44 protein-coding genes (2 of these 44 cut by a window edge) are annotated in these 57,671 nt (G+C 41.4%); 15 read left to right on the plus strand and 29 right to left on the minus strand.

The features are described 5' to 3' along the window. Positions 1 to 552, plus strand: the 3' portion of a protein-coding gene (locus H6G86_RS02455; RefSeq protein ID WP_190932946.1) for a Uma2 family endonuclease. 156 nt of this gene lie to the left of the window's left edge; 552 of the gene's 708 nt are visible here — the last part of the coding sequence; the start codon falls outside the window, past its left edge; it ends in the stop codon at positions 550 to 552. A gap of 17 nt (positions 553 to 569) precedes the next feature. Here the strand turns inward: H6G86_RS02455 and H6G86_RS02460 are convergent, their stop codons facing one another. From H6G86_RS02460 to H6G86_RS02495, 8 genes are all read right to left on the minus strand, one after another. After that, positions 570 to 4,199 (minus strand): hybrid sensor histidine kinase/response regulator, encoded by a 3,630-nt coding sequence (locus H6G86_RS02460; RefSeq protein WP_190932947.1) that lies wholly within the window; start codon positions 4,197 to 4,199, stop codon positions 570 to 572. After that, positions 4,196 to 4,468 carry a four helix bundle protein gene (locus H6G86_RS02465; RefSeq protein WP_313930429.1) on the minus strand — a complete coding sequence of 91 codons (273 nt, stop codon included), beginning with the start codon at positions 4,466 to 4,468 and terminating at the stop codon, positions 4,196 to 4,198. The genes H6G86_RS02460 and H6G86_RS02465 overlap by 4 nt, the downstream gene beginning before the upstream one ends. A 148-nt stretch (positions 4,469 to 4,616) precedes the next feature. Then, entirely contained in the window at positions 4,617 to 7,925 is a 3,309-nt protein-coding gene (locus tag H6G86_RS02470; RefSeq protein WP_190932948.1) for a GAF domain-containing protein, read from the minus strand. Positions 7,926 to 8,050: 125 nt separating this feature from the next. Continuing rightward, positions 8,051 to 8,524 (minus strand): chemotaxis protein CheW, encoded by a 474-nt coding sequence (locus H6G86_RS02475; RefSeq protein WP_190932949.1) that lies wholly within the window; start codon positions 8,522 to 8,524, stop codon positions 8,051 to 8,053. 128 nt (positions 8,525 to 8,652) lie between these two features. Next, the gene (locus tag H6G86_RS02480) at positions 8,653 to 9,015 is read right to left on the minus strand and encodes a response regulator transcription factor (protein ID WP_114084071.1); all 363 of its coding nucleotides are present in this window, start codon (positions 9,013 to 9,015) and stop codon (positions 8,653 to 8,655) included. A 543-nt stretch (positions 9,016 to 9,558) separates the two neighbouring features. After that, positions 9,559 to 10,749 carry a response regulator gene (locus tag H6G86_RS02485; RefSeq protein ID WP_190932950.1) on the minus strand — a complete coding sequence of 397 codons (1,191 nt, stop codon included), beginning with the start codon at positions 10,747 to 10,749 and terminating at the stop codon, positions 9,559 to 9,561. A 505-nt stretch (positions 10,750 to 11,254) separates the two neighbouring features. Further along, a complete protein-coding gene (murQ, locus tag H6G86_RS02490; protein ID WP_190932951.1) occupies positions 11,255 to 12,181 on the minus strand; it encodes an N-acetylmuramic acid 6-phosphate etherase in 927 nt (308 codons plus the stop codon). Positions 12,182 to 12,277: 96 nt separating this feature from the next. After that, positions 12,278 to 12,706: a DUF3110 domain-containing protein gene (locus H6G86_RS02495; RefSeq protein ID WP_012412248.1), complete on the minus strand. Its 429-nt coding sequence runs from the start codon at positions 12,704 to 12,706 to the stop codon at positions 12,278 to 12,280. 260 nt (positions 12,707 to 12,966) lie between these two features. Here H6G86_RS02495 and H6G86_RS02500 point away from each other — a divergent pair, with 260 nt between their 5' ends. After that, the gene (locus H6G86_RS02500; RefSeq protein WP_190932952.1) at positions 12,967 to 18,918 is read left to right on the plus strand and encodes a translocation/assembly module TamB domain-containing protein; all 5,952 of its coding nucleotides are present in this window, start codon (positions 12,967 to 12,969) and stop codon (positions 18,916 to 18,918) included. A 578-nt stretch (positions 18,919 to 19,496) separates the two neighbouring features. Here the strand turns inward: H6G86_RS02500 and H6G86_RS02505 are convergent. After that, complete coding sequence (locus tag H6G86_RS02505) at positions 19,497 to 20,426, minus strand: carbohydrate ABC transporter permease (protein WP_163931438.1); 930 nt, start codon at positions 20,424 to 20,426, stop codon at positions 19,497 to 19,499. A 126-nt stretch (positions 20,427 to 20,552) separates the two neighbouring features. Here H6G86_RS02505 and H6G86_RS02510 point away from each other — a divergent pair, with 126 nt between their 5' ends. Further along, on the plus strand, positions 20,553 to 21,215 hold the full coding sequence (locus H6G86_RS02510) for a GIY-YIG nuclease family protein (protein WP_190932953.1): 663 nt from the start codon (positions 20,553 to 20,555) through the stop codon (positions 21,213 to 21,215). Between the two features lie 249 nt (positions 21,216 to 21,464). Beyond that, positions 21,465 to 22,142: a DUF1003 domain-containing protein gene (locus H6G86_RS02515; RefSeq protein WP_190932954.1), complete on the plus strand. Its 678-nt coding sequence runs from the start codon at positions 21,465 to 21,467 to the stop codon at positions 22,140 to 22,142. Between the two features lie 68 nt (positions 22,143 to 22,210). Here the strand turns inward: H6G86_RS02515 and H6G86_RS02520 are convergent, their stop codons facing one another. Continuing rightward, positions 22,211 to 22,993: an ABC transporter ATP-binding protein gene (locus H6G86_RS02520; protein ID WP_190932955.1), complete on the minus strand. Its 783-nt coding sequence runs from the start codon at positions 22,991 to 22,993 to the stop codon at positions 22,211 to 22,213. Between the two features lie 169 nt (positions 22,994 to 23,162). After that, complete coding sequence (locus H6G86_RS02525; protein WP_190932956.1) at positions 23,163 to 24,005, minus strand: methyltransferase domain-containing protein; 843 nt, start codon at positions 24,003 to 24,005, stop codon at positions 23,163 to 23,165. 316 nt (positions 24,006 to 24,321) lie between these two features. On the opposite strand from H6G86_RS02525, the gene H6G86_RS02530 reads away from it, so the two are divergent. Then, positions 24,322 to 25,659: a TrkH family potassium uptake protein gene (locus tag H6G86_RS02530; protein WP_190932957.1), complete on the plus strand. Its 1,338-nt coding sequence runs from the start codon at positions 24,322 to 24,324 to the stop codon at positions 25,657 to 25,659. Positions 25,660 to 25,816: 157 nt separating this feature from the next. Next, the gene (locus H6G86_RS02535) at positions 25,817 to 26,512 is read left to right on the plus strand and encodes a potassium channel family protein (protein WP_012412256.1); all 696 of its coding nucleotides are present in this window, start codon (positions 25,817 to 25,819) and stop codon (positions 26,510 to 26,512) included. A gap of 140 nt (positions 26,513 to 26,652) precedes the next feature. Here the strand turns inward: H6G86_RS02535 and H6G86_RS02540 are convergent, their stop codons facing one another. From H6G86_RS02540 to queA, 3 genes are all read right to left on the minus strand, one after another. Further along, entirely contained in the window at positions 26,653 to 27,798 is a 1,146-nt protein-coding gene (locus tag H6G86_RS02540; RefSeq protein ID WP_190932958.1) for a tetratricopeptide repeat protein, read from the minus strand. Positions 27,799 to 27,975: 177 nt separating this feature from the next. Beyond that, positions 27,976 to 28,596 carry a serine O-acetyltransferase gene (locus H6G86_RS02545; RefSeq protein ID WP_190932959.1) on the minus strand — a complete coding sequence of 207 codons (621 nt, stop codon included), beginning with the start codon at positions 28,594 to 28,596 and terminating at the stop codon, positions 27,976 to 27,978. Between the two features lie 245 nt (positions 28,597 to 28,841). Further along, complete coding sequence (gene queA / locus H6G86_RS02550) at positions 28,842 to 30,047, minus strand: tRNA preQ1(34) S-adenosylmethionine ribosyltransferase-isomerase QueA (protein ID WP_199338136.1); 1,206 nt, start codon at positions 30,045 to 30,047, stop codon at positions 28,842 to 28,844. Between the two features lie 273 nt (positions 30,048 to 30,320). On the opposite strand from queA, the gene H6G86_RS02555 reads away from it, so the two are divergent. Further along, positions 30,321 to 30,710 (plus strand): hypothetical protein, encoded by a 390-nt coding sequence (locus H6G86_RS02555; RefSeq protein ID WP_069068139.1) that lies wholly within the window; start codon positions 30,321 to 30,323, stop codon positions 30,708 to 30,710. Positions 30,711 to 30,773: 63 nt separating this feature from the next. Here H6G86_RS02555 and H6G86_RS02560 read toward each other — a convergent pair whose 3' ends face one another. Continuing rightward, complete coding sequence (locus tag H6G86_RS02560) at positions 30,774 to 31,271, minus strand: YraN family protein (RefSeq protein ID WP_190932960.1); 498 nt, start codon at positions 31,269 to 31,271, stop codon at positions 30,774 to 30,776. A gap of 23 nt (positions 31,272 to 31,294) precedes the next feature. Between H6G86_RS02560 and H6G86_RS02565 the strand changes: the two genes are divergently transcribed. Further along, positions 31,295 to 31,891, plus strand: a complete 597-nt coding sequence (locus H6G86_RS02565) for a pentapeptide repeat-containing protein (RefSeq protein WP_242064659.1) — start codon at positions 31,295 to 31,297, stop codon at positions 31,889 to 31,891. 70 nt (positions 31,892 to 31,961) lie between these two features. Here H6G86_RS02565 and H6G86_RS02570 read toward each other — a convergent pair whose 3' ends face one another. Beyond that, complete coding sequence (locus H6G86_RS02570) at positions 31,962 to 32,363, minus strand: hypothetical protein (RefSeq protein ID WP_190932961.1); 402 nt, start codon at positions 32,361 to 32,363, stop codon at positions 31,962 to 31,964. 254 nt (positions 32,364 to 32,617) lie between these two features. Then, on the minus strand, positions 32,618 to 34,393 hold the full coding sequence (locus H6G86_RS02575; protein WP_190932962.1) for an N-acetylmuramoyl-L-alanine amidase family protein: 1,776 nt from the start codon (positions 34,391 to 34,393) through the stop codon (positions 32,618 to 32,620). A gap of 84 nt (positions 34,394 to 34,477) precedes the next feature. On the opposite strand from H6G86_RS02575, the gene pyrG reads away from it, so the two are divergent. From pyrG to H6G86_RS39400, 3 genes are all read left to right on the plus strand, one after another. After that, positions 34,478 to 36,115 carry a CTP synthase gene (gene pyrG, locus H6G86_RS02580; protein WP_190932963.1) on the plus strand — a complete coding sequence of 546 codons (1,638 nt, stop codon included), beginning with the start codon at positions 34,478 to 34,480 and terminating at the stop codon, positions 36,113 to 36,115. A 124-nt stretch (positions 36,116 to 36,239) separates the two neighbouring features. Beyond that, positions 36,240 to 36,662: a hypothetical protein gene (locus H6G86_RS02585; RefSeq protein WP_114084087.1), complete on the plus strand. Its 423-nt coding sequence runs from the start codon at positions 36,240 to 36,242 to the stop codon at positions 36,660 to 36,662. A 174-nt stretch (positions 36,663 to 36,836) separates the two neighbouring features. Then, positions 36,837 to 36,968: a hypothetical protein gene (locus tag H6G86_RS39400; protein WP_277883524.1), complete on the plus strand. Its 132-nt coding sequence runs from the start codon at positions 36,837 to 36,839 to the stop codon at positions 36,966 to 36,968. Positions 36,969 to 36,979: 11 nt separating this feature from the next. On the opposite strand, the gene speB is transcribed toward H6G86_RS39400, so the two are convergent. Both speB and H6G86_RS02595 read right to left on the minus strand, forming a co-directional pair. Then, positions 36,980 to 38,023 carry an agmatinase SpeB gene (gene speB / locus H6G86_RS02590; protein WP_190932964.1) on the minus strand — a complete coding sequence of 348 codons (1,044 nt, stop codon included), beginning with the start codon at positions 38,021 to 38,023 and terminating at the stop codon, positions 36,980 to 36,982. A 377-nt stretch (positions 38,024 to 38,400) separates the two neighbouring features. Beyond that, positions 38,401 to 39,993, minus strand: a complete 1,593-nt coding sequence (locus H6G86_RS02595; RefSeq protein ID WP_190932965.1) for an FAD-dependent oxidoreductase — start codon at positions 39,991 to 39,993, stop codon at positions 38,401 to 38,403. A 446-nt stretch (positions 39,994 to 40,439) separates the two neighbouring features. Here H6G86_RS02595 and H6G86_RS02600 point away from each other — a divergent pair, with 446 nt between their 5' ends. Further along, complete coding sequence (locus tag H6G86_RS02600; RefSeq protein WP_190932966.1) at positions 40,440 to 43,355, plus strand: leucine-rich repeat domain-containing protein; 2,916 nt, start codon at positions 40,440 to 40,442, stop codon at positions 43,353 to 43,355. 439 nt (positions 43,356 to 43,794) lie between these two features. Beyond that, complete coding sequence (locus H6G86_RS02605; RefSeq protein WP_190932967.1) at positions 43,795 to 46,455, plus strand: sensor histidine kinase; 2,661 nt, start codon at positions 43,795 to 43,797, stop codon at positions 46,453 to 46,455. 58 nt (positions 46,456 to 46,513) lie between these two features. On the opposite strand, the gene H6G86_RS02610 is transcribed toward H6G86_RS02605, so the two are convergent. Then, positions 46,514 to 46,942 (minus strand): methyl-accepting chemotaxis protein, encoded by a 429-nt coding sequence (locus H6G86_RS02610; RefSeq protein WP_190932968.1) that lies wholly within the window; start codon positions 46,940 to 46,942, stop codon positions 46,514 to 46,516. A 94-nt stretch (positions 46,943 to 47,036) separates the two neighbouring features. Between H6G86_RS02610 and H6G86_RS02615 the strand changes: the two genes are divergently transcribed. Further along, complete coding sequence (locus H6G86_RS02615; protein ID WP_190932969.1) at positions 47,037 to 47,279, plus strand: hypothetical protein; 243 nt, start codon at positions 47,037 to 47,039, stop codon at positions 47,277 to 47,279. Positions 47,280 to 47,630: 351 nt separating this feature from the next. Here the strand turns inward: H6G86_RS02615 and H6G86_RS02620 are convergent, their stop codons facing one another. From H6G86_RS02620 to H6G86_RS02635, 4 genes are all read right to left on the minus strand, one after another. Continuing rightward, on the minus strand, positions 47,631 to 47,930 hold the full coding sequence (locus H6G86_RS02620; protein WP_190932970.1) for a chaperone modulator CbpM: 300 nt from the start codon (positions 47,928 to 47,930) through the stop codon (positions 47,631 to 47,633). After that, positions 47,927 to 48,892, minus strand: a complete 966-nt coding sequence (locus tag H6G86_RS02625; protein ID WP_190932971.1) for a DnaJ C-terminal domain-containing protein — start codon at positions 48,890 to 48,892, stop codon at positions 47,927 to 47,929. Before H6G86_RS02625 ends, H6G86_RS02620 begins: the two co-directional genes overlap by 4 nt. A gap of 113 nt (positions 48,893 to 49,005) precedes the next feature. Further along, positions 49,006 to 50,892, minus strand: coding sequence for a molecular chaperone DnaK (gene dnaK, locus H6G86_RS02630; protein ID WP_190932972.1), 1,887 nt, complete (start codon positions 50,890 to 50,892; stop codon positions 49,006 to 49,008). Between the two features lie 238 nt (positions 50,893 to 51,130). After that, positions 51,131 to 51,352, minus strand: coding sequence for a hypothetical protein (locus H6G86_RS02635; RefSeq protein ID WP_190932973.1), 222 nt, complete (start codon positions 51,350 to 51,352; stop codon positions 51,131 to 51,133). On the opposite strand from H6G86_RS02635, the gene H6G86_RS02640 reads away from it, so the two are divergent. Then, on the plus strand, positions 51,351 to 51,542 hold the full coding sequence (locus H6G86_RS02640) for a hypothetical protein (protein ID WP_190932974.1): 192 nt from the start codon (positions 51,351 to 51,353) through the stop codon (positions 51,540 to 51,542). The genes H6G86_RS02635 and H6G86_RS02640 overlap by 2 nt on opposite strands. Before the next feature lie 144 nt (positions 51,543 to 51,686). Here H6G86_RS02640 and H6G86_RS02645 read toward each other — a convergent pair whose 3' ends face one another. From H6G86_RS02645 to H6G86_RS02665, 5 genes are all read right to left on the minus strand, one after another. Further along, the gene (locus tag H6G86_RS02645) at positions 51,687 to 52,043 is read right to left on the minus strand and encodes a hypothetical protein (RefSeq protein ID WP_190932975.1); all 357 of its coding nucleotides are present in this window, start codon (positions 52,041 to 52,043) and stop codon (positions 51,687 to 51,689) included. Between the two features lie 461 nt (positions 52,044 to 52,504). Further along, entirely contained in the window at positions 52,505 to 53,815 is a 1,311-nt protein-coding gene (nifN, locus tag H6G86_RS02650; protein ID WP_190932976.1) for a nitrogenase iron-molybdenum cofactor biosynthesis protein NifN, read from the minus strand. Continuing rightward, complete coding sequence (gene nifE / locus H6G86_RS02655) at positions 53,815 to 55,191, minus strand: nitrogenase iron-molybdenum cofactor biosynthesis protein NifE (RefSeq protein ID WP_190932977.1); 1,377 nt, start codon at positions 55,189 to 55,191, stop codon at positions 53,815 to 53,817. The genes nifN and nifE overlap by 1 nt, the downstream gene beginning before the upstream one ends. 371 nt (positions 55,192 to 55,562) lie before the next feature. Further along, positions 55,563 to 56,528 (minus strand): nitrogenase iron protein, encoded by a 966-nt coding sequence (gene nifH / locus H6G86_RS02660; protein ID WP_012412139.1) that lies wholly within the window; start codon positions 56,526 to 56,528, stop codon positions 55,563 to 55,565. A 516-nt stretch (positions 56,529 to 57,044) separates the two neighbouring features. Next, positions 57,045 to 57,671: the 3' portion of an XRE family transcriptional regulator gene (locus tag H6G86_RS02665; protein WP_190932978.1), read on the minus strand. It continues 507 nt past the right edge of the window; 627 of the gene's 1,134 nt are visible here — the last part of the coding sequence; the start codon falls outside the window, past its right edge; it ends in the stop codon at positions 57,045 to 57,047.

The raw sequence follows: 57,671 nt of genomic DNA on the forward strand, positions 1-57,671 counted from the left end.
GGTGTAGATATGGGAGTGTATCACACCACAGGAGTAAATCCTAGAGTACCTGTAGTGCCGGATGCTTTTTTAAGTGTGGGAGTAGAACGGAAAAAGGGTGGTAAATCGCGCAAAAGTTACGCAGTTTGGGAAGAAAATGGGGTAGTTCCAATATTCACATTAGAAATGGTATCCCATACCCCCGGAGGTGAATATGACGAGAAGCTAGATATATATATAAAACTGGGTGTATTGTACTACGTAATTTATAACCCTGAGTTTTGGCGACGTGACCAACATCAACCCTTTGAAGTGTATAAATTGATAGATGGAAGCTACCAGCTACAAATAGGTGAGCCTTATTTTATGCCAGAAGTGGGGTTAGGTATTGGGCGACACCAGGCTGTAATTGCCGGTATACAACAAGAGTTTTTATGTTGGTATGATGAGCAAGGAAACCGCTATTTGACAGATGCAGAACAGGCACAACAGGAGCGACAAAGGGCTGAACAATTAGCGCAGTATTTACGTTCTCTAGGTGTAGATCCAAATAATCTACCTGGTAATCCGTAATTACGAATTACGAATTTTTAATGATTTACCACCATGAGCGAATCATTTAGATCATCTGCATTACTGTTAATTAACCCCTTAATTGTAGAAAGAAATTCATTTTCTAAATAAGGCTTAGTCAAGTAAGCTTTCGCACCCAATTCTTGAGCAAGTTGGCGATGCTTTTCAGAGCTGCGAGAAGTGAGAATCACCACAGGGATTTTTGCTAATTTGGGGTATTGACGGAAATTGCCCAATAACTCAAAACCATTCATTCGTGGCATCTCTAAATCGGAGACGACAACTTGAATTTCTGGATGTAACTGCAACTTTTCTAGAGCTTCTACACCATTTTGAGCTTGTATCACTTGATAGCCCGATTTTTGTAGAGTGAGAGAGATAGTTTGGCGCAAACTAATTGCGTCATCTACTACTAAAACAACTTTTGGTGATTTATAATCTGGCTTTTGAGAATAACTGGGTTGAGTTTCTATCGTTTTTATAGAAGTAGATGCAGTAAGTAATGGTGTAGATGCAAAAGTGTCTCCCGATATCGCCAAGGCTTTTTTATTTGAGGGAGAAGCTACTGGTAACGCCATGATATCAAGTGTTGTTTGTTGGATCTCGCTAGACTTGACTAGCAATGAAGCATCAATCACTAAGATGAGATTACCATTGGGTAAACTACTACAACCATAAACGTATTTTGGCGGTGCGATCACATTTCCTAAAGGTCTGATGACCAGTTCTTGTTCACCAATTATTTGGTCAACTTCCAAAGCAAACATTCCCTGATTTCGTCGGAGCAAAAGTACTGGATTTTTCGCTATGCTTGGGTCGCCAGTATTTGATGTGTTGTATAGAACACTAGTATTCAAGAATGAATCATTATAATTAATCAATTTTGAAAGGTGACGGAGGCTGACCATAGTCTCATCATTGTCTGTGTTCCAATGCAAGACTTTTTGACCTTCAATTTCTTTAATTTGCTGCTCGGAGGGAATCAATATTTTTTGGATACTGTCCGAAAGAAGGGCATAAATAACACCTTTGGCTTGAACTAGCATTAATTTTTCTGTAGTCATAGAAAAAGGAATTTTGAGTATGAATATTGTTCCTTGGTTAGGTAAGGATTGAACTGAAATTGAGCCATTAAGTGCGTTCATCTGAGTCCGCACAATATCTAACCCCATACCGCGCCCAGAGATTTCAGTCACTTTACCGGCAGTAGAAAATCCAGGTGAAAATATCATGTCTAAAAGTTCAGGTTCGGCCAGATTAGAAGCATAGCTTCTAATTTTTTCTTCAGTTTGTATGGGATATAATTCAGCAGCTTTTGTGCGAATTCTGTCTAAATTCAATCCCTGACCATCATCCCGAACTTCGATAATAGTGTGGCTACCCTGGTGATAAGCGCGGATTTCGATTAATCCTTTTTCTGGTTTCCCAAGCTCTCGGCGAAGTTGTGAAGCTTCAATCCCGTGGTCAAAAGCATTACGTACTAAATGTAATAACGGATCGTAGAGTTTTTCTGCGATCGCTTTATCTACTAGTACTTCAGTACCAGTAAGTTTCAATTCTACAAGTTTGGCATAAACATTCCCCAACTTATTTACCATCTGGGGGAAACGATTTAGGATATTGCCCAAAGGCAACATTCGTGCTTCTACTAAGCTCTCTATAATATTAAGAGTTAAATTCTCTTGTTTGTCACTAATTTGAGCAGCTTGTGTCACGAGCAATTCAAGTGATTCTGTGGTTTCTTGTAGTTGCAGTATTTCTTCTATTGCTTCATGCAATGTTGTATGAAATTCTGTATATACATCCATTTCTAAAGAGTCAAATTTCACCGCAAAATTTTGCGTTTGTTGTGATGCACTATTTGGTATTTGTAATGGGAGATCGCGTAATTCATTTAAAGTTTTTTGGTGTCTAGTAATTTGCCGTATTAATTGATCAATTATTTCTTTAACTTGTTCATCTTGCAAAGTACGTCTTTTTTGGTGAATCAGTAATTCTCCAGCTAAATAATTGAGGTGTTGCAGCCTTTCTGTATCTACTCGAATAAATGAAGGTTGACGAAAGTTTTTAGTTTGAACATACTGTGATTTACCTTCTATTTCTTTGTTGAGCTGTGTAGCTAAATCAGGCATAACTTCAATGGCTGTTTCAGTAACTCCTATAGCTACCTGCTCATTTAGACTTAATGAATCAACTTTTTCTGAATAATCATCATTTGGAGTTGTCACCACTGGCTCTGTCAGGTTTTGGCTAACTTCTCCCCCCCATATTGTTTCTAGTAAATTATCAGTAGTTTGAGAAGATACAGATTTAGATATTTCTTTAAAAACTAACAGTGTTTGCAGTTTGGAAATATCAAGCCAATTTTTTTCTTCGGTAGTAACAGGAGGATAGTTTTTATATTCTTCTGCTAATCTATGAATTCGGTTTTGTAATACTTTAACGACTGAGATATAGCCGTCAGATTTATTAACAAAATTCTGAAACTTTGTGACGGCAAATAGGATGATTAAAATCATCCCATGTCTATAAATACAAAGACTTTGGCTATCTTGTTCATCTTGAACAAAATCAAGAAACTTTCTCAGCCAATTTTCGATATAATCAAGTAGATTTTCTCTTCCTAATCTGGGAACAAGTAAATCTAAATTAAGCTCTGGTTCTGGTATTTCTATCTCGTGATTAAACCAACCAAAAATGTAGCGAATTACTTTTAGATAAAACTTGGCAGTTGTTGGATTTACAGATTCATTTTTATTGTTATCGGATGTAGTGAGAAAGTGGTAAAATTGCTCTTCATTGATAACAAAGATGTCAGCAGATGAATTATTTTGTAATTTTTCAGCTAACTCATTATTTGCCACTAGCGTGAGTTTTCGCAAAGCTAGAGAAGTTTCTCCACCAGATGTGCGATCGCCTTCTAACACCAATTTTTGTGCTTGTTGTAAATCTGCAAGGGCAATTTCAGCGATTTGCTGTACCTGAGTGGGATTTGCTTGCAGTGCTGATAAAATTGTTTGAGAAATTTCTCCCAATCCAGGCAAATTTAGAGATTCTGCTAAACCGAAAAATACCTCAGCTTGGGACTGTAATAATTCAATAAATTCGTTATTATTTGGTGGATTGTTAACAGCTTCAGCAATACTGTTTAGACGTTGCTCTACTCCCACCTCAAAAACTGACTGGACAATATCAAATCCCAATTCCTCAGAAGTGGGAATATGAGCCTCATCACCAAACGTATCACCTAGCTTTTCTTGTAACTGTGAAAACACTGAAGTTGCTCGATTTAGTAGTTCTTCATCATTCACAGTGCTACCTATTAGCTCAGTATTTAATGCTATGCTAAGACACTCATAAGCTTGTAATAAAAGTGTTTGTAGTTCAGCATCAATTACTACATTTGGGTTATATAAAGCCTTAAATACATCTTCCAAAAAATGGGCTATCATCTTAATAACTTCTAGCCCAACATTAGCAGCACCACCTTTAAGTGTATGAGTAGCCCGCATTAAATTATGGACTTTAGCAGTGCTATAACCTTCCGATAAGCTAAATAGTTCTTGTTCAATAATCTGTACTAATTCTGGAGCTTCAGCTAGAAAGTAGATGTATCCTTGTTCGCGAATTTCGTTATCTGTAATCATATTTTAGATTTTAAATTTTGGATTTTGGATTTGCTACGTAAAGTTTTGATTGATGCGACTGTCATTGCCAAAATTTCGGTGTTTTCTGACATCAAGTTGCTTACTTTTTCCAAAGGTAATAAACCAACCTCAACAATAAGTTCCATCCAATAAAGACTTTCATCGGCTTCTTCCTCTACCAAGCTGAGTTTAGCAATGACATCGGCAGTTGACTTACCACGGCAAGCTGACCGATCGTTAGCTCCCATAGATGTTGCTGAACGGATTATCTGCTCTGCCGTTCAGCTCTGTCGAAGGGCTTCTACTAAGCGGATTACTTGCAATCCTAGCTGCTTTATTCCCCGCTTAAAATCTTCCTCATTCATAATCCAAAATCTAAAATCTAAAATCTAAAATCTAAAATCTAAAATCTAAAATCTATTTGACTTTAAACTTGCTAGCAGTTGTTAATAGCTCTTGCGCCATCCCTGATAAATCTTGAAACACAGTCGCAATTTCTTGAGATTCAGCAAAAGTTTTATTAGCAATTTCTGCTACATCTTGCATTGATTTTGTGACTGTTACAGATTGGGTCATTTGTTTTTGAGTCGCTGCGGTAATCCGCTCGATTAGCTGACTAATTTCGGCAGTTGCAGAAACGATCGCATTCAAGTTTTGGCGAGTGTCACTGACAAGATTTGTGCCTTCTACTACCTGCTGAATACCAATTTCCATTGCTACTGCAACTTCTCCGGTTTCTGCTTGAATATCCTGGACTAATTTTTCTATTTCGATGGTTGCTGCTGCTGACTGGCGAGATAAAGAACGGACTTCATCGGCTACAACTGCAAAGCCTTTGCCATATTCACCGGCACGGGTAGCTTCAATAGCCGCATTCAGAGCCAGTACGTTTGTCTGTGTGGCAAAATTACCAATCAAATTCACCACTTTGGAGATTTTTTGCGAAGATTCACTGAGGCGTTTAATCTTTTTGCTGGTTTGAGCAACGGTTTCACGAATTCCTTGGATTGCTTGTACAGTCAGATTCATCGCTGTATCGCCAGACTCTACAGTTTCATTGGCTTGTTGCACCGCAACTTGCACTAATTCGGCATTTGCCACCACAGCTTGAGTAGAATCCACCATCTGTTGAATTTCGCCTAATGCTGCGGTAATTTCCTCAGATTGTTGTTGTGCTAGATTAGTCAGTCCCGCCAGTGAAGCTTCGCTTTTGGTAGAAGTTTGAGCAACTTGTTGAGCAGCCCCTTGTACTTGAAGAACTATTTGCCGCAGCGCTTGCAGGGTATTATTGTAAGCATCAGCGATCGTGCCTAGTTCGTCTTCTGTAATGGGTGCACGTACTGTTAAGTCACCGTTAAGGGCGGGTCTAAGGGCTGTTAAGAGTTGAATAGATCGTTGTTGTAGTAACTCCTTGGCTGCCTTTTCTCGTGCGGCTGCTTCTGCTAATTTTGCTGACTGTGCTTGTACCTGCTGCAAATATTCGGTATGTTGTAATGCCAGTCCTAATTGGTTCCCAATGCGTGCTAACAACGTGACTTCTGATTCTTCCCAATCACGAGTTCCAGAATTTTGATAAGCTGCCAGCAAACCCCACAATTGCTCCCCAGCAAATACAGGAACAATTACATAAGCTTTGACTTCAAATTGCTCTAAAATTTCAATGTGGCAAGGAGAATGACCTACCTGATAGATGTCATTTACAACAAAGTTTTCATCTTGGCTATATCGACCTCCCTGAGTTTCTTGCAAGTGGGTATCTTCCCAGACGGTTTTGATATCGGGGGCTACCAGTTTTACCCAATTATGGCCTACTGATTCCGCTACAAATTCGCCAGTCCAGTTAGGGTTGAAACGATAGACTGCGACGCGATCGCATCGCAGTAATTGCCTTAATTCTTGAGTGGTTGTTTTGAAGATTTCTTCTACATCTAAAGACTGCCGGATGCGGTTACTGATCTTGGTGACAGCTTTCTCTTGTTCTGCTATCTGAGCTAGTTTATCAGATTTCAACCGCACTAATTCAAAATAATCTATCTGTGATTTAGCTAGGCTAAATTGCAAGCTAGTCTGAACCAAAAAGGTCACTTCCCAGGTTTGCCATTCACGGGGGCTAGAATTTTGATAAGCCGCCAGCAAACCCCACAATTTATCCCCAAAGAATATAGGAACAATTATGTAAGCTCTGGCTTCAAACTGCTCTAAAATCTCAATATGGCAGGGAGCAAGCCCTACTTCATAGATATCGTTAACGATAAAGTTTTCACCTTTGACATACCTACCTCCCTTAGTATCTTGCAAGTAAGTATCGTCTAAAACGGTTTTAATATCAGGGCCTACCAGTTTTGCCCAACCAGTACCCACAGACTCAGCCACAAATTCACCGCCCCACTCAGGGTTAAAGCGATAGACGGCGACGCGATCGCATCGTAATGATTGACGCACTTCTTGAGTAGTTGTTTTGAAGATACTATCTACATCTAAAGATTGCCGGATGCGTCCTACTATCTTAGTAAAAGCTTTTTCTTGTTCAACTATTTGAGCTAGTTGTTCAGATTTCTTATGCATTTGTTCGAGATATTCGCCTTGCGAGATAGCCACACCAAATTGCAGTCCAATTTGGGTTACAAAGCTTTCTTCCCAAGGTTGCCAATCACGAGGCCCAGAATTTTGATAAGCTGCCAGCAAGCCCCATAATTTCTCTCCAGAAAATATGGGTGCAATGATGTAAGCCTTCATTTCATACTGCTCTAAAATCTCAATGTGGCATTGAGCATGACCCATTTTATAGATGTCTTTGGCGACAAAGCTTTCACCCTTGGCATAACGTCCTCCCTGGGTGTCTTGCAAGTGGCTATCTTCCCAGACCATATAAAAATCAGGGCTGACCATCTTTATCCAGCCATTACCAACTGACTCAGCGACAAACTCGCCACTCCAGTCAGGTTTAAAGCGATAGACACCGACGCGATCGCATTTTAGTAATTGACGTACTTCTTGAGTGGTTGTTTGAAAAATCTTATCGACATTTGATGCCCGCAGAATTTTGTCGATGACTTTAGCTACAGATTTTTTTGCTAGTATTCGCTGTTGTTCTTCTCTTTTGAATTCAAAACTCTGTAATTTGTAGAGCAGTTCTGTTGTAACTTGAGATAGCAGACTAATTTCTATTTCTTGCCACTGCCGCGTTGAATAGCAATTATTTACTGCCAGCAATCCCCATACTTTACCTTCTACTACTATCGGTAAACTCAAACTAGCTTTTATTTGAAATTTATCTAGTAGTTGCTTTTGATAAGGGGTAAGTTGAATCTGATTGATATCATCAATAACTACAGGTTCGATATAGTCTTGGTTGGTATATAAACCAAAAATAATTCCAGGAATATTTTCGCCTAGAGTCGGTGTCCAACCTAATGTTCGAGATTCTGCTAAAACATTACCTGAATCAAGGGAAGTGAACTGATAGATTAAGGCGCGATCGCAGCCAATTTTTTCTCTAATTTGCGCTACAGTAATTTTGAGTAGTGTATCAAAGTCTGGCGCTTGGCGCAGATGAGTTGCGATGTCTTGCAACTGTCGTCGCCAAGTTTTAAATTCCTGAGCAATGGCATTTAATAAAGATATTTCATTACTAGCAATATTTGCTATATTAGCGTTCCCATTCAAATTTTCTACTTCAGATATTAGATGCTCATTTTCATGGCTGTTGCTATACAAAAATGTCATTTGATTAACCTCAAACTTTGTTATGGATAATAAGTGGATAGTAGGCAGGCAAGAATGGACTATTATTTGCTTATTAAAAATTAGAAATTGTCCAAAACTTATCCCCAATCATCTATTTCAAATTTTTAATTATGAATCTTCCAGATGGGAGATTGGATGAGCGCGATCGCATCCAAATTAAAAATAATATCTTCGGAATCATTAATAAAGTATCCCTGTAAAAAAGGTGATATTCTAGGATAGAATAGTTCGGGACTTTGGGGTTTCATTTGTTGAATATCCAGCCATTCAATATCTATAAGCTGTTTCACCAATAGTCCTAAATACTTACCATTGTTTTCCAGAACAATCGCCATCATTATTGAAATTAAATTGGCTCCTTGTGAAATTGGAGGATAACCTAACATTGCCTCTAAATCTACTAACCAAAGCATCTCACCACGCCAGTTATAAATACCCAAAATGCTACTGGACATCTGTGGAACACCACATATTTCAGGTAATGATACTTGCAAAACTTCTGTGATGTGTTGTAAAGAAATGACAGCTGTATCTTTCACTCCCAAATTAAAACTTAAAAACTTTTCCTTGGTTTCCAAAGTTATTTATCCTTTGTTTTTGATTGTTTATATCTAGCCACTATTTGCCTTTATTATTCGATCTTGCAGAGCTTATATATTAGAAACAGTGACCTTTAATGTTCGTTGATTTATTGCCTTTTTACTAATTAATGAATTAATCGCTTTAAAATTACCACTAGTTCTTCTCTATCAATCGGTTTTGATAGATAACCATCAGCGCCCAACATATTACCCCAAATTTTATCTACATCACTATTTTTGGTAGAGCAAAAAACCACAGGTATTTTGCTAGTGTCGGGGTTATTTTTCAGTTCTCGGCAAATTTCAAAGCCACTTTTTCCTGGTAAAATTACATCGAGAAATATGAGGTCTGGCTTGTTTTTATCTATTTTGTCTTGAGCTTCTTCGCTGCTGGTGGCGCTAATTACAGAATAACCTGCCTGTTGCAAGTAACGGCTGATTATTTCCATATCTGTTAAGCCATCTTCAACAACTAAAACAGTATTCATGATAATTACCCTTTAAAAAATTTTAAGAATGGAGACAAATTAGATATACAAATCCTAAGTGATTCATGAACAAAGACATGCAGGAATTACGCACAAAAGATTCCCTAATTCCCTTAAAAAAGGGAGCTATTGGGAGTGCGCCAACGAGGTTTTAGGTTTTAAATGTGTAATTCCTGACATAGAAAGGACTAGAAACTAGCCCTAACCTCTTTGTCATAATCAATATTTCACAACTCAAATAGGACTGCTATAAATACAAAAATTGTATTTGTCTAATTTTGATTCAATCTTTATCTATTAACCTCAGAAAAAGTACGTAGCGGACAGAATTTAATATATATATTTGTGAATATTAAATAATTTTATCAAGAAAGAATAAAAGCATTCTTCGTCATAATTAAGGCGTAATTTTATAGGAATATAATCAAACCAATATTTAAATATTTACAAAAAAATAATTAAGTAGCTTTCATACTGCTACCTAATTATTCCTTCTGGATTCTGGCTTTTTTTTATGTTTATGAACGCGAGAAAGTCTGATTCCTATACATTGGCTTTACTCTTCTCAATGGGAACACTCAATGTAGGTAAATATTTGCGTATTATACTCATTACCTTGTCAGGCGCTACGGGTTTAGTAATAAAATCTGTAGAACCGACTACTTTGGCACGAACTCTATCTAAAAGACCATCACTGCCTGTTAATATAATCACTGGTGTATTGGCAAAGGCTGATATTCGCCGCAACTGAGTGCAGATTTCATAACCACTGGCAACTGGCATAATCAAATCCAAGAAAATTAGGTCTGGTTTATCTTGAATCAGGGTTGGAAGTGCTTGTACAGCATCTTGAATTTTAATAAACCTTAGTCCATTGGAAGTAATAATATCCTCTAGCATTTTACAGACTTGAGGGCTATCATCTACGCAGGCCACTAATGGAGCATTCGGTTTCTTTGGTTGTGTAGTGTGAGGCTTATTGTTGGTCTCAGTCACTACTAACGGCATATCAGGTACTTCTACCAATTCGATGATTCCTTTAAGGATATAAGGAAGCAATGAACGGGTGAGTGGTAGTACACTCTGCTTCATTTTCACAGCTAAATCTAAGAGAGTGAATTTGCCATTGATTAAATTCAAAAAGTTTTTGTAGACAGATAGACTTACCATCTGCTGGAGTTGTTCTGGTCGCCGCAAAATCGGTGCCAAATTAGGAGAAAAATTTGCTAAACCTGCGGCTGACCAAGTTTTCCATGAATCTTGCATGTGCTTTACAGACATTTCTGCACTCGTAAAGCTCATTGGTGTTTCGAGGATAACTTCTTGGCTGCGATTGCAAGTTATAGAAGCGAAATTTCCTTGCAATGCTAAGTCAAATAGTAATTCTGCTATGGTGCTTTCGGCAATAGACTGAATCTGTTCCCTCTGAATTCTCTGTTTTTTATAAAATATTTCTAAAAGGCGGTAATCCCAGTAATCTATTGATATGTCTTGTGAACGCAACAGCAATTTATCAACATCAATCTGAGGACAGTTTTGAGCCATGTGTCTACGCCAGCGCCGGAAGGGATGAGTGCCCCCTGTTGCCCAAACGATACGTCCCAGGCGATAATAAAAAGTCCATTGGCCACCCTTTGAACTTTTAATATTTAATTTGCCATTATATTGCAGTTGAGTACAAGTTTTAAATTCATTAACTAAATTATTTGAAAGAATAAGTTCCGAGTGGGTCATATTTTATTCCTTGTATTAAAAAGCCAGTTATTGAAAAACCCACACTAGTTGTATAGTGCTCAGAAGACACATCAGAATTGATATATAGCAGTCAAAATCAAGTTTATTAAAATCAAGACAATGATGAGAAAATACCAAAAATCCTGTTAATCTATAAATCCGATTTCATACAGTTTGTTATCGGTAGACTTTACGAATCAAGTAGCTTCCTATAGTCCACATCATTAGGATGCATTCAGTATTAACTGATTATTTTAATAATTTTCATACGGAATTATAACCGTATAAGTTCTGAATTTTTGTTTAAAATGATTAGTAATATTTAGGAATTTTTAACTTTATTTATTGAAATTGGCTATGAATGTTAACAATACTTATTTAAAGTTACATTTATTAATACTAGTTAATTGAAGCGAGCTTTTTTAGGGAATATTATCTTTAAAAAAAGGTGTGCTGCTCAGACAAGTAGCAGCCACCTATAGAGTATTTATTTAGGAAAATGTCTTTAAGATTGGTTGTGGTTTTGATAGCTCATAACAGCTGCCCTAAGATTACTTTGGTGTTCTGAAAGAAGCCGATCGCCATCCTCTTTTTCCAAACCAGTCCAGTGCATTAATAATGCTAGTTTAACCCACTTGCCACTACGTTCTAATAAAAAACCAGCAGCTTCCCGACTTAAGCCTGTGAGGTCTTGCAATATTCGTAAAGCGCGATCGCGTAACTTTTGATTTGTTACTGCCACATCCACCATACGATTACCATAAACCTTACCTAGTTTAACCATTACTCCTGTGGAAAGCATATTTAAAGCTAACTTCGTGACTGTACCAGCTTTCAGGCGAGTTGAACCGGCGATGATTTCTGGCCCTGTCAATAAACGAATGTCTATATCAACATCAATGCTAACTTGTTCAGCCGGAACACAGGCGATAAAAATAGTACTGGCTCCCCGTTGACGAGCCGCATGAATGGCACCGTGGACATAAGGTGTTGTCCCACCAGCAGTAATACCGACAACTACATCTAGCTGGGTAATGTGTCGCCCAGCGATCGCAGCTTCACCATCTTCGATGCTATCTTCTAAATCCTCCGAACTGCGTACCAGCGCACCTGCACCACCAGCAATAATCCCCTGTACCAACTCTGGGGGCGTACAAAAAGTAGGTGGACACTCAGCAGCATCTAGCACGCCTAACCTGCCACTTGTGCCCGCACCAATGTAAAATAAGCGTCCTCCGTGACGCAAACGCTCTGCGGTGCTATCAATCGCTTCAGCCAACTGAACTTTCGCCGCTGCAACCGCCGCAACTGCTTTTTGATCTTCACTATTAAACAGTTCTACCAATTCCAGAGAACTGAGCTGGTCTAAGTTAAGACTGTTAGGATTTACCAGCTCGGTTAAAAGATGCCCACGTTCTTGCAAGTTTGTCATTTATCCTTATGTCCTTTGTCCGTTGTCCGTTGTCATTAGTCAGTTAGCGACCAATGACCAGTGACCAATGACCAATGACTAATGACTAATGACTAATTAAAGCAATCCTTCCAATTTGCGACGCATCTTCTCTAGTTCAGAATCAGATAATTCTGGTTCTTCTAGTGGCTGTTGATTGAGAGGGAAGGTGTCTTCAACAGTATCCTCCTTCTGGGCGTTTGCTTGCCAGTCAGTTTGTTCTACGTTCAGTTCTGGGGGAGTGACAACTAAATTGCTGTTTTCTGGGATGATTTCCCATTCATACCCAGCACTTTCGCAAAATTCCTTGATTTCCTCAGCATCGATTGGCTCTGGTGTCGGTGCGGGGAAATCCTGAGCTTCCAGCATTAGGGCAAAGCGCGTGGCATCGTCTTCTGACTCGAACATCAGAATTTTATTGCGATCGCCCTCCCGAATCGTGTGAATCCCCTCATTCTCCGTTCGAGCATTAAAAATCAACACAAAAACACGCATTGGTGTAATCATCTGTCTTTTTTAAGGTCTATTCATATTAAAGTTCTAGGTTGTACCTCAAGGAAAGTCACAAGAACAATTTTCACTCTATTCAGATTTTCCTGAAAACACCAATATTATTAAGCATAAGTATTGGATCAAGCAAATACCGTAACTTAACTAATGAGGTCTTTGCTTTACTTGGCGTATCCTGGAAATGGCATACTGAATCAATGTGTCAGTTAATGCTTGTGTGTGCCAGCGATATCCGGCAATTAATACAGTGAAAGCAAATGACTAAATCTCCCCATCAAGATATTCACTCTCCTTCCTCTATCCGCAAGCGTCTGTGGTTGCTGGTGTTGAGTCGGGGTAGCATTGCCTTGAGTGGACTTTTACTGTTAGGAGTTATCATCGGTATTTGGCGGTTGTGGACTTTTGTCCAAACAGAGTTAACGCCGTTGGCACAACAAAGTCTGACTACTACACTCAACCGTCCGGTAAAACTGGGAAAAGTCACACAATTTTCGTTAACGGGAGTGCAGTTTGGGGCTTCAGCTATCCCAGCCACACCCACAGATCCAGATCGGGCGACAGTAGAATCTGTAGAGGTGGGTTTTAACCCGTTACAACTAATCTTTAACCGCCACCTCAAGCTAGATGTCACCTTAGTCAACCCAGATATTTACATTCAGCAGGATGAGCAAGGGCGCTGGATTTCCACTAGCATAGCGTCGTCAGGTGGAGGCGGTGCAATTAAAACTGATTTGGACTACTTGCGGTTTCGTAATGCCAAGCTGGCATTGATGCCGCAGGAGAGAGGAAGGGAGGTAGGGGGAGCAGGGGAGGCAGGGGGAGTAGGGGAGGGAATATCTTCTGCGTCTACCAACTCTCCCGTAACATTTTCTCAACTTAACGGTTCTGCCCAACTTTTAGCAAACAACCAGTTAATCCGGTTTGAAGTGGGGGGGCAAGCAGACAGTGGTGGCAATATTTCCATTCAGGGAGAGACACGTTCTAAGGTGCTAGCGGGCAACTTTCAGGTGCAAGCACAAGATTTGCTGGCTGCGGATATTACTCGGTTGATTAAGTTACCAGTGAACTTACAGGCGGGTCGAGCCAATGGCGACTTATTAATTCGGTTGACACCAGGGCAACAGACTTTATTGTATGGCAATGCGGCTGTGCAAGGGGTAACACTTCAAATACCCAAAGTCCCGCAACTGTTGAGCAATAGCCAAGGAAATCTCCGTTTTCAGGGAACGGAGTTGCAGTTAAACAATGTTACTACCAACTACGGCAAAATTCCTGTAGTGGCTACGGGAATCATCGACACTCAAGCAGGTTTTAAGTTGGCAGGGCGTGTAAATGCGGTGAGTTTGGCTAATGCCCAGGATACCCTCAAGGTAAAACTACCTGTGCCAATCGCTGGACAAGTACAAGCAGATTTGCAGATTACCGGATCAACTAAAGAGCCAATTATCTCAGGCACAGTTGCCACAATCCAAACTGCCCGAATTGATAAAGTTGATTTCAATAGCATCAGTAGTAAATTTGAGCTTGTTACTAGTTCTAGTTCCTCTTTAATTACCCTAAAAGATATTCAAGGTAAAGCTAAAGTTGGTGGTGAAATCACGTGTGCTGGCACAATTCAACTTGGTAAAACGCCGCAACTGGATTTAAATTTCGCTGCCAAGAATGTTCCAGGGGATGCGATCGCAAAAGTTTATGAAACAACACCTGCGTTCCAAATCGGCAATGTCTCAGCCACAGCCCAATTAACTGGCGCTCCTACAAATGTCCAAACTTTGGTACAGTTTCAAGCCCCTAACGGAACTTATCCTGGAACTGGCGAAGTTGCGATCGCTCCAAATCGTAACGTCTCTTTCCGTAATGTGGCTCTTAATGTAAGCGGTGGAACAGTCCGGGCAACGGGTAGTTATCTTAATGAGCGTTGGCAAGGTGTGGCTGTTGCCTCTGGTGTAAAATTAGAACCCTTTGTAGACAAAAGTCAACTACAAAATGTCTCTTTGGCGGAGGCACAGTTCAATGGTCGTCTCATCCTCTCAGGAAACACAGCACCATTTAAAATTGCCACGATTCGCACTGATGGCGCAGGAGTTCAAATTGGAGGCGGCACGGTAGCAGTTTCTAATGTCCAACTGCAAGACCAAAGTTTCTCTGCTCAACTTGTAGCTAATGGTGTGCGATTAGGGCAAATCTTGAAACAGTCTCCCCCAGCTTTAAATAATCCTTTGGCGGGGACGTTCCAAATCGCAGGTAACAGAGATAATTTCAGCCTGAAAACTCTCCGTGGCACTGGTGAGGGTAGCCTTGCTATTGGCGGTGGTAAGGTTACAGCTAAAAATATCCAAGTGGCTAATGGTGTGTATCAGGCGCAAGTTCAGGCTAAGAATGTTCCTATACAGAAGTTGGCAAAAGTACCAAAGCAGTTTCAAGGGGCGTTAACTGGTCAGTTCGATGTAGCGGGTTCTGTTGATTCTTTTAAACCGCAGACTATTCAAGCCAGTGGTCAGGCACGGGTAAATGTTGCGGGTGGAACTATTACGGCCTCTAATATCCAACTAGCTAACGGTGTCTATCAGGCGCAAGTTCAGGCAAATAATGTACCTGTGCGCCAGTTGGCAGCAGTACCACCGCAATTTAGAGGGACGTTAACTGGTCAAGTAAACGTAGCGGGTTCTGTTGAATCCTTCCAACCTAAAGCTATCCAAGCTATGGGTCAGGCGCGGGTAAATGTTGCGGGTGGGACTATTACAGCCTCTAATATCCAAGTGGCTAATGGTGTATACCAGGTGCAAGTTCAGGCAAATAATGTACCTTTGCAGCAGTTGGCAGCAGTACCACCGCAGCTACGAGGGACGTTAACTGGTCAAGCAAACGTGGCGGGTTCTGTTGAGTCCTTCCAACCGCAAACTATCCAAGCTAGTGGTCAAGGACGGCTGGATGTTGCAGGTGGAACGATCGCAGCTTCTAATATCCAATTGGCTAATGGTCGCTATCAAGCTGTAGTTAATGCTGACGGCGTGGAGTTAAATCGGTTCAATCAGCAATTGCGGGGGCAATTTGGCGGTCAGTTGCAATTAGCTGGCAATGTCGGATCATCCAAGTTAGCTGATGTGCGTGCTGCTGGACAGGTGCAATTATCCCAAGGTATCCCTGGTTTGGAGCAACCCCTGACGGCTGCGATCGCTTGGAGTGGTGAAAGGCTGACCATTGAGCGAGCAACTGCTCCCGGTTTAAGTGTGAGTGGTAACATATTAGCCAATGCTAAAAAGGCAGGCATACCGGAAATTACTGCCTTAAATCTCAACGTTCAAGCGCAGAATTACAACTTAAAACAGTTACCGATCAATTTTCCTAATCAGGTTACTGTGGCGGGTAGAGTCGATTTTAATGGACAAGTCACTGGTAAGCTGCCCTTGCCAAATGTGGTAGGGCAAATTAATTTACGAGACTTAGTTGTTCAAGATATTGCTTTTGAGCCGTTGTTAACTGGAAACATTGATTCAGCCCAGGGACGCGGTTTAAATTTAAACTTGGCAGGAAAAAGCGATCGCTTGGCCTTTAATTTAGATGCCAATAATCGCCCGAAATCCTTCTTAGTAAAATGGCAGGAAGCATCAGCCACAGGTAATGTTCAAGGGAATGATTGGGCGCTAAAAGTTGCAAATTTCCCCTTACAAATATTGAATTTGACTCCGCCACCAATTACTCGATTGGGTGCTGGTAAGATAGCTGGGTTGTTAACTGGGGATTTGCTGTTTAATCAGCAGACATTGGCAACAACGGGGAATTTAGCGATCGCTAATCCGCAAATTGGCCGGCTTAAAGGCGATCGAATAGCTGCTCAATTCCGCTACAGTGATGGGAAAGGCACACTTACCAACAGCGAATTTGTCAAAGGGAAAAGTAGCTACGCCCTTGTCGGTACATTTGCCCAAAGCTCTAAAGGCCCTCAACTACAAGGTAAACTGAACGTCAGCCAAGGAGAGATCCAAGATGTTTTAGCTTTAACACAGATATTTGATTTACAAAATTTGCCAGGTGGTTCAGCAGAAATCTACGGTACAGCAGAGGATCTAACTACCACCCCCCAAGGAGTACTAAATCAACCCTTATTAACTCAAATCCAACGGTTTTCTGAAATTGAAACTTTGGTAGCAGAACAGCAAGAACAGCGACTTAACTCCACTCCAATACCAGATTTGGCAGACTTAAAAGGGACTTTCAACGGGGAAGTGGCTGTAAATACAGCTACAGCCAATGGATTATCAGTGGATTTTAATTTGAATGGACAAAACTTTGCTTGGGGTAAAAAGGAAGAAAGAAATCGTTATTATACTGCTGATAAAGTGATTGCCGAAGGCAACTTTGAAAACGGTGTTTTGAGTTTGCGACCTTTACGAATCGAATCTCAAAACAGGTTGATTGCCTTTACGGGTAACGTTGGCGGTGATGAACAATCTGGCCAGTTGCGGGTGAATAATTTTCCGGTGCAACTACTGAATAATGTTGTAAAACTGCCAGTTGGAATTACAGGGAATCTTAATGGTACAGCAGCTTTAGCAGGTAGTATTGCTAATCCCCAAGCTAGAGGAGAATTGCAAATTACAGACGGATTATTGAATCAGAAAGCAATAGAATCAGCAAGGGCAAGTTTCAGCTATGCCAACGGACGCTTAAACTTTGGTAGTACTGTAGCAGTTGCAGGGCCAAAACCTGTTGATATTACTGGCAGTATCCCTTATAAATTGCCTTTTGCAACCGTTGCACCAGACAGTGAGCAAATCAGTTTGGATGTGAAATTAGAAAACGAGGGATTGGGACTGTTAAATGCATTGACGAATCAAGTGGTTTTTGAAAAAGGTGAAGGAGAAGTAGACGTTAAGGTACGCGGAACATTGCAAAAACCCCAAGTTGAGGGAATTGCTACTGTTAATAATGCTACTTTTTCAGCTCAGGCATTACCAGGTAAGCTGAGACGTGTCACAGGTAAAGTACTGTTTAATTTTGACAGCATCTTAGTAGAAAACCTTCAGGGTAGATTTAGCCGTGGGAAGGTGGAGGTTGCTGGAGAAATTCCCATTTTCAACAATCAGAATGTGACTATCAACAATCCCCTAACTGTTAATCTCGATCAGCTAGCCTTAAATCTCAAAGGACTTTACCAAGGAGGCGCTAGCGGCAATTTGCAGATTACTGGTTCTGCACTTAACCCAGCGATTGGCGGTAAAGTAAGTTTATTTGACGGTCAGGTATTGCTGGCAGAATCTACCGATGCGACTTCATCTGCAAATAGTAGTCTCGGTGTATCACCCACAAAAGAGAATAAGCAGAGTAAAGCTGAAATTGAAAATGGCAAGGGAAATGCGTTGGCTCAAGGCTTGCCGTCAGGTATCGCTAGATTTAATAATCTAGATTTAGAACTCGGAAAAAATGTCCAAATTACCCGTCCCCCTATTCTCAACTTCCGTGCCACCGGTAATCTCATTGTTAACGGCTCAATTAATCAGCCCGTACCCGATGGTACTATCCAGTTAGAACAAGGAGGGGTAAATTTATTTACTACCCAATTTAATCTTGCTCGTGGCTATAAACACACCGCAACTTTTAGTCCCTCTGAACCCCGCGACCCCAACTTAGATATTCGCCTATTTGCCAAAGTACTGGACGTAACTCAAAGTAATGACTTCGGTAAAGTAAATTCCACAGGTTTATCAGCCTTAGAGAGTGTTCGAGTCGAAGCTACTATCAACGGTTTAGCCAGCAAACTCAATGAAAATCTAGAATTAACAAGCAGTCCGTCACGTAGTCAAACCGAAATTGTTGCTCTTTTAGGAGGTGGATTTGTAGACACCCAAGGACGTGGTGACAGTACTTTGGGACTGATTAACATTGCAGGTTCGGCTGTGTTCAATAATTTTCAGTCTGCTTTTAACCAGATTGGGAGTACCTTTGGTTTAAGTGAACTGCGGATATTCCCTACCGTTATTTCTGAGAATCCCGAAGCCGGAAGGAGCAGTTCAACTTTGGAATTAGCAGCCGAGGCTGGGGTCGATATTTCTACCAAAATATCTGTTTCCAGTATTAAGATTTTGACAACAAATGATCCCTTCCAATGGGGTGTTAATTACCGGATAAACGATGAATTTCGTGTGCGTGCTTCCACTAATTTAACTGATGATAGTCGTGCAGTAGTGGAGTATCAAACGCGGTTTTAAATTATGTATTTTATCGTGCAGAGTTACTTGTCATTACAATTCATTTCGGAAACTAATTAATCCTTATCTGGCTTTTTTATCACTTTTTCAGCAAGCTCTAATTGGATAATACGATCATCATCAATTACTAAAATTTTTGCTTGGGAACTAGATATTTGAGCCATGTTTTATAGAGATTAATGGTCTGCTAACCTAACTTGATTTCCCATAGGGGCAATTCATGTAGATGGAAAGCGTCTTCTACTCTACGAGTTCTCCAACGGAGTACCCGCAGGGTATTATCCCTATATTTCAATACAGTTCAGTTAAGCATTTCTTTCTTCTCTTTGCGTCCTTCTCTGACGAGACGCTGCGCGAATGCGTCCTTGGCGGTTCGTTAAAAAAATTGACTTTGACAAAGAGCTTTAGCCTTAACTGAACCGTATTGGCACATACCTACAAAGGTAATTCAAGTCTACCAACGTTTCGTAATTGAGCGCTGCACAATGCTTGTAGTTAATTCATTGTCATTAAGCACTGATAACAAAGAATGTAAATTTTTATATCAATTTTCAATATTTATGGAATGAAGTAAATATTCAGATTGTGATATTATCTCCACCCTCTTGATTGATAACTAATCGCAAAATTGATAACCCTAAAATTATCAAAAATAGCACTAAACCAATTGTGCAAGCATAGCTGATTTCTAAGTTACTAAAAGCTTGCTCATATAGGTAATAAACAATCGTTTTTGAGCTACTGAGTGGGCCCCCTTGGGTCATAATGTATACTTCTTCAAAAACTTTGGTTGCAGAAATAGCTGAAATCACCGCTACTAATGCTAAATATGGCTTCATCAAAGGTATGGTAATATCCCAATGTTTGCTGATACCATCGGAACCATCGATCGCAGCAGCTTCGTATACATCAGCAGGAATTGATTGCAACCCCGCTAAATAAATCACCATATAGTAGCCTAGTCCCTTCCACACGGTGACAGCCATAACGCTGGCAAGAGAAATTGGTATAATGCCAAAAATTTTCGCCGGGCTAGTTAGCCAAGGAATACCTTCTGGAAAAAGCCCCAAAGTTTTTAAAAACTGATTCAGTAATCCGTTTTCTGCATACAGCCATTTCCAAGCTATTCCTGCAACCACCATTGAAATTACTACTGGGGTGTAGTAGGCTGCTCTAAACCAATTCATCCCCCGCAGTTTCTGATTTACCAAAATTGCCAGCAATAAGGGAGCAATTACTAAAATTGGGACTACGCCCACAAGATACAAAAAAGTATTTTCTAAGGTTTTCCAAAAAACTGCATCCTTCCAAAGTTTAAGAAAGTTGGCTAAACCTATCCATTGTGGCGGCTGGGCGATATCTTCATAGCTAGTAAAGCTGAGGTAAAACGCTTGCAGCGCAGGCAAAAAGACTGTTAACCCCAAAAGAACCAAGGCGGGTAGTAAAAATAAATAGGGGGTAAGTCGCTGTTTGATGAATATCCAATTTTTAGGTGTTAATTGATTCATATAAGGTCTAATAGTTGTTTTCGCTTTGTCAGCAAGAATTTGGGGATGTGAGTAGATTTAAGCTTCAATATTCTAAAGGCATATATTTGCTTGCGTCGCTAATTCATAATTCAGAGATCAACTACGATGGAAACCCAGCACAACGCGCCAATTGAACATCAAAATGTCCCCATAAACCACCGTGGGCTACATGAATTTTTGTATAGTTCCGATGACGAACACACTGCCATTGAGGTGAGTATAACCCCTGAGCTGGCAAACAATGGTACTGAAATCATTAGCCTTGAGACTTGGAGTGCATCTGCTCAGAACGCTAAAATTGCGGGTGTATACTCAGTATTAGATGTAGAACGCCACGTGCAGTACATTGGCTATTCTCGGAATGTGTTGCTTTCCTTAAACAGCCATATCACCCAAAATGGTCAGGAAAAGTGTGCTTTTGTGCGCGTGCAAGCATTCAAGTTCCCCAAGCGTCAAGATATGGAAGACTTGCGAGATGCGTGGATAGCAGAACTCGAAACCACACCACCTGGTAATGCGTCCGAAAGCGAAATGTGGGCTAGTACAGTAGGCGAAGCTACGAAGGCAGTAATGTCGCAGGTGGAACGTCAAGCCTACGAAGAGAAAAAGCTAAAACTGCGGAAAGCAATGGCTGATACAACCCTCTCTAAAGAGTCAGAAACAATAGATGCGAGTATAGCCGAACGTCAGCGTCAGCTTGAAGCTGCTGTGACAAATGATGACTGGAGTGTAATTATCGACGCACAGACTCAAGAAACCAAATCTTAGAATGAGTGTTCAGTTTGCTCGTTATTTCCCTACTAAATAGCTCATTCCTTTACAGAATGGGCTATCCAAGTGTTTAGATGAATATTTTTGCTGACGCAGCTTTAGGGATCTATCTGAAGATAGTTTTTTGCTTATCATCACTTTTTTCTATCATTTTGAAAAAAACAATATTTGCTCCTATCGTTTAACCAGCGTAGATTAAAAGTCATCAGGATAAACACAGATAGAAATAACGCCAAGAGGTGCAACATGAATCCATTCAAAAAAGTATCGTCTAAGAATGTTGATGCCAAAGTAGTTCAAAAACCTCAAGTTGTGGAGATACAAGCAGCAGTCCAAAACACTTCCACTCAAGAACTGACTCGCGGACAACGCCTTGCTGATAAATTTGCAGCGCAAGTGGGTTCTTGGGGATTTCTCATTGGGCAAAGCACCGTTTTAGCCGGATGGGTTGGTATCAACTTAATGCCTGGGGTTCCCCACTGGGATGAATCACCGTTCATGATGCTTAATTTAGTGTTTTCATTTGCCTCAGCCTACACAGCACCCATCGTCTTGATGAGTCAAAATCGCCAGTCTGATACCGATCGGAAAAACTCCGAAATTGACCATCAGGTGAATTTAAGGGCTGGACAAAATATTGAACTTCTCCATGAAAAATTGGATGACTTACACACTCAGCAACTAAACGAACTAACCCAAATTGTCAAAGAACAGCAGCGAGTTCTTCATGAACTTAAAGTAAGTCTAGTGAATGAATATAAAGAGGTTAAAGAGATTAAAGAGTTTAAAGTGAGTGTATTGCCAGGAATATATGTCCAAAATGGCGCTCAATTACCCAAGCAAGTTATTGTTAATAAAGCTTTCAATTTTGACCAACCAATTGGTGACAATAACAAAGTTATTGATAAGTTAATCCGTCGATAAATATTTCAGATAAAGAAGGCATTTCTCAAGGGTACATTTGGCTGACTTGCATCAGAAAAGTAATTGAGTCATGACGACACAGCAGAAATTGCACAAACTTGTAAACCCACAGGTGTGTGAATAATTACAGATTCCACACCAAATACTTGAGCGATCGCACTTGGTGTCAGAACTTCTTCAGGTTTGCCAACTTCCCAAAGATGACCTTGTTTTAACAAAGCAATGCGAGAACTATATCGTGCCGCTAGATTCAGTTCGTGTAGAACAGTAACAATAGTTAATTCTTGCTGTTGATTAAGATTTTTCAGTAGTTCCAATAATTGTAATTGATAGTTGATATCCAAGAAAGTTGTAGGTTCATCTAATAGTAAAACTTTTGGTTCTTGCGCTAGTGCTAAAGCTAAAAAAGCGCGTTGTCTTTCACCACCGGAAAGTTCTTCAACTAAGCGATCGCTCAATTTTTCTAGTTGCGTCTTTTTAATTGCAGCTTCTACTTTCATCCAATCTTGGGTGTTTAATTCCCATTGCCACCAAGATTGATGTGGCGTGCGTCCTAAACTTACTAATTGTCGAACTGTTAAGCCTACGGGAACGGTTTGTTGTTGCGGTAATAATGCGAGTTTCTGTGCAACCAAATTTGGGGGTTGGGAATGAATTGCTTTGCCATCAAGTAGGACTGTTCCCTGCTGTGGGGAGAGAATACGACTCAGCAATTTTAGTAAAGTAGATTTACCTGAACCATTAGCACCAACTAAACTCAACCATTCTCCTGTTTGCAGAGTGAGATTAATGTCTTGAACAATTGGTAATGTGGTGTAACCGCCTGTGAGGTTTTGCAGTTCGAGTGGCATTTCAGCAATTTAACAATAAGAAACTTAATTTTAGAAGGTTTCCCCGATATCTGCATTAGAATTTACAAGCTTTGCGATCGCTCCAAATCTTGTATTAAGTATAAGAATGTATCACTAGGAACATCTACTTTAATGCTCCTAGATTACATCTTTTTGCTGAAGTGGAATTCTACTTATTGCCGCACAATAAGCCAAATCGAATTAACCCACGCTCATAACCGCGACGCATTAATCCCAGTGATAATGCTCCTTGGATGGTAGTCCAACCAGCATTTAGTAAACCCCAAAGCGCTTGGGGAGTAAATGCAGAATCAATTACCACGTTCCAGAAAGGGGCGACAGCAGTTGACCAATCAGCAGTGCGAATATTATGTAATGGTAGCTGATGTGCGATCGCTTCATACTCTGGCAAAGAAATCACATAAGGTAAGCAATACACCCGATAAATATCTTGCAAGTGCTTTTCCTCATCTGCCGTTAATGGAGACTCATTAGTTGGTCGATGACACCAAGTCACCATAATTAACTTACCGCCAGGCTTCAATACTCGATAACACTCCTGGAGAAACTTGGTTTTATCTGGCATGTGTTCGCCACTTTCCAGCGACCAAACCAAGTCAAAAGAATTGTCAGCAAAGGGCATTGCTTGAGCATTTGCGACTTGGAATTGTGTTCTCAGACTCAGATTAGCTTCTGAGGCGCGTTCCGTTGCTCTCGCTGCTTGTACAGGACTCAATGTAATCCCTGTAGCCTTAGCATTAAATTTCTGCGAAAGGTATAAAGAACTACCGCCGATGCCGCAACCCACATCTAAGATATTTTCTGCTGCTTCTACCTTTGCCCAATTGAGCAATTCTTCGATTAAATCAATTTGAGCCTGACGACGGTCTTTTTTCTGGGTACCATCAGCGCCGTAATAGCCGTGGTGCATGTGTTCGCCCCAAATCTGTTCCCACAGACCAGATGAAGCATCGTAAAATTGCTGAATTTGCTGGTAAAGTGTTGCACTCATGAAAAAGTAGTATTAAGACGAAGTAGAATTCAAAAAAACATATTGGTAGACTACCATGTATGTTTTTAATTAAATAAGGGTATTTTTGTTCTAAGAAAGCTAAACCGGAATTAATCCTCTTTAGAAAAATTTCTCAGTTTTACCTAAACAAACTGTTCTTGCTCAAAATTATACCAACTATCCAAAAAACATACGATATCCAAGAGGCGTAAACCCAGGTTAAATCTAACGTTCTTAACTACGAATTACGTTAGCGTAGCGGGGCATTCGCTTTTCGCGTCTCGCAGAGAAGCCCATTACGAATTACGAATTAATTATGACTGTTGCTCGGACAATTTGTTTAGGATTTCTGGCTGTCATTGCTGTAGGGACTATCCTGTTAATGATGCCTTTTTCAACTAGTGCTGGTAGCTGGAATGACCCAATTGTTGCACTATTCACCTCGACATCCGCAGTTTGTGTCACCGGTTTATCAGTAGTTGATCCTGGTACTTATTTTTCCTTTTGGGGTCAATTGTTTATTACGCTATTAGTTCAGATTGGTGGGTTGGGCTACATGACAACTACCACATTTCTGATTTTGCTCATTGGCCGTAGGTTTGATATGCGGCAAAAAATAGCAATTCAACAAGCTTTAGATCGACCAGGTATGAGTGGTAGCGCCCAAGTTATCCGTTCAATTATTGCTACAACTTTAATTTTTGAGATTACAGGCATATTTTTACTTTTACCAGCTTTTGTTCCTGAGTATGGATGGAGTAAAGGACTTTGGTTAGCAATTTTTCATAGTATCAATTCTTGGAATAATGCTGGTTTTAGTTTATTTAAAGATAACTTAATTGGTTATCAGTCATCTTTCTTAGTAGTCTTCACTATTACAATACTAATTATCTTTGGGGGAATTGGGTATCAAGTAATTTTAGAAATGTACTTTTGGTTGCGTGATCGCATTTTAAAAAAATCTATTAAAATGCAAAGATTTTCTCTAGACTTTAAGGTTGCAACCAGCACAACTGTTATATTATTATTAATAGGATTTGTTGCTTTTTTCTGTATAGAAATCAGAAACCCTGAAACATTTGGTTCTTTAAATTTACGCGACCAAATGTTAGTAGCTTGGTTCCAATCCGTTACTCCTAGGACTGCTGGTTTTAATACCATCGATATTGGCAAAATGACCACTGCTGGTCTATTTATTACGATTGCACTAATGTTTCTTGGTGCAAGTCCAGGTGGTACAGGAGGAGGTCTGAAAACAACAACATTGAGAGTTTTAACCAGTTGCACTAAAGCTATTCTCCAGGGGAAAGAAGAAGTTTTATTATATGATCGCAAGATAGCAACATCTTTAATTTTGAAAGCTGTGGGTGTGTTGGTGGGTTCAGTAGCGACCGTGATTTTAGCTACGATTTTAATAAGCCTCACAGATCCAACATTAGATTTTATTCAAATTTTGTTTGAAGTGGTATCAGCCTTCGCCACTGTAGGGCTTTCTACAGGCATTACAGCAAGTATTTCTACAACAGCAAAGCTCATCCTAATTGCCACGATGTACGTTGGACGAGTAGGTATTTTACTACTGATGTCCGCTGTACTAGGAGACCCACTTCCTACTAGAATTCACTATCCTGAAGAAAATCTACTTGTGGGATAGTTAGCGAGTGGGGGGATAATAATTCTTGACAACTCACTAATGACTAATGACTAAACTGATAAAATATACATTGAAAGGCAAAAAATAAGATTTTTAATTCAAGTATCATAACCATTTTTTGCCCTAAATACAGGGAGCCATTATAAGGATAAAAAGGGTGAATCTTTCATCATTAAGTTTTTTTCGCAGTTTACGTAAAGATAACCAACAATTTGCTGTAGTTGGATTAGGTCGTTTTGGTAGATCAGTCTGTTCTACACTGCATAACTTCGGTTATCAAGTACTGGCAACAGATATTGATGAAAAACGAGTTTCAGAAGCATTAACTGAGGGAATAGTTGGTCATGCTTTGCAATTAGATTCTACAGAACCAGCCGCACTAAAAGAAGCTGGAATTTTTGAATTTGATACTGTAATTGTAGCGATTGGCAACTACGTTCAAGAAAGCATTATAACCACCCTAAATGTGAAAGAGGCTGGCGTACCCCATGTAGTCGCCAAAGCTTCTAGTGAAGTTCATCGTAAACTATTGCGGCGAGTAGGAGCAGATCATGTTGTTTTTCCTGAGTATGAAGCAGGTTGCGCCCTAGCGCGTACACTTACTAAACCAGCAATCTTAGATCGATTTGATCTAGACCCAGATAACAGTATTGTAGAGTTGATTGTGCCTGATGAATTTCACGGCAGAACAATCACCGAGCTTCAACTTCGTAACCGCTACGGTTTAAATTTGCTAGCGGTGAGCCAGGATGGTAAATTTCAAATTAATCCTGACCCTACCAAACGTTTAGAACGTGGTTCAGCAATGGTAGTTATTGGCTGCAATAAAGATATCAATCGTTTGCCGATTTAAAAAATTTAGAAGTCATTCAATTTTAGTTTTTAGATTTTTCCTTCAATCCAAGTTGCACTGTAAGCACACCAAAATTGCTACTCAAAATCTAAAATTGGCAGAGTTAGAAGTTATTAATTTATTTCTAACTCTGAATTTTTTTATTGTCCGGAACTCGTTGAAGTAGATTGTTGTTCAACTGAGACAGGGTTTTCTAGTTGATTTAGCGTTTGTGGCTCAGGTGTTTGTATTACATTACTTGTGTTGTCTGAAGCCTCAGAAGGAGTAGCTGTTTGACTGGCTTGAGGCTGTTGTGGCTGAATTTTCTGGGCAATTTGTTGCATTAGTTGTTCTATTTTCTGAGCTTGCTCAATGTTCCCTTGCTCACGATACTCAGTATGGGCACGTTTCAAGACTCCATTAGCTTTCTTGATGTCGCCTTGATTATATAAAGTGACTCCCAAATTATAGTAAGCTGAGGCATTTTTAGGATTTAGGCGAATAGCTTGCCGATAAACAGAAATAGCCTCAGAAGCTTGGCCTTGGATTGCTAGCAAATTTGCCATGTTGTTATAAGCTGTGGCATTTTGAGGATCTACCTGCAAGGCTTGACGATAGGTTGCGATCGCTTGCTCTGTTTGACCTTGTTGTTGCAAGGCGATCGCTAAGTTAAAATAGGCGTTGGGATTGCTGCTATCTAAATTAATTGCTTGCTGGTATGTTGCGATCGCTTCCGGTAGCTGTCCTTGTTCATACAGCACCAAACCCAGATTATACAGCGCTGCTACCTTTGTGGGATCTATCACAAGGCTTTGACGATAAGCCGTAATCGCGGCATCTTTTTGTCCCTGACGATGCAGCACTAACCCTAAGTTGTAATAGGCTTCACTAAAATTAGGATTAATCCTAATCGCCTCTGTATATTCTTGTAAAGCTACATCTAGGCGATTTTGCTCCATTAAAATATTACCCAGATAATTTAGCGCAGCCCCAAGGCTAGGATCTCGCTGCAATGCTTGACGAAAGGCATATTCTGCCCCCTGTAAGTCTTTGCGGTTATAGCGCGTGACTCCCTGTTGGAAAAAGCTAGCTGCTTCAAGATCCTGAGAAATTGCGGTTTCTGCTAGCAACTTGCTTCCTGGAAAATTAGTAATTGTTGGTGCAGCCAAAACCAAAAACGCAGAGGAAGCAAACAGAAGTCTGAACAGGGGCTTTTTCTGAACAGAGTTTTGGTGAAATAAGAAGTGTAACCAGGGCTGAGTTTGACTTTTTCTAGACAGGAGTGACATAGATGTACTTATGCTCATATCTTTATAAGTCAGAGTACCCACCACAGCATGAAAAATTGCAAATCAAAAAATTAAGAATTTCTCACTTTGGGAGCATCCGACTTTTGTAAAAACACCCTTCTCCTTGTTCAGTTGCTCTGCATACCGTAATTAGTGCGATATTCTATAGGTTTTATAATCTGTTAATAAACAAATTTAAATCAACTGCTCTTTTACTTTCACGCCATCTCTCTTGATTATATAAGCTGGAACACCGACAACAACACAATTACTGGGAACATCTTTGACTACAACTGCATTTGCTCCTACTATCACATTATCATTTATAGTGACGTTGCCAATCACTTTTGCACCTGAACTTATGATTACATTGTTGCCAATTGTCGGAAAATTATTTTTACTGCTGTATCCTATTGTCACTTGTTGATTAATCCAGCAATTATCACCAATGCTTCTTGCATTTACTATAGTACTAAAGCCATGTTGAATAAATAGTCCAGAACCAATATTATCGCAATATAAAAATAGACTTGGACATTCTTTATAAAAGAATTTTATAATATGCATCAGTACCAATCCTAGAAAGTTACCTTTTTTAATTCTGTAATAGTAAAGATTTCTGAATTCGGGATATTTATAAAGCAAATATAGCAAGTTAACCCAGTCAGAAGTATCAACTAGCTCAACTATCTTTGACCATCGTCTTACATCCACAAGAATCACTTCTTTCTTTGTAGTGACGATAAACAATATGAGCATCGGAGCATTCATTATCTGGATGATAGTTTTGACCAATTTTATTATGAAGTCACGCATAAAATTACTCCTATAGGAATCCGGTTTGATTACTTAACGTATTTGCGTAGGTAGGTAGGGAATCTGACTTTTCACGGCATCTGGAAAACCTTTCTCTAAATCTCTCTCCTATTAGGAGAGAGACTTTGAATTTCCCCCTTCCCGCATCGGGAAGGGGGTTAGGGGGTTAGGTTTTTCGTGGACTTTTCCACATAACGTGAAAAGTCAGGTAGGGAATAGGTAACAGGGAACAGGGAACATTGCCCTCATGCTTGACTCAGAACTCTTATGGCTTCCGGCAAAATTAGCATAGCATCACCAAAGGAATAGAAACGATACCCAAAAGCGATCGCTTCGTTGTATATATTCAATAGCCGTTGTCTGCCAATTAGCGCACTTACCAACATCAGCAAACTGGAACGTGGTAGGTGAAAATTGGTAATCAAACCATCCACCACCCGCCATTGGTAGCCGGGATAAATAAACAAGTCTGTTTTACCGCAAAATGGTTGTAAATTCCCAGATTTAGCCGCCCCTTCCAAAGCCCTTACTGCCGTTGTTCCCACAGCAATAATTCGACCGCCAGCTGCTTTAGTGGCGCGAATTTGCTCTACTGTGGCGGCAGGAACTTCAATCCATTCTTCATGCATCTGGTGGGTAGTTACGTCTTCTACTTCCACAGGACGAAAAGTGCCGACACCAACGTGTAGCGTGACAAAAGCTTGATTGATGTTGCGATCGCGCAGCTTTTGTAATAATTCTGGGGTAAAGTGTAATCCTGCCGTCGGTGCTGCGATCGCTCCTGGCTGTTCGGCATAAACTGTCTGATACTGCTCATCAGCAGCTTCTGAGGCAGTAATGTAGGGTGGTAGCGGTACTTCACCAAATACCTCTAACAGTTGCACCAAAGGCTTTCCCTCTGGCACATCAAATTGCAACAAACGTCCCCCGGTTGCTGCATCTGTTTCTAAAACAGTAGCCGTGAGTTTGGGACTGGGGACTGGGGACTGGGGACTAGGGACTAGGGAAGAATTTTCCCAATCCCCAATCTCTAATCCCCAACCCCCAGTCCCCGCTTGCTTTGCTTCAAAAATAATCTTCGTTCCCTGTTTGAAGCTTTTTCCTGGCTTAACTAAAGCTAACCAACAGTTATACTGCCGTTCTTCCAACAGCAACACCTGGATTTTAGCACCAGTGGTTTTATGACCATAAAGCCGCGCTGGAATAACTCTTGTATTGTTCATGACCAACAAATCACCAGAGCGTAGCAGTGCAGGCAAATCATGGAAAATATGGTGAGATGCTTCTGTTTCAGTGCCTGTAGTGGGAGAATTAACTACCAGTAACCGGGAACTATCTCTAGGAACTGCTGGGTTTTGGGCAATGAGTTCTGGAGGTAGTGTGTAGTCATAGCCTGCTACCGAGCAATCTAATTCAAAATTTTTTTCTTTAGGGCTAGATGTATCTTTCAACTTGGCTTCTACTAGTTTTTGCTTTATTTAGTATTTATACTCTCTGAGAAAAAGCTGCTTTGAGCTTTCCCTTATATTGGAACTTTAAGGCATCTTTGCCCAATTTTGTCGCGAGGCTATAAGATTGTTACTATTAAGTAACACGGAAAAATTAACATAAAAATTGGGTAAACCTCCCCATCTAAAAACGGGGGCTTTTACCCTACCGGGAACAGGCACTGATTGACGAATATAGATATGTAGGATTGGCTTTGATCCCAAGCACCAACAAACATGGAATACTTGTACTATCTGGCAAATGCCAGTCTAACCCTGAGGGTCGTTCAACACCTGCACGCTAGACCCCAGACACCAGTTTCGTTCGTCACCGTAATTCATCAAATTGATGGCTGGGTGGTTAGGATCAAACTCAGAGGTCAAGTCTCGCCCCAAGAAGATGGCGACTTTCGGGCTTTTCTAAATGAATTAGGAATTAGCTATGAGCCACCAATGAGGGTGCAAATGGCACTTTGGAGTTTAGAAGCGGGACAATGCCCTGTGGACGTGATGCGTCGCTATCAGGTAGCGATCGTTTCTCATGGTAGTCCAGAGAGAGACGAAATCGAAGCTTTCCGGCAACAGTTTGTCAGGGGCTTAGGCTACTGTCCAGAAACTTTGGCGTAATACCGTTTGGTTGTAACGCCAGTACATAATTATTGGTAATTAAGATATTTTATCCATTACCAATTAACCATTATCAATTGAAGAGTCGAAAGCTGCCAGAATGTATTCTTGCAGCTTAAACTTATATTCGCCTGCTGATGAAGTAGCAAGAGCTTCCTGAGTTGCTATAACCGCAGTCTGATTTTTTGATATCTTTTTACAGTAGACAATAGCAACATCAAATCGGCAAGAATAATCTGCCTTTTCAGGGTACTGGGCTAAGAATATTCCAGCTGTCCGTGAGATTTTTGCTTGCTTTTGTGGGGTGATGGCGCTTCTTCCCCCTGCATCCCAATTCCCTGAACTGCGGGTTTTGACTTCAACAAATGCCAATAATGAGTGCTGAGTAAGGAGTTTTTCTCCAGTTTGTTCATCATATTGAGCAATAATATCGATTTCTCCATAACGGCTAGAAAAGCGACGATGCAGAATTATCCAACCTATAGATTGCAACCATTGGGCAACTAGGTCTTCTCCTAAATGACCAATATCTGGATAATGAGATGTAGGAAGGTTAGCCATTGACGAAAAATATCATAAATTCTATGAATTCTAGATTAAGCGATGCCTGCGACGGGCTACGCCTACGCACAGCAGGTTCTAAACTCGACTCATCCCGAACACAATTCGGGTTGAAGCGTCAGACAGACTATCACTTTTGGACAAATATACTCAGCTTATTCTTGTGGGGAATAATTGGCATCACCGCAACGCTCGGTTTTGCTCCAACAGCTTTGGCACTCGAATATAATAAAGAGATTTTGGTCGAGGCTGATTTTTCAGGACGTGATTTAACAGATTCCAGCTTTACCAAAGCTAATCTTCGCCAGAGCAACTTCAGCCATGCTAATTTGAACGGTGTCAGTTTCTTTGCAGCAAATTTGGAGTCTGCAAATTTAGAGGCAGCTGACTTGAGAAATTCCACTTTAGACTCGGCTCGTTTAGTTAGGGCAAATTTGACAAATGCACTGTTAGAGGGTGCTTTTGCTGCTAACGCCAGATTTGATGGCGCAATCATTGACGGGGCAGATTTTACCGATACGCTGCTGCGTTCGGATGAGCAAAAAAAATTGTGCAAACTTGCCAAAGGGACTAATCCAACCACAGGACGAGATACGCGTGACACGTTGTTTTGTCCTTAGTATTTTCTACTGGAATTGGGAATGGGGAATGGGGAATGGGGAATGGGAAATGGGGCATTTCCTACTTAACCTACCAACCAAGGGCCCCAATCTTTTGACAAACAATTTTCATTCCTTTGCCTGGTGAAGAATTGGCGACAAAAGGTATTTCTCCTTTCTCCTTATCCTCTTGAAGTAGCTGTCCCTCTGAACTGTAAATGGCAATGTGATTCCGAAAAAGCCGTGATTCGGAACATGATGCATCAAATGTAGTCTCGAAGATGCCATCTCCGTACATACCGTAAAGTTTATACGTTGTACCCTTAATAGTTTTTGTATCTAAAGCTACGCTGTTTCCTAATTTATCATGCCCCACAGTAATATATCTTTGTGCATCTTGGGCGATCGCTGCGCCAACACCTTCAGCGAACGCACTACCATTGCTCAATAAAATAGCGATCGCTCCCACCATACCGCCGATTTTAAAATACATACGGTTTCAAAATATAAGATTTGATATATTTTTAGCCGCAATCAAAGTTGTTTTGGCATGGTAGAAGCACTGAAAAGTTAAATCGCTGACAACTTTCACGAAGTTGGCGATCTGAATACCGCGAATTTTCACAAATCCAGGACTTATGCAAATAATAGCCAAAACCCTATAGGGGTAATTCATGAATTGCCCCCACAGTTTTTAGTTTGGCGTAAGAAATAGGATTGCTATAGCTCGTAAGTTTAACACCCGATCTATCGAACGCTTTTAAACCACTCAGTAATCCCCTGAGCGATCGCATCAGCCATTTTCTTCTGTTCTTTTGGGTTCACTACCTGCTCAAATTCATCGGGATTGCTCATAAAACCCAATTCCAGTAACACCGATGGCGCAGCTGCTGGGCGTGTCAGCGCTAGGTTGTCCCAAAACACACCATAAGAAGGTTTGCCGAGTTTTTTAACAACATAGGTCTGTAAAAATATTGCCAGGCTGTGGGCTTGGGGTTGATACCAAAAAGCGGCGAATCCCTTGGTTTTTTCAGCATCGCCATCATCGGGTAAGGAGTTGTGATGTATGGAAATAGCGATCGCAGGTTCTTCTTTACTAATAATTGCCTGACGTTCTGCTAGAGAAACCTCCTTATCGTCCTCCCGCGTCATCACTACCGTTGCTCCTCGCTTCACCAAATCGTCCCGCAGCAACTTAGATACCACCAAATTCACATCTTTTTCTAAATATCCAGTTGGGCCACTGGCACCAGATTCTTTACCGCCATGCCCTGGATCGAGTACAATCTTGAGATTAGCTAAAAGCTTGCGTCTTGTGTTCCCAATATTAGGCGGATGACGCAAAGCCAAAACCAGGGTTGTACCGTCGTATCTCAGCTTATATCCCCACTGTTGAGCTTTTTTGAGGTTAAAGGTGTATTTTACTTGTTCTGGAGCCTCCTGTTGCCAATCTAGCCGAGAAATTAGAGGGTCATCATCCAGGCGAATAATGTCCGTTTGGGCAGTAGTATTGTAGAGAGTGAGAGCGAGAGCTTTCTCACTTTGTTGCACGCTCACAGGTACGGGAACTTGTAAGGGGAAAAATATCTCTGTCGCACCAGGGAGTTGACGGTATCCGACACTGCGAATTATTGTTTGTGGCGGAATTGCACCAGGTAGAATGCGAGTTTCCTGACTATTAATCCAAGCGCCATAGTCTAGGCGCAACCATTCACCTTCCTTACCTGTTACTGTTGCGCGTGTGCCTTTAGGCAGTGGTGTGAGTCGAGAATAATCGGTGCTTGGGCCAGTGCGAGCAACGCCTGACTCTACTGTAACCTCAGAAACCGGCAACTCTGCTCTTGAGAGGATTTGAATTTTACCAGTCCCTGGTTGAGTTATCGTCTTGCCATTGAGTGTTAGTTGAAACTGAGGTTTTCCCAGATCGGCGGCTGTTGCCACTGTGGTGCAACCTTTATAATTGCCTACGCTAGACTGGGCATAAGGCTGATTTTGCCCTGTCAGAGCTGCCAAATTACTTGGTAGTTGTGCCTGTTGAGGTTGAGGTAAAAGGGTAATCGTTTGATTAGCCAGGGTTACAGAGACATTGGCGTTAGGGGGTGCGACCCCTTCGGGAAGCTTCGCTAACGCGCTAAAACAAATTAGTTCTCCTGGTAGTCTGGCAATGTCAGCGGCGGGAGTCAAGGAATCTTTAGCAAAGGCTACCCCCTGTGGTAGTTCAGGGCTAGTGTTAACCCTTATCACCTTAATCTTAAGTTCTTGATTCTGGCGACGCACAGTAAAAAGATTCTCTCCCAACTGCAAGGGGAAACTAGGGGAAAAATGACCAGCTTTGCTGCGGTTAATTGGCTTACTATTGATCAAAACCTCACCATCCGGTGGTGCAGTCCCCAGAAAAAAGATTTTTTGGGAACTCGTCTGGTAGTTTGTCTTGGGAAAAACGACTATAAGAGATGGCTCTGCCAATGCTACGGAGGATGTGAGAATACAGCCTAATATTACTAATCCTAAAAGGTTTTTCACAGCAAATCATAAAAGATTACACCACAATAACTGTGGCACAATGACGGGATGTATTTTTAGAAGTTGTTAGAAATTCAAACTACTATGACTAAGTTTATCTTCGTAACTGGAGGCGTAGTTTCCAGTATTGGTAAGGGCATTGTAGCAGCAAGTCTAGGGCGTTTGCTCAAGTCGCGCGGATATTCGGTGTCGATTCTCAAACTCGACCCTTATATCAATATCGATCCTGGCACAATGAGCCCTTTTCAGCATGGGGAAGTATTCGTTACCCAGGATGGTGCGGAGACAGATTTAGACTTGGGGCATTACGAACGCTTCACCGATACCTCAATGTCGCGCTTGAACTGTGTGACTACTGGCTCGATTTACCAGGCAGTCATTAATAAAGAGCGACGCGGAGACTACAATGGTGGCACTGTACAGGTTATTCCTCATATTACCAATGAAATAAAAGAGCGGATTCTGCGAGTTGCTAAAAGTACAAATCCGTCCGTAGTAATTACAGAAATTGGCGGGACGGTGGGAGATATTGAATCACTGCCGTTTTTGGAAGCGATTCGCCAGTTTCGCAAAGAGGTTGGGCGGCAATATGTACTGTATATGCACGTAACGTTGGTACCGTGGATTGCTTCTGCGGGTGAGATGAAAACTAAGCCAACACAGCATTCAGTTAAAGAACTCAGATCCATTGGTATTCAACCAGATATTTTAGTTTGTCGGAGTGATCGCCCCTTACCCAAGGGATTAAAGCAAAAATTGTCGGGATTTTGCGATGTGCCCGAAGAATGCGTCATTACTTCTCAAGATGCCAAAAGTATCTATGAAGTACCCCTAAATCTGGAACGGGAAGGAATGGCAGAACAAGTGCTGAACTTGTTGCAAATGGAGCAACGCCAACCAGATTTGACGCAGTGGCAAACCTTGGTACAACGCTTACATACTCCCAAGCACGAGCTAGAAATTGCCATTGTCGGCAAATATGTGCAGTTAAGTGATGCCTATTTATCTGTAGTGGAAGCATTAAACCATGCTGCAATTTCCACTTATGGCAAACTGCGCTTGCGTTGGGTGAACTCAGAAGATTTGGAAAATGAATCAGCCGAAACTCATCTTGGGGGTGTCGATGGGGTAGTTGTGCCAGGAGGTTTTGGGGTTCGGGGAGTGGATGGCAAAATTGCCGCCATTAAATACGCACGCGATCGCCAAATTCCCTTTTTAGGTTTATGCCTGGGAATGCAATGCTCTGTAATTGAATGGGCTAGGCACATAGGGGGATTAACAGATGCTAATAGTGCCGAATTTGACCCTCATACAACTAATCCGGTAATTAATTTATTGCCAGGACAGCAGGAAGTTGTGGATTTAGGGGGTACAATGCGCTTGGGGCTATATCCTTGTCGTGTTCTTCCTGATACATTGGCTTTCAAGCTTTATCAAGAAGATGTAATTTATGAACGACATAGACATCGCTATGAGTTCAACAATGCTTACCGCGATCTCTTATTAAAGTCCGGCTATGTGATCAGTGGGACTTCTCCTGATGGACAGTTAGTTGAAATTGTGGAATTACCCAAGCACCCATTCTTTCTGGCTTGCCAATTTCATCCAGAATTTCAATCGCGTCCTAGTAGCCCTCATCCTTTATTTAAAGGGTTTATTCAAGCTGCGATCGCTCTTTCGCTGTCAACTTCAACTACACCAACACCATTGGAGGTTTCTTAACAATTCATAATTCAAACAAATTAATTTGATTTTGAATTGGTACACAGCAACAAAAACTTAAGGCTTCAGTAGACTTGGACATACAGGGTGCATCATTCGTAAATTTCGGACTTGAGGAGATGTTGTGGCGTACTGGGTGAAAATCCTTTACGAGAGGAGAGAATATGTAGTGAACTTTGAACGTGTCCATGCTTTTTGTTATGAAGTGAATGGCAGGGTTACTTTTTGGCTACCCGATAGTGCCATTCCAATAGTCATTAATCCACAAAGTAACCTAGAAGATTATCAAAAGATTCTCGATTATTTAGAATGCGTGACAAGTTTAGAATTAGATCATGCCCACTGGGTGAAAATCCTTTACGAAAAAAACGAATATGTAATTAATCTCAACTGCATCAGTTCCTTTTGTCATGAACCGAATGGTAGGATAACCTTCTGGTTGCCAGATGGCACTATCCCCATCATCATTAATCCTGTGAGTAATCCCGAATCATATCAAAAAGTTGTGCAATACGTTCACAAGGCAACGGGCTATTCTTTATCTTAAAATTCTCAGATAGTGAAGCAAGGTTAATTAAACAATTTTATATAGGAATCCGCTTTGATTTTTGTTCGCGCAGGTAAGAGGCAATAGGCAATAGGCAATAGGTAAGAAGGCTTTTTGAGTTGTACGGAGTTTTTTTCACCAATCAAATATGAGTCCTATATTTGGGATTTTAGATTGACTCCAGCAATGAAGTCGGGGGCTTGTTATTTAATTTTAGATTTTCGACTTTCCTGTGGAATGCTACGTGAACAGTGTGAAGTTGGTTCGACTGAGCGATCGCAGAACGTCTCAGTCGAACGATTTTAGGAACTCAACAATTACGAATTCTGCTTGGACAAATCCATCAAATTTGCCAGCTTGTAAACTACCCGCGCTCCAACATTACCATCCCACTCGGCATCACCGACTTCACAAATATCAAAGCCAATAATTTTTCTACCACTATTAACTAATTCCCGGAACAGAAAAAATGTTTGCTCTAATTCCAATCCACCTGGAACAGGAGTACCTGTACTTGGGCAAAGTTTTGGATCTAGACCATCGACATCAAAGCTAATGTAAACAAACTCAGGTAAATGACTGATAATTTCTCGGCATAAATCAAGCCAAGTTGTTCCAGAGTAAAGTTTTTGTTTAATGGCTGGGTCGTAATATGCAATAATGCGACGATCAGATTGGTCAATCATTTGCACTTCATCATGACTAATATCACGCAAACCTACTTGCACTAGTTTAGAAATTTGCGGTATTTTCATCGCATTAAACATAATCGACGCATGGGAAAACTCAAATCCCTCATAAGCATCGCGTAAATCTGCATGGGCATCAATGTGCAAAATGCCATAGTTAGCGTAGTTAGCTGCCAATGCTTGGAAATAACCTAACGGCGAACTGTGATCTCCACCAATAACTGCAACTCCCTTACCCTTATTAATTGCTTCTTGGCAATTTTCAAACAGCCATTGATTTACCTGTTCCCCAGCCTGATTAATTTCTGTGAGGACAGGTGTTAAATCTGGTGTATCTGAGAGTTCTTTACCTTGGGCTAATCGCTCAATAATTTTTGCTGCCAAGGCACGGTAGTATGTATTCTTCTCTAAAATATCTTGGGGAATTTCCACCATGAAAATTCCTTGCTTCCAACCATTAGGGTTATCAAAATCGAACAAATCTAATTGAGTTGAAGCATCAAGAATTCGCTGGGGGCCATTGGCTGTGCCTGCGCCATAAGAAACAGTGACTTCCCACGGCACACCAAAGACAATCAGGTTTGCAGACTCATAATCGCAGGGCAAACCTAAGAGGTTGCCATTTATTTCACCTACGCCGCTAGGATTGTAGTCTTGTAGTTGATTACTCATCGATTATCTTCTGGATTTACGTGGATTACAGCACGTCGCCTAGTGCGTTAAGGTGCATAGTCATTGGAGATCCCCCTTAGTCCCCCTTAAAAAGGGGGAAAATAAGACATTCTTAGCCTCCCCCTTTTTAAGGCTACCGTGTACACACAAATCGGAGTTACTTTGAGATCCGGGTTTTACCCCCCTTAATCCCCCCTTGTAAAGGGGGGAAATATCCGGTTCTCCCCCTTTACAAGGGGGAGTTAGAGGGGGTGAGAAGGACTTGTGTGTACACCGTAGCCCTAAAAAAGGGGTTGGGGGGATCGACTCAAAACTTACGCAGTATTGCCGCCTAGTGGACATCTGCATTGTAATCAAAATTTTTCACAGGCGGTAAACTACAGTGCCTCTATTACTTGGTCGAAATTGCGGCAATATATCTGTTGGGTGTAGTCCTGCCACTCTTTATCTGACGAGTGGGGCGATCGCTTTAATGTTGCTTCTTGGACGTATGCCATCAATGGGCGACGAAGACACTCGTATTTCTCGAAGGCTTTGGCTATAGCTTGCAGATCGTTCCAGTTATTCTCCTCAGCAATTTTAGCGATGAGTGTTGTAACTATTAGCGCATCTTCCAATCCTTGATTAGCTCCTTGAGCCATGAAGGGAGGCATTCCATGTGCGGCATCGCCAACTAAGACGATTCGCCCTACACTCCAGGCTGGTGGAATTTTAGCAGGATTAGCTTCAGGATTGAGGTCAGTTGGGTTAGAAACTTGTAGAGAATCCGAAATGGTAGCAGGGTGAATGTAGTATGGACGCTGCTGCATATTGGCAGGAGGAGATAGACGCACTAATTGCTTGAGCGCATCAGGAAAGCTTGCTTTTTCCAACTCCTGCAAAGCTAAGTCAATTAAAGAACTTTCAGATTTTCCTTGCAACGAGTCTAAAGGCAAAGCAAGATGTATTATGTACCCAAGTTCACCATTTGGTCTGCGAAATAATATTATCCTGATGTTATTTATACAAACAGAATTTCCAGTTATTTCATCATTAGTGATTGTTACAAGTGGTGAGTCTTGAAAAAAATCTTCTTCTAGTTTTGTCCATAGTTCCTTTGGTACTTCAGCTATTTCCCTACACAATATAGCTGTAAATCCAGAGTATTCAGGTCGAGCAAAATCATCATATTGAGTATCTGTGTAAAGCAACCTACGAACTGTAGAATTAATCCCATCTGCTGCAACAATTAGTTTAGCTCTAATGGATTTTGTTGCTAATTCTTGGGGGGTAATATCTGAGTTTTGGGGTTGCGGATCGTTATCTTTTTGTCCATCTGTCCAATAGGCATAAGGGTTTGCTTCTATTCGTGTATCACCTACACAATCTATGCGGACACAACCTTTTTCCGGCTCATTCACAACATTAATGCAACGGTGATTAGCTTTAACTAGGTCTGGTGGAAGTAACTGTCTAAGGGTTGTCTGCAAATTGTACCAAGAAATTGATACTCGACCCTCGCCATAATCTTGAAACCAGTCATCAAAACTAAGCGAAATTGAATTAATTATCTCACCCTGCAAATTTTTGTAAACCCATTGGGGTGAAGCCTTTGGAGGTTGTTGCTTTTGAGTAGATTCGATAGTTTCTTGACCATTAGACTGCTTGGGATTCAATAAACCAAGTCCAGTATTTTTGACTTCTTCGTAAGCGTTAGGATCTAAATGTTTGAGAGCTTTTAATCCATTGGGGAGAAGATCCAATGTTTGTCCAACTTGACGAAAGGCGCGAGTTTGATCGATGACAAGGACATTTTTAATACCACGTTTACGTAAGCCAATGGCAGTTGCTAACCCAATAGGCCCAGCGCCAACCACTACAACATCGTAGATTTCTTGAGGATTAGAAGAGGAGATAACAAATGCAGGTAAGGTATCAGTTTTGGTTGATGTGTTTGTATGTATATGAGGACTTGATTGAGTTTCTGGCATATTTATATATTGGATAGAAGCTGGGCAATGTGGAAAGCTATAGCCATCAATTTACATAGGGTCACACAATAATCTTAAAATCAAATACAAAAAGCAAATATACCAGGCGATTAGAAATCGCGGCTATACAAACAAAGTCCACCTCTGTGGACTAATCAAAATCAAGGGTTCCTTAACCCACGTTCGCGTAGCGTCCCGTAGGGAAAGAAAGGTGGGTTTTGTATTTCGACTCCGGTTCCATCGAGCGAAGTCGAGATGCTCAACACAAGTCTGTGTAGACGCGGTTGCTAACTGCCCTTTTAACTTGCGATGTCTACGACGAGTACGCTAATGCACATTGCGCTGATACAATCCTTAATACACGGTACATTATTAATTAGCTTAATTTCTCTGCTGCGCGTCCAAGCAGCAACTCGTCGTCAGGCATAGCCTTTGTAAAACCCAAAATGACTAACGAAGAACTGCTGCAAATTATTGAACAAGCTGTCAAAGACGAGGTAACAGAATTAGACCTTTCTTACAAAGGGTTAACAATACTGCCACCGGAAATTGGCCAACTCACCAACCTGCAATCGCTCGACCTCAGCAGTAATCAACTGAGTAGTCTGCCACCGGAAATTGTCCAACTCACCAACCTGCAATCCCTCGACATCGGCAGTAATCAACTGAGTAGTCTGCCACCGGAAATTGTCCAACTCAGCAACCTGCAATCCCTCTACCTCAACAGTAATCAACTGAGCAGTCTGCCACCGGAAATTGTCCAACTCACCAACCTGCAAACCCTCAACCTCTTCAGTAATCAACTGAGCAGTCTGCCACCGGAAATTGTCCAACTCACCAACCTGCAAACCCTCAACCTCAGCAGTAATCAACTGAGCAGTCTGCCACCGGAATTTGGAAAACTCATCAACCTGCAAACGCTCTACCTCTTCGACAATCAACTGAGCAGTCTGCCACCGGAATTTGGAAAACTCATCAACCTGCAAACGCTCTACCTCTTCGACAATCAACTGAGCAATCTGCCACCGGAATTTGGAAAACTCACCAACCTGCAAACCCTCTACCTCTTAAGTAATCAACTGAGCAGTCTGCCACCAAAAATTGTCCAACTCACCAACCTGCAAACCCTCGACCTCAGCAGCAATCAACTGAGCAGTCTGCCACCGGAAATTGTCCAACTCACCAACCTGCAAACCCTCTACCTCCACAACAATCAACTGAGCAGTCTACCACCGGAAATTGGCCAACTCACCAACCTGCAAACCCTCTACCTCCACAACAATCAACTGAGCAGTCTGCCAAGGGAAATCAGGCAACTGTCAAACCTGAAAGAGCTGGATCTTCGTGGAAATCCAGTCCCCATTCCACCAGAGATTTTGGGGCCGAAGGCTTACTACAAAGATCCGGGTGATGTGAATGAAATTCTTGATTTCTATTTTCGGGTACAAGACCCAGCGGAAACGGAACCTTTCTACGAAGCAAAATTCTTGATTGTTGGCGAAGGAGGAGCCGGTAAAACCTCTTTAGCCCAGAAAATCAAAGATGAAACCTATAAACTCCAGCCAGAAGAGAAATCAACCCAAGGCATTGAGGTGATCCGGTGGGACTTTACACAGTCCAATGGCAAAGATTTTCGCGTCAACATCTGGGATTTTGGCGGTCAGGAAATCTACCACCAAACTCATCAGTTTTTCCTCAGCAAGCGTTCTCTATATGCCTTAGTTGCTGACACTCGCAAAGAAAACACTGATTTTTACTGGTGGCTGAAAGTTGTCGAACTCTTGAGCGACAAGAGTCCAGTTATCATCATCAAAAACGAAAAACAAGACCGTGATTGCCAAGTCAATGAGCGCCAGTTACGAGGAGAATTCAGCAATCTGGAGAAAATACTAGCAACCAATTTAGATACTAATCGCGATTTAGCAAAGATTAAAGAGGCGATTCAGCTATACATCAGCAGACTTGACCATGTTGGTATACCTCTACCAAAACTTTGGGTAAGAGTCAGAGCCGCCCTAGAGAACAATTCCCAAAATTACATTAGCCGTGAAAAATACCGTGACCTTTGCCAAATAAATAATTTAACAGACCTTGAAGACATGGAGCGCTTGAGCCGCTATCTCCACGACCTCGGCGTTTGCCTCCACTTTCAAGACGATTCTACACTCAAACACTACGTCATCCTCAAACCGGAATGGGCGACAACTGCTGTTTACAAAGTTTTGGATAATCAAACTGTCAAGGAAAAGCTAGGTTGTTTTACCAAAAATGACCTCAAAAATATTTGGAAAAGCGGCGAATATGCAGATATGCAAGATGAACTCCTGCAATTAATGATGCAGTTCAAGCTTTGCTACGAAATTCCAGGTAATCGGGAAAATTATATTGCACCTCACCTACTTTCGACCAATCAGCCTGATTTCAATTGGGATGAATCTAACAATTTGATCCTGCGCTACACCTATGACTTCATGCCCAAAGGTATTATTACTCGCTTTATTGTCGAAATGCATTCTTTAATTGAAGAACAAACCCTCGTTTGGAAAACAGGCGTTGTTCTCAGTGAAGGTCAAACCCGTGCGGAAGTGATTGAAAACTACAATCAACGAGAAATTAAAGTCCGTGTAGCAGGAAACCGCAAGAAAGACCTACTAATACGTATTACTCATGAACTGGACAAAATCCATAAGTCTTACGAACACCTAAAATATCAAACGCTTGTTCCTTGTAACTGTAAAAGCTGTAATCATAGTCAAAGTCCTCATTTTTATAACCGAGACGTGTTGTACAAATCCCTGGAGGCGCTTAATTACCAAATTCAGTGCCAGAACAGTTTTCGTATGGTAGATGTCCAAAGACTAATTGATGATGTTTTATTGACTTCACAAAAATCACAAACTCCCATGTCTGAACCCGTAACCAGGAATCAAGTTTTTATTAGCTATAGTCACAAAGATAAAAAGTGGTTCAATGACCTCAAAACTCATCTAGAACCATTAATTAGAGAACAAAATCTCAAACTGTGGGATGATACCCAAATCAAGCCTGGTGCTGTGTGGCGAGATGAAATCGAGGCGGCTTTGGCAACTGCAAAAGTAGCGGTGTTGTTGGTAAGTCCAAACTTTCTTGCATCAAAGTTTATTAGTCAAAATGAGTTACCACCTCTGTTAGAAGCAGCGAAAGCCGAGGGAGTTAAAATTCTCTGGATACCTTTGCGTGCTAGCAACTACAAAGCAACAGCAATTGAGAAATATCAAGCAGCACACCCTACCGATAGTCCATTAAACACCATTGCGGGAGGAAGACGGGATCAAGCTTGGGTAGATATTTGCAACGAAATCAATACAGCAGCCTTTGGGTAAAAGAAGCTCTTCTTGCTTTGAATAAAATTTCAAGTTTATCTATAAAAATCTGGGTAATGCTCCAATACGCTTGGGTTAAGGGCTACTGGCAAAAATTTTGGGTTTTCAAGACGCGATAAATCGCCGTCTCTACAAGTGTTTTGGTGTTATGTGAACTGTATTGAGTAATGCTCGCTCTTTTTAAAGGGGGTTAGGAGAGATTAATAAATGTCTAAAATTACAGCTAGGCACTTTTCAAAGAACCTCTCAGCTAGGCTGAAAATGTTAATTCGATGAAATTCACATTGCAGGTAAAATCACAGGTTAAAGTTTTGTTCTTTTGCCAAAAGTGGTATATTGGCACTTGATCCGACCGAGTACAAACTATGTATAAGCCCGCAGACCAGAGAAGTCGAGGTGTTGTACTCACTACTATAGGACAGGAAGGGAGAGTGGGCTTATGAACAAAAATATTGGTCAAAATGGTGTTTTTTTCCTATTTAAAGGTATACCTCTACGTCGCATTCTCGTAGTGTTGTTTCTGCTGCAAATCTTGCTAGCTGTGGGATTGACTGCATACTTATCAATCCGCAATGGGCAAAAGGCAGTGAATGAGGTAGCTAGCGAATTGCGTTATGAAGTCGCTAATCGAGTAGAGCAAAATTTACAGGTTTATCTCTCAACCTCGCGTCAAGTACTGCGCGGTAATCAAAATGTCATTGACATCGGGTTGCTGAAGATGGAAAATCTGGCAACTTGGGAGTCATACTTAATAAAGCAGTTAGAGATTTTTCCTGATGCCGTTGCTTTAACGGCAAGCAATGAACAGCAAGAACATTTAGCGGTGGAAAAGCTCAACGATCGCCAATATTTACTCAGAAAAGCTGATAAGTCAACTGGTTACGACCTCTACACCTACAAAATTGACTCTCAAAGTCAACGTACCCAGCTACCAGAGGTAATCAAAAACTATGATGCGCGATCGCGTCCTAATTATCAAGCAGCAGTTACCGCTAAAAAATTCAGCTTTAGTCAGATTTTTACACCCATCACCGAACCAACGCTGCTGATTAGTGCATCTCAACCTATATATAACTCCCAAGGTGAGTTACTCGGTGTCAACAGCACTCTAACTCATGTATCACAAATTGGGGATTTGCTGCAAAATATTAAAGTTGGCAAATCTGGGCAAGTTTTTATTATCGAGCGATCGGGGCTATTAGTCGCAAGTTCCACAACGGAAGAACCATTCCGCCTGCAAAATGGTAAACCGATTAGGTTGACAGCTTCTCAAAGTGGGAATGCTTTGACTCAAGCAAGCGCTAAGTATTTAGAAACTAAATTTAGTAATTTTGACCAAATTAAGAGTTTACAGCAACTAGATTTCTCCTTTGACGGCAAACGACAATTTTTAGAAATTAGACCGTTGCAAGGCGAACCAAATCTCAACTGGTTAATTGTAGTAGCTGTCCCAGAAGCAGATTTTATGGGGCAAATCGATCGCAATACTCAAACTACAATTTTTCTCTGTCTGGGAGCATTGGGATTAGCTACTTTACTAGGAATTGTTACCGCTCGTTGGATAACTCAGCCAATTTTGTACTTCAGCACGGCGACAAAAGATTTAGCCGATTTCACTAAAGGGGAAGACTCGGTGGTGATTGTGCAAGGCATTAAAGAAGTAGAGGTGCTGGGTGAATCTTTCAATGAGATGATGCAGCATTTACGTAAAACCTTTACTGCACAGATTACTCAAAATGAAGAGTTAGAATTGCAAGTTAAGCAGCGAACTCAAGAATTACAGCAAGAGATTCAAAAAAGTATTAGCAGTGAGCAAAAGCTAGAAAAGCATAATCGAGCATTGGCAGAACTGGCAAATCACAGGGCAATTTCAGAAGGAAATCTAGAAGCAGCATTCAAAGTTATTACCGAGAAAGCCGCGAATGCTTTAGAGGTAGAACGAGTAAGTGTGTGGTTATTCAATAGCGATGATGACGACAGGCTGCGTCAACGCACTAAACTACAATGTATAAGTCTCTACGAACGTAGCAATCAAAAACATTCGGCAGGTTTAGAACGCGATCGCGCAGATTATCCCATTTACTTTAAATCCCTGACATCTGCCCGCATTATCGCTGTCACCGATACTCGCACCGATTTAAGGATACAAGAATTATATGATGAACTGCTAGAAACAAAGAATATTGTATCCCTAATTAATACCTCCATTTGGATTGGGGGCGAAGTGGTGGGAACAGTATTGTATGAACAGATTGATATTCCTCGAATATGGGAAGTGAGTGAGCAAAACTTCGTTAGCTCAATAGCTGAATTTGTTGCTCTAACTTTAGAAGTCTGCGATCGCAAAAGTGCAGAATCCGCTTTGCATGAGGCGAAAGAAGCTGCTGAGGTTGCAAATCGCGCCAAAAAAACCTTTTTGGTAAATATGAGCCATGAATTGAGGACTCCCTTAAGCTCCATTCTTGAAATTGCAGAAGCACTCCAAAATGAAGTGTACGGTACTGTAACCGAAGAACAGCGCCAGTTTATAAATAGCCTCGAATCGAGCGGTAAGAACTTATTAGAATTGATTACCCAAATCCTTGAGCTTACAGATATTGAATCCAGCAAGATAGAACTGCAACTAGCGGCTACTTCCATTCCAGAATTATGTGACTCTAGTCTCAGTTTCGTCAAAAATTTAGCGTTACAGAAAAATATCCAACTGAGTGTACAAATCCCTGAAGAACTCGAACCCATCCAAGTTGATGAGCGCCGCATCCGCCAGGTATTTATCAACCTGTTGAGCAACGCTATCAAGTTTACTCACGACGGAGGCAAAGTTTGGATTGAAGTTCAGCCAAATTCCACAAATGAATATATCTTTTTTAGCGTGGTAGATACGGGTATTGGTATGCTTTCCGATGACCTTTTCCGATTATTTCAACCTTTTATCCAAGTTGAAAATGCCTCTACCCGTCGTTCCGCAGGTACGGGTTTAGGATTGGTGATGGTGCAAAAAATCGTCGAGTTGCATGGTGGTACTGTCCACGCCGAAAGTCAGTTAGGGAAAGGTAGTCGATTTACAATTAAACTACCGTGGAAAAAGGTTGGAGTGTAGGGGGTGGAGAGTTAAAATTAACCATTTACTCGTTTCCATACTTTGTACGAAAATGGATTTATTCTGCAATCGCTCCATTCAGTCCATTAAGATATGCAGTTTTAGCATTTTCACTGGCTAATTCTTTTGGAGTCGCCCTTAAGCGTGTTGCTCTGCTTTTACGGATGCGATCGCTTTTACGAACAGCACCCGCCATTTCATATTCACGGCTATCTTTGCCGTATTTAAAAGCAACTCCAATCAGCATTTTCTCAGTTATGTCACTTAAAGCTTTGTCCAATTCTTCCATCTCAGTTCTAGAAGAGTTAATCACAGCTAGAGCAGTATTATAAGCATCTATTTTGCTACGGTACTGCTCAATTAGTTGTGTCATGTTTTGCAAGTTGCGAGCATCCCCAAAATCCATGCTGGGATCAATTGCTTTAAGTCCAGCCACTCTTAATTCAGCTTTTTCTAAAACGCGGTATGTACGTTTTTGAGCAGGCATAAATGTATCCTTTTTATTGCTTTAGAGCTAGTTTGCCTTACTAAAGCTGTGTTTTAGTTCAGTAAAATCCTCACAGGTTGGTGTCTAATATGATATGAATATCAGTATTTCTCACAAAAATTATGGTTTTGTTGATGAACAGAACGATTTTGTTGATGAAACGCATGAGTTTGTTGATGAACAGAACAATTTTGTTGATGAAACGCATGGGTTTGTTGATGAACAGAACGATTTTGTTGATGAAACGCATAAGTTTGTTGATGAACAGAATGATTTTGTTGATGAAACGCATGAGTTTGTTGATAAAACGCATAATTTAATATTTAAAGCTGTATAGCTGTTACCGACTCAGTGAGATACGATTTTTACCTCTCTCCTAAAAGGCTACGGTGTACACACAAGTTAAATTACCCCCTTTAATCCCCCCGATGCATTGGGCTACGGTGTACACACAAGTCTTTAAGAGTTGCGCCACAGGCTTTTGATCCCCCCAACCCCCCTTAAAAAGGGGGGCAAAAAGCTCTCAAAGTCCCCCTTCTTAAGGGGGATTTAGGGGGATCTACGACGATTTTGGTTTTCTAGAAAGATGTGTGTACACCGTAGCTCTCAAAAATGAGCCAATGTTGAGTAACTTGTTAAAATTTTGATTGCGCCAACTTTTTCACATCTGAATATTGGGTGATGTTTTTTAAGAAGGCTGCAACGCTTTTAGCTGTGCCCGTAACTGGGCAATTTCTTGAGCCATATCCATCACCATTGCTGCGCCTACGAGATTTAGCCCCAAATCCTGACGCAAACGTTGGATTTGAGCAATTCGCGCAATTTCTCGTGAGTGCAGCATTGAGCCTTTCGGTTCGATCAATCCGAGTTGCACAAATCGTTCAATTACAATCGTTGAAGTTTGGGTAACAGAGGCTGCATACTCAAACGTATAAAGGCGATCGCCTTCATGAGAAACAACTGTATTGGAGAGGCTAAACTCGCTCATAACGTTAATCCTTCTAATGCAGTACGTGGGTTAAAGCTGCTATTCGCCTGAATCTTTTCATAGCAATCCTGCTCAATTTCGCTTAACTCTTTCGGAGACACAATTTGAAGTTTCACAATTAGGTCAGTTCGCCCGCCTTTTGGTTGCATCCAGCCTTTTCCTCGTAGCCGCAGCGATTGACCGGAACGCACGCCTTTCGGAACGCTCAATGTGACGCTACCCTCTGGTGTTGGTACTTGAATTTGAGCGCCTAAGACCGCTTCATCTGGACGAATAGGAACTTCGCAGGTTAAGTTGTCACCCAAAAACTGGAAAAATGGATGGGAAAGCACCTCGATTGTGAGATACAAATCGCCTCGCTGTTGAGAAAAAGGACTGGAGCGACCTTTACCTTTAATGCGAATTCGACTACCCGGTTTAGCACCTGCGGGAATACGAACGTTAATGGTTTCATCATCCAACTGCAACCGCTTTTGAACGCCATGAAACGCTTCCGAAAAGGAGAGTGCGATCGCAGCTTCGGTATCGGGTGCTGGTGCTTGGCTGCGAAATGGGCCAAAGTCATCAGGCTGCCTAGTCGAGGTGCGGTAATAAGTTTGTCTTGTTCTTGTCCTATCGCCTAAACCACCCAGCAAATCATTGATAAAGTCATCAAAGTTGCTATATTGGTCAAAATTATCTGCATACCTGCTACTTCCTCTAGGAGGAGTACCGCTAACCTCCGCTTGCTTCCAGTACTGCCCAAAAGAGTCATACTTTTCGCGCTTTTCTGGGTTTGATAAAACTTCGTTGGCTTCATTGATGTCTTTGAATTTTTCCTCGGCTTCTGGATTGCCGGGATTCACATCAGGATGATATTTGCGGGCAAGTTTGCGGTAAGCTCGCTTAATTTCGTCGGAAGTTGCAGTTTTGCTAACTCCCAAAATGTTGTAATAATCTTTGAAATCAGTTGCAGTTGGCATGATTCAATACTCATAATCCGACTATTCTGCACTCGGAACGTCTTTTGTAAGTAAGTGATAAGCCTCCTCCGTCGTTAACATTAATTCAAAAATTACGGTTTAGCTTGCGCGTTTTAGCCAACAAAATCGGCATCAATCACATCGTCGTTTTGTCCAGTTGGCTGATTTGTGGGATTAGGATTGCTAGTTGCGGCGTTAGCTTGGGCGTAAACGGCGCTACCAATTTGCATGAGCGCTTGTTGAAGATTGGTAGTGAGCGATCGCATTTGATTGTAGTCTTCTCGCTCAATTGCCGATCGCAACTCGTCAATCAATTGTTGCGCCCGACTTTTATCTGCTTGAGAAACTCGACCATTCAAGTCTTGCAGTTGTTTTTCTGCCTGATAAACCAGCGAGTCCGCATTATTTTTGGTGTCGATTTGCTCGCGGCGTTGGCGATCTTCTTGGGCATGAGTTTCTGCATCTCGTACCATGCGTTCCACATCGTGTTTATCCAGCGTCGAAGCGCCTGAGATTGTAATCGATTGTTCTTTACTAGTGGCGCGATCTTTAGCAGTTACCGATAGTAACCCATTTGCATCAAGGTCGAATGTCACTTCAATTTGAGGTACTCCACGCGGAGCCGGAGGAATGCCATCGAGCCGAAATGTACCTAAACTCTTATTGTCTGCCACAAGTTCCCGTTCTCCTTGCAGAACATGAATTTCGACATTCGGTTGGCCATCGGCGGCGGTTGAAAACGTCTCGGATTTCTTCACCGGAATCGTCGTGTTGCGGGGAATAATTTTTGTCATTACCCCGCCCATCGTTTCCACCCCTAAAGAAAGCGGTGTTACATCTAGCAGCAGCACATCTTTCACTTCTCCCGCTAGTACTCCGCCCTGAATTGCTGCACCCACAGCAACTACTTCATCGGGGTTCACTCCCTGATTCGGATCTTTGCCTGTGATGCGTCTGACGAGTTGTTGCACGGCAGGAATTCGGGTGGAACCGCCTACTAGGACAACTTCATCGAGATTGGCATTGTTCAGATTGGCATCGTTGAGAGCTTGTTCTACTGGGATGCGACAGCGATCGAGCAAGTCAGCGCAGAGTTTCTCAAACTCCGCCCTAGTTAAGGTTATATCCAGGTGCTTTGGCCCCTCTTGAGTTGCCGTGATGAAGGGGAGATTAATCGTTGTTTGAGTAGCGCTGGAGAGTTCAATTTTGGCTTTTTCTGCGGCTTCAGTTAACCGTTGCAGGGCTTGCTTATCTTTGCGTAAATCGATACCTTCGTGGCGCTGAAAATCATTTGCAACATAATCGACAATCTTTTTATCAAAATCGTCACCACCTAAATGGGTATCTCCACTCGTGGCTTTGACTTCAAACACCCCTTCTCCAACTTCTAGAATTGAAACGTCAAACGTTCCACCGCCTAAGTCAAAGACTAAGATTGTTTCGTTGCCCTTTTTGTCTAAACCATAAGCAAGTGCCGCAGCCGTAGGTTCGTTAATGATGCGGAGTACTTCTAGCCCGGCAATTTTGCCTGCATCTTTGGTCGCTTGTCGTTGCGAATCGTTAAAGTAAGCAGGCACAGTAATGACTGCTTGTGTAATGGGTTCTCCTAGATATTTGCTGGCATCATCTGTAAGTTTTCGCAAAACTTGAGCAGAAATTTCTTCAGGCGCGAATTGTTTTTTTAGCGCCGGACAATCGAGTTTGACATTACCGTTGCGATCGCGGACAACTTTGTAAGAAACTTCACTCGCTTCGTGGGTGATTTCATCGTGTTTGCGTCCGATAAAGCGTTTGACTGAATAAAACGTGTTCTCTGGATTCATTACCGCTTGTCGTCGAGCAATTTGACCAACCAGACGTTCGCCTGTTTTTGTATATGCAACTACAGAGGGAGTGATGCGTTGTCCTTCTGCATTCGCAATCACGAGCGGTTGTCCACCTTCAATGACTGCAATACAAGAGTTAGTTGTCCCTAAATCAATTCCAACAACTTTTGCCATAACTTTCGATTCCTTTCATCAGATTTTGATGCGCTGATTCTAGTTATAAGAAACTTCAGTAGTATTAAAAGCTCAACTTGTAACTAACAGTTCTCCGACAGATTATCTTGTTCTTCTTTAAGGAAACTATTCAGAAATTTTCTGTGCATCAACCGATAGAAAGACAAAAAAGTATCCAGTATATATATTTTTGGCTTTAATGTTGTGAGTTATACATTCAACGATTTAAAAAAAGAATTCAGAATTGAATTGGGTGCGATCGCTTAAAGTTTCTCAGTACCTTTCTCCCTGCTTTGGGTAATCTAGCTTCACCTGCACCGTCTGAACTCCCTCTTCCACTTACACCTATGGTTCCCCAAAATGATGCCGAGCCATTAATTGCACGGCTCAACAGTGAGCCGAAGGTAGTACTAATACCCAGTTGATATTGTCCCACAACAGTTGATTCATCAAATTCCATGATGCGATCGCTGTTGCTAGCTTGTGCCAGAATTTCATTGCTAGCTGATGCGAGAATAAAAGATCCTATAAGTGGACAGTTGTTCTACAACCAAAATGGCAACACGCCTAGTTTTGGCAGTAGTAGTCTATTTGCAACTCTAACTGGTGCGCCAACTCTCACGACATTTGATTTTGTGTTGCAAGCATAGTTTGTTCAAAACACGGAATGTCGAGTTTACGTACTTGACTAGTACAACACGGCGGAAATAAACCACCCATTCTAAATCAATGAAATGCTTACGCTGTATTCATTTTTAATTTTTAATTTTTAATTCCACCTTGCGGTACTAGGCTTATTTATTTGATGTTTCTTCAATCTCGATTTCCCAAGGTTCTCCTTTATTATCTGGTGGAAAAAGCTGAATTTTGGACTTGTTAGAAAACTGCTTCAACTGTTTGATAAACTGTGGAATAGCATCAACAATATGCAGATAAATTTCTATGTCATAGCAGATAATGATTAACATCAGAGGACTAGCATTTATTTTGAAATACCAGTGACAATTTGATAGTAAAACTCGCATAAGTGGGACGCAGACTTGATAAAATCGCCTACACGTAGCTTCTTCTAGCTGCCTGTAAAATAACTCGTTAAGTAGAGTTGCTCCAGTTGGAGGCAGATCATCTGCGGGAAGAAAGGATTTATTCATAATACGAAATTAGGCATTGTGAATTGGAATTAGTTTTTCTATTAATCACTGATAACTCGGGATTTACCAGCCTTAGCACGAATATTTTTTGGAGTATTGTGTAGTAAAAAAAGGTCGGCAAGCAATTTTTTACTAATGCTACTTCTGTTTTTTAAACACTATCAAGTACAATACTTGCTCTAGGAAACGCCGATTGTCAAAAATTCCCTGAATCAGTACCTCTAGTTCAGTTGCGCCCTTGGAAGGAAAATCCTCACGATTGATTGTGTGCCAGGGTAAAAACTCCTACCAGTCCAAGGTTAATATACGGGCTTATGCCTGATTTTGGTAAACAATAATTAGGGCTGTAGTGTAAAAAAGCTTCAGTCTCTGTTGAGAGTAATACTGGATTCGCCGATAACCTACTTGGAATATGGCTAGTTCGTTGCTTGGATGAATCGAGACAATAACTGCTAATCTCTTTAATGCTTAATCTTTGCTTCAGCCTCTAAAAACAGATTGCCAATGTCAAACAAAAACTGCATAGTACCTCGATAGCCAACTTTGGTAAATTGACTGTGATCTAAGCGGTCAAAAATGGGAATCCCTTGACGGTAGAGAGGAATTTTTAAGCGTTGAGCGATCGCGACTCCATGAGAGTTGGTAATCAGCAAATCAGATCCAACCGCCAATTGTTCAAAGTCTTCCAAATCGCCGATAGTGACGCTAGGAATCGGCAGTTTTTCTAACAGAGGAAAGCGTGTTGTTGTTACTGCTGCATGAATCTGAACCCCTAGCGATCGCAAAAAATAAACCGTTAACCAAAGTAAATCGGGTTCCAGCGCCAAAGAAACTCGCTTGCAACCAAAGTAAAAGTGATTCTCCAACATCACATGTTTTAGCTGACGGCGTTGACGGCGGTATTTCTCCGGTACGCTGACACCACTGATATCTGCCAACGCTTGCAAGAATTTATCTACTGCTAGTAGTCCCGTCAGTTCACTAAATACTTCATAGGGTATATTGAATCTCCGATCCAAAATTTGCGCTGCACCTCGCATACTCTCACCTAGTGCCAAAGTGAATACAGAAGTACCAATTGAACGCAATTGTGCCAATGTAGTGCCATTAGCTGTAATGGCACTAGAAGAATCTTCTATATGACTATCTAGTACGCCAGAAAGGTCAGGTACAACAATAGGTTCAAGTCCAAAAGAGGTGACAATCTCTTTGATTTCCTGTACATCCCCTGGTGTGAAGGCAGAACTCGCCAAAATAGTGATTTGTGTAGGACAAGTGTCTTGTTTGGAGCTTTTTTGGGGAATTTCCCTGACTATACTCTCAACCGCGCCAGCAAAGCCATCCTGTAATGTACCTTTGAAATCCGGTGTAGAGACAAGCACAATTGGTAAATAATCCAGTTCTGGGTGACGGTGGCGAATTTCTTTAACAAAGCGCCCCATATCATCGCCTCTGGTTTCCACGAGTCCAGTGCTACAAAGACCGATAATTTCTGGCTTGGATCTCTGCACCAAAGTCAGGATTGCTTGTTCAACCCTTTCCTCGCCACCCAAAATGGTTGCAACTTCTGTCATCGCTGTACTGGAAAGGGGAATTGTCTGACGGAAATGCTGTACTAATACTGTCTTCGTCAAAGCAGTACAGCCTTGTGAACCATGTAACAAAGGCATTATTCCCTTCAACCCCAAAAAGGCTAAAACTGCACCCACAGTTTGGCTTTGCTTCAGGGGATTAACTGCAACAGATGTACTCGTAATGCTAATAATCGCCATTAGATTTCCTCTTCTGACCAAGGGGCTGGCTGGTATACTTGTTCCCACACAGGATTGTAAAAAGCGGCATACAATTCTCGTACTACCTCTAAGATTCCTATATAGCCTGCATAGGGATGGTTGCGTTCTTGATTAATATCTAAAAATGGAATCCTAGCTGTGAGAGAAGTGTCTTGATAGCGCTTATCAGCAATTAACATATCAGCTTTATTTTCGTTAATTATCTGTAAAATTTCTTCAGAACTATTTTGTTCTAGAATTATGCCATCTTGACCCAGCAAACTTTTGACTCTAATTTTATCCTCCTCAGTATTATTCTTAGTAAGAATAGCAAGAACTTCCATCCCCAATTTATTAGCAGCAAAGATAATTAACCAACTCTTGAAACTTCCAATAGAAAGGATAATACGCTTACCTTGCAATCGGGTAATATACAGAGCAAGTTTTTCATTTATTGCAGCAGTTTCTTCTACAATTAACTTTTCTGTACGTTCCTGCAAATCAGAACCACCTAACTTTGCAGCAATATTTCTTAGACATTGATTGATTGACTCTATATCATAGATAGACTCTTCAATATAGAGAATACCATATTTTTTTTCCATCCCTTTCGCCACGTTGATTAGTGCTTTGGAAGAGAGCAGCACGTTAAGTTTGGCACGATGGGCATAACAAACTTCTTTGTAGATAGCATCGCCTGTAATTTTTGCCAAAACTCTGATACCTAATTTCTCCAACAACGGTAGAACATTCCATATTGCACCTGCAATATTGTATTCACCAATTAGATTGATATCATAAGGTGTAGTTGTATCTGGTTCAGATGTTCCAATAACGTGTGAAAGCATTGCTTCACCAGCGACACGGTTGCCCAAATTTTGGTTCCCAATGAATCCAGGGCAATGTACAGGGATAGTGGGTATTCCTGTTTTCTCGGTGGCATCTTTGCAAACTCCCTCAATGTCATCCCCAATCAAAGCGGTGATGCAAGTGGAATAAACAAATACCGCCGCAGGTTTGTAGCGTCTTTGTAATTCTAAAATGCCTTTATACAGCTTTTTGGCTCCACCAAAGATGATATTGTTCTCATCAATATCGCTGCTAAAGCGTATCTTGTACAGCATTGAACCAGAAGAAAGACTGCTGTGACTACCCCAAATACTGGCAGCACAGCCACTTGGCCCGTGGACTACATGAGCAGCATCAGTGATTGGTACAAGAGTAATCATTGCACTATCAAAAGCGCAACTCCCTTGAGTAGTTCCAGGTTGGGGTAATTGTGTGGAAGACTTTTTTTTCTTTTGTATCTGCTGACGAGCATCTTCAGAATTAGAGTCACTGAGTGAATCGTTGGTTTTTCCTGGCGTGGGATTCATTTGTTTGGTGACAATAGGTAGAAATTTTTAGATATTAGCTGAATTCCCAAAGGCTGAGGAGAATTTTCATTTATTCACCGTGGTATCTAAAGATGGATAAAAGGGAATGATCAAGAGAATTTATCATCCCCTAAAACATAAACATCATCTAGGTTAGAGAAGGAGAAAACAAAAACATGAACTAGACTATTAAATTATTAATGTTGTCCTGTACACGTTAGTTGATTAGTGTTAACACGGTGAAGAGAAAAAGCACAGAGTTAAGATTAGCTATTCGATTACCTCCATTTTAAATGATTGGTGAGAAGGTGGGCTATTCTCGCCCACCTAATATCTACTTTGTATTTAGCACCTGATTCTGAAGAATAAGCTTACTTCTTCTCGCTACCAGAAACTATTTCTACGTTTCCTTTTTTGAGTGCTTCTAGTGCTTCACCTTCAGCATCTTCTTGTTTTTTAGCTGCGTCTGCTTGGCTAATTAGTTTCGCAGCATTTTCTTCACTTTCAAGGATACCGAATTCAATCAACAAATCTTCTAGCTCATCCATCTCGATGGGTGTGGGAACAGCGAGATTTGTATTGTTGATAATCTTGTCTGCTAGTGTACGGTATTCATGAGCTTGCTTGCTGTCGGGTGCGTACTCGTTCACCGTCATCCGCCGCAATTCGGCGTGTTGCACGATATTGTCACGGGGGACAAAGTGAATCATCTGGGTACTTAATCTGGCTGCAAGGGTACTAATCAGTTCGTCTTCTCGGTCAGTTTTGCGGCTGTTACAAATTAGCCCACCCAAACGTACCCCACCAGTGTGAGCATATTTGAGAACGCCACGAGCAATGTTGTTAGCTGCAAACATCGCCATCATTTCACCGGAGGTAACGATGTAGATTTCTTGGGCTTTACCTTCACGAATTGGCATAGCAAAACCACCACACACAACGTCGCCCAACACGTCGTAGGATACGAAATCTACATCTGAGTAAGCGCCGTTTTCTTCGAGGAAGTTGATAGCGGTGATGATACCCCGACCGGCGCAACCAACACCAGGTTCTGGCCCACCTGATTCTACACATCTGATATTTCGGAAGCCAGTTATTACCACTTCTTCAAGTTCAATATCTTCCACAGCGCCCCGTTCAGCAGCTAAGTGCAATACTGTGGTTTGGGCTTTACAGTGCAAAATCAATCGGGTAGAGTCAGCTTTGGGGTCACATCCGACAATCAAGATGCGTTTACCCACTTCTGCCATCGCAGCAAGGGTGTTTTGAGAAGTGGTAGATTTACCAATACCACCTTTACCGTAAAAAGCAATCTGTCTAATTTTTTCGTCGGACATGATAATTTATCCTGCAATTGTTTAGTGGGTCTGTCGATTCATGAAGCGATGCCTACGGCGGTAAACTACGCACTTTGTGCCGGAGGTACTCGCATTGTAAAATTACAGCACTGGCCTTATGTAGAACGTCGTTGGAGGCGCTCGTTCTACAGCAAAAAGAGCCCGAATCCACAACATATTCAAGTTTTGGTAAGTTTTCATTGGCCATTAGTCATTGTTTTTTCTGACTAATGGCTAGAGCAATGAGACATCACTCAAGGAATATTGCAAGTATTAACATCCGCTCACTCAAATGATTTCTCTAGCGGTAGTAATACCAATTGGAAAAAAGAAAGCTACATATTCCAAACTGGAAACTCAAATTCAATCCGAATTACGAATTACGAATTACGAATTCAGCATTATCAGTTGTTGTAATTCTCTGAAGGTTTCTCAAACCTCAAGAGTGGTTGCAGCAGGAATTTCAATTTACGCCAAGTATTCCTTTAAGCACACAACCAACCATTGCAATCCACTCTAAACAGTCGCTACAACTTCCCCGATTTTGCTGATATCGTAACCGCCGAGAATTTCGAATTGTGAGTGAACCATCCGATGTCCCAAAGTACTGAGCAATTGCTGTACAGGTGCTTCTTCTAAATATTCCTTGAGAATCACCAAATCATATCGTGACTGATGTAAAGGGATAAATCCCAGCCCAAAAGCGGTAGCTACAGATGCCGTACTCATACCAGCATCAGCAATTCCTAATCCTACAACTTGGGCAACGTCCTGGTGACTTTTGAATACATTGTCAAAGCCCTGAACAGCATCGAATGGTATCTGTTCTTTGTGGAGTGTTTGTTCCAAAAGCATCCGACTACCAGAACCGATTTCACGGTTAACAATAGTCGCTCCCCCAGCAACTAAGTCAGTAACTGTTCTAATTCCCATCGGGTTGCCAGGCTTCAACAAAAGTCCCTCTTCCCAAACACCAAGGGTAATCAGAACTGCTTCCCTCCCAGCCAGAACATCTCGAACAAAGGGAGTATTATACTCACCAGTTTCAGGATCGTACAAATGCATCCCAGCGATGTGCGCCTCACCTCTGCATAGACTGTGCAATGCAGCCATGCTATTGGCGAAGTTATATTGGACTCGCAG

The organism is Nostoc sp. FACHB-133 (assembly GCF_014698055.1).
Lineage (GTDB): Bacteria > Cyanobacteriota > Cyanobacteriia > Cyanobacteriales > Nostocaceae > Nostoc.

Coding starts and splice junctions, on each gene's coding strand:
- H6G86_RS02460 (WP_190932947.1), bottom strand. CDS start 4,199: ATGATTACAGATAACGAAATTCGCGAACAAGGATACATCTACTTTCTA.
- H6G86_RS02470 (WP_190932948.1), bottom strand. CDS start 7,925: ATGACATTTTTGTATAGCAACAGCCATGAAAATGAGCATCTAATATCT.
- H6G86_RS02480 (WP_114084071.1), bottom strand. CDS start 9,015: ATGAATACTGTTTTAGTTGTTGAAGATGGCTTAACAGATATGGAAATA.
- H6G86_RS02485 (WP_190932950.1), bottom strand. CDS start 10,749: ATGACCCACTCGGAACTTATTCTTTCAAATAATTTAGTTAATGAATTT.
- murQ (WP_190932951.1), bottom strand. CDS start 12,181: ATGACAAACTTGCAAGAACGTGGGCATCTTTTAACCGAGCTGGTAAAT.
- H6G86_RS02495 (WP_012412248.1), bottom strand. CDS start 12,706: ATGATTACACCAATGCGTGTTTTTGTGTTGATTTTTAATGCTCGAACG.
- H6G86_RS02500 (WP_190932952.1), top strand. CDS start 12,967: ATGACTAAATCTCCCCATCAAGATATTCACTCTCCTTCCTCTATCCGC.
- H6G86_RS02505 (WP_163931438.1), bottom strand. CDS start 20,426: ATGAATCAATTAACACCTAAAAATTGGATATTCATCAAACAGCGACTT.
- H6G86_RS02510 (WP_190932953.1), top strand. CDS start 20,553: ATGGAAACCCAGCACAACGCGCCAATTGAACATCAAAATGTCCCCATA.
- H6G86_RS02515 (WP_190932954.1), top strand. CDS start 21,465: ATGAATCCATTCAAAAAAGTATCGTCTAAGAATGTTGATGCCAAAGTA.
- H6G86_RS02520 (WP_190932955.1), bottom strand. CDS start 22,993: ATGCCACTCGAACTGCAAAACCTCACAGGCGGTTACACCACATTACCA.
- H6G86_RS02525 (WP_190932956.1), bottom strand. CDS start 24,005: ATGAGTGCAACACTTTACCAGCAAATTCAGCAATTTTACGATGCTTCA.
- H6G86_RS02530 (WP_190932957.1), top strand. CDS start 24,322: ATGACTGTTGCTCGGACAATTTGTTTAGGATTTCTGGCTGTCATTGCT.
- H6G86_RS02540 (WP_190932958.1), bottom strand. CDS start 27,798: ATGAGCATAAGTACATCTATGTCACTCCTGTCTAGAAAAAGTCAAACT.
- H6G86_RS02545 (WP_190932959.1), bottom strand. CDS start 28,596: ATGCGTGACTTCATAATAAAATTGGTCAAAACTATCATCCAGATAATG.
- H6G86_RS02555 (WP_069068139.1), top strand. CDS start 30,321: ATGGAATACTTGTACTATCTGGCAAATGCCAGTCTAACCCTGAGGGTC.
- H6G86_RS02560 (WP_190932960.1), bottom strand. CDS start 31,271: ATGGCTAACCTTCCTACATCTCATTATCCAGATATTGGTCATTTAGGA.
- H6G86_RS02565 (WP_242064659.1), top strand. CDS start 31,295: ATGAATTCTAGATTAAGCGATGCCTGCGACGGGCTACGCCTACGCACA.
- H6G86_RS02570 (WP_190932961.1), bottom strand. CDS start 32,363: ATGTATTTTAAAATCGGCGGTATGGTGGGAGCGATCGCTATTTTATTG.
- pyrG (WP_190932963.1), top strand. CDS start 34,478: ATGACTAAGTTTATCTTCGTAACTGGAGGCGTAGTTTCCAGTATTGGT.
- speB (WP_190932964.1), bottom strand. CDS start 38,023: ATGAGTAATCAACTACAAGACTACAATCCTAGCGGCGTAGGTGAAATA.
- H6G86_RS02595 (WP_190932965.1), bottom strand. CDS start 39,993: ATGCCAGAAACTCAATCAAGTCCTCATATACATACAAACACATCAACC.
- H6G86_RS02600 (WP_190932966.1), top strand. CDS start 40,440: ATGACTAACGAAGAACTGCTGCAAATTATTGAACAAGCTGTCAAAGAC.
- H6G86_RS02605 (WP_190932967.1), top strand. CDS start 43,795: ATGAACAAAAATATTGGTCAAAATGGTGTTTTTTTCCTATTTAAAGGT.
- H6G86_RS02610 (WP_190932968.1), bottom strand. CDS start 46,942: ATGCCTGCTCAAAAACGTACATACCGCGTTTTAGAAAAAGCTGAATTA.
- H6G86_RS02615 (WP_190932969.1), top strand. CDS start 47,037: ATGAATATCAGTATTTCTCACAAAAATTATGGTTTTGTTGATGAACAG.
- H6G86_RS02620 (WP_190932970.1), bottom strand. CDS start 47,930: ATGAGCGAGTTTAGCCTCTCCAATACAGTTGTTTCTCATGAAGGCGAT.
- H6G86_RS02625 (WP_190932971.1), bottom strand. CDS start 48,892: ATGCCAACTGCAACTGATTTCAAAGATTATTACAACATTTTGGGAGTT.
- dnaK (WP_190932972.1), bottom strand. CDS start 50,892: ATGGCAAAAGTTGTTGGAATTGATTTAGGGACAACTAACTCTTGTATT.
- H6G86_RS02640 (WP_190932974.1), top strand. CDS start 51,351: ATGATGCGATCGCTGTTGCTAGCTTGTGCCAGAATTTCATTGCTAGCT.
- H6G86_RS02635 (WP_190932973.1), bottom strand. CDS start 51,352: ATGGAATTTGATGAATCAACTGTTGTGGGACAATATCAACTGGGTATT.
- H6G86_RS02645 (WP_190932975.1), bottom strand. CDS start 52,043: ATGAATAAATCCTTTCTTCCCGCAGATGATCTGCCTCCAACTGGAGCA.
- nifN (WP_190932976.1), bottom strand. CDS start 53,815: ATGGCGATTATTAGCATTACGAGTACATCTGTTGCAGTTAATCCCCTG.
- nifE (WP_190932977.1), bottom strand. CDS start 55,191: ATGAATCCCACGCCAGGAAAAACCAACGATTCACTCAGTGACTCTAAT.
- nifH (WP_012412139.1), bottom strand. CDS start 56,528: ATGTCCGACGAAAAAATTAGACAGATTGCTTTTTACGGTAAAGGTGGT.